Below are 49,330 nucleotides of genomic sequence, written 5' to 3'. Positions count from 1 at the left end.
GGCATGGAGCACCGCGATCTCTTCACGCTGTTCGAAACTCAGACGCGGCCTGAGTCTCGCCGGCGGATCGCACGGGGGCATCACCCCACCACGCTCGCGGTACCAATCCATCCCCGCGAACCGCGACGCGCCAACCCTCTGCGCCGCCTCCGCGACCGTCAGCCCCCCGCGTACAAGACCCCAGAACTCACGACGAACCTGCTGCGGAAACACCCGCCGAGCCGCCATCACAAACACCCCTTCATCACGAGGTGTTGCATCCAGACCTTGAACCCAAGAGGCCGGGAATGTGGCTCACGCACCGCTCGGTGGCTGGTGGTCAGATGTCGGCGCCGAGGCCGTCGTCCTCGCCGGAGTCCTCGTCGCCCTCGTCGCCCTCGTCGTAGTGGAGGTAGTGGATGCCCTCCTCCACGTCGCCGTCGAAGCCGAGCCGACCGTTCTCCATCACCAGGACCCGGTCGCACAGGTTGCGGACCGAGCCGGGCGCGTGCGAGACGTAGAACATCGTCACGCCGGACTTCACGATCTCGTCCATGCGCCGCTTGCACTTGCGCTTGAACGGCCGGTCCCCCACCGCCAGCGCCTCGTCGGCGATGAAGATGTCGGCGTCGACGTTGACCGCGACCGAGAAGCCGAGGCGGGCCTTCATGCCGGAGCTGTAGTAGGCCACGTCGGTGTCGAGGAACTTGCCCAGGTCGGCGAAGTCGACGATCTCGTCGAACTTGCGGTCGGTCTCGGCCCGCGACATCCCGAGGATGGCCGCGTTGAGGTAGAGGTTCTCCCGGCCGCTCAGGTTGTTGTCGAAGCCCGTGCCGGTCGCGATGAGCCCCGCGATGCGGCCGCGGGTGAGCACCGCGCCGGAGTCGGGGCGCATCACGCCGCTGATGAGCTTGAGCAGCGTCGACTTGCCCGAGCCGTTGAGGCCCATCAGGCCGACGGCCTCCCCCTCGTGCACCTTGAAGCTGACGTCGTCGACGGCGTTGAAGCTGTCACTCGTCTTGCGGCCGCGGGCCTTGGCCAGGACGGTCTGCTTGAGCGAGCGCTGGTAGGACAGCGTGAAGGACTTGGTGGCGTTCTCCACCGAGATCATGGTGGTCATCAAAGACGCTCCGGGACCTTGGACTCGAGGCGGGCGAAGATCCGCTGCGACATCACCAGCAGCACGAGCGCGATGGCCGTCATCACGAGGCCGCGCGTGAACAGGTGGTCGGGCAGGTTCACCGCCGCCGTCGCCTCGGGGTCGCTGGTCGTGCCGGTCCAGAAGCCGCGCTGGATGAGCAGGACCGCCTCCGCCATCGGGTTGAGCAGGTAGTAGCTCGCGATCGGCTCCCCGAAGCGCTCCTGCACGAGCGTGTACGGGTACATCATCGGCACGCTGAAGGTGACGAACTGCGTGAGGGTCTGCGCGACCTTGCCGATGTCGCGCATGAAGACGTTGCCGACGCTGAAGAGCAGACCCAGCGCCAGCCCGAGCGCAGCCGTGAGCGTGAAGCCCAGCAGCGCCGCCGCCATCCCCACCGGGTCGGGTGTCCAGCCGAGGAAGAGGCACGGGATCACGAGGATCACCAGCATCGGGATCGTGTGCCAGCCGGCCACGAGCATCCGCGCTACCGGGAACATCTCGCGCGGCACGGGCAGCTTGGTGATCAGCGACCGGTTCTGGACCAACGACTGGGTGCCGCCGTTGAACGTCTCGGTGAAGAAGTGCACGACCACCATGCCGGCGAACAGGTGGATGGCGAAGTTCTCCATCCCGGCGCCGCGGCCGATCATCACCTGGAACAGGAAGTAGAACATGCAGAACCGGATGGCCGGCTGCAGGTAGCTCCACAACCAGCCCAGCACCGTGCCCTGGTAGCGCGACTTGATGGTGTTGCGCACCAGCATGCTGAGCAGGTAGCGGCGGCGCACGACCTCGCCGAGGCCCGTGGCCGCTGGCGGGGCCAGTGGCAGGGCCTCCAGCTCGGACGTGCTGGGCCGAGTCGGGCCCGATGCTGTCGTGCTCACGGGCGGCTCACTCGGTCTTGCTCGCCGGACCGTCGGCGGGGGTCTCCGCAGGGCGGTCCGCCGGGTCGGTCCAGGGGGCGAAGGTCTTCTCCCACGCCTCGGGAGAGGTGATCTCGCCGAGGGCGTCGCGGTACTGCTGGGCCAGGGCCGGCCACTCGCGACGGAAGCGCCTGTGGATCTCGATCGTGCGCTTGAGCAGGTCGCGGTAGTGGGCCGGGTCGCGCTTGTAGAGGGCGACAGACGAGCCGTCGTTCATCGAGACCACCACGGAGTCGTACTTCGCGAGGTTGAACCAGCCGGCGTCCATCGCGGTCAGCTCGGTCTCCGGGTAGTCCTCGGCCATCTCGCGCACCGGGCGCAGCTGGCGCAGCGGCGCGAGGCCGGCAGCCAGCAGCGTGGCCTTGCGACCGGGGATCTCGATGTCGGACTTGCCCTTCTTGGGCGGCTTCTTGCGGCGCACCGGCGGCAGCTCGTCGCGGTCGGTGTGCAGCTGGGCGTCGGAGAACTGCTTGCGGAACGCGTTGATCTCCGCCAGCTTCGTGGCGAGCTCGCCGTGCAGGGCGTGCGGGCCCCGCAGCACGTCCTCCATCGCGAGGTGGCGCAGCTCCGCGGTGGAGTACTGCAGCGACGCGAGGTGCTTGACCTGGTGGTTGAGGCTCTCGCGCACCATCCGGCCGCCGCGCTCGTAGGGCGAGTGCAGCAGGGCGGCGATGATCCGGTTGCGGTGGTGGAAGTAGGACTGCCAGTCGACGCCGTCGTTCTTGTCGGTCCACGGCACGTGCCAGACCGCAGCGCCCGGGAAGGACACCGTCGGGTAGCCGGCCTGCTTGGCGCGCAGGCCGAACTCGGAGTCGTCCCACTTGATGAAGACCGGCAGCGACAGGCCGACCTCCTCCAGCACGACCCGCGGGATCAGGCACATGAACCAGCCGTTGAAGTCGACGTCGGCGCGCTTGTGGAGCCAGCGCGAGGAGCGCAGGTTGCGGGCAGCGAAGTCCCACTGGCTGTAGCCGTCGAGGCGGGTCTGCCACCAGAAGCGCCACGGCTGCACGATCTCGCCGAACGAGTGGAGCTCGGAGCGGCTGAAGAGGTTGAACATGTGGCCACCGACGATCGTCGGCCGCTTGGCCAGGTCGCCGAAGGTGACCGCGCGGATGATGCCCTCGGGCTCGCAGACGACGTCGTCGTCCATCATCATCGCGTAGGTCGCGGTGCCCTTCCGGACGCTCTCGAGCTGACCGCGGGCGTAGCCACCGGACCCACCCAGGTTGCCCTGCACGATCACGCGCAGCTTGTCGCCCAGGCCTGCCTCGGCGGCCGGGAAGTACTCGCTGTCGGTGACCTTGTCCTTGCCCTGGTCCATCACCATCACGGTGTCGAGGTAGGGCTGGAGCTCCTCCGCGTCGCCGAGCTGGCCCAGCAGCTGGGCGCTCATGTCGGGCAGCATCGTGGTGATGCAGACGTCGACCGTGCCGTGCTCGGCGCGGTCGGCCGGGACCTGAGCGGTCCACTCGGCCCCCTCGACGGTGGCGCCGTGGTCGCCGGCGACGACGTCGTACCAGTACCAGCCGCCGTCGACGAACGGCTTGAGCGGCAGCGAGAAGGAGAACAGTCCGCGAGCGTCCTGCCCCTCCCCCTCGACGGTCGCGGACTCCACGCGCTGGGCGTGGCCGCGGGCCATCGACTTGTAGACGGTCACGACGGAGCCCGCGCCGACGACCTCGACTGTCAGGTCGACGTCGGTGACGACGGTGTGGCGACGCCAGTAGGAGGCCGGGAAGGCGTTGAAGTAGGTGCCGAACGACAGCGGCTGCGACGGCCGGAGCTCCAGCGCGGTGCGCGAGCGGATCTGGTCGGGGTGCAGCTTCTTGCCGGTGGAGGTCGACTGGCGGATCGCCGCGTTGTTGAGGTCCTTGGCCGCCTTGTCGCCGCCGACCGCGTGGCGGTCGGTGTCGAGCTTGGCCTCCTCGAGGTCGACGTAGAGGGGGAAGACGTCGGTGTCGCGGTCGATCGGCATGATCTGCCGCTGCAGCAGCCGGGTGACGGTGGACGTGGTGCTCATGCGTCGATGCCTCCGCTCGTCAGCTCGGCGCCCTCGGTGAAGTGCGGCTTGAGCTTGTTGTCGTACATCGACAGGGCGGCCCCGATGGCCATGTGCATGTCGAGGTACTTGTAGGTGCCCAGGCGGCCGCCGAACAGGACCATCGGCTCGGCCTTGGCCAGCTCGCGGTACTTGAGCAGCTTGGCGCGGTCGTCGGCGGTGTTCACCGGGTAGTAGGGCTCGTCGCCCTCCTCGGCGAAGCGGCTGTACTCGTGGACGATCACGCTCTTGCCGGGCAGGTGGGTCTTCTCCCGCTCGGGGTGGAAGTGCTTGAACTCGATGATGCGCGTGTAGGGGACGTCCTGGTCGTTGTAGTTGACGACGCCGGTGCCCTGGAAGTCGTCGGTCTCGACGACGCTCTCCTCGAGGTCGACGGTGCGCCACGACAGCCGGCCCTCGGAGTTGCCGAAGTACTCGTCGACCGGGCCGGTGTAGATGATCGGCACCTTGCCCTTGTAGTGGTCGGCGACCTCGAAGAAGTCGGTCTCGAGGCGGACCTCGATGTTGGGGTGGTCGGCCATCCGGGTCAGCCACGCGGTGTAGCCGTCGACGGGCAGGCCCTCGTAGGTGTCGCTGAACCAGCCGTTCTGGAAGGTGTAGCGCACCGGGAGCCGGGTGATGATGTCCGCGCTCAGCTCGGTGGGGTCGGTCTGCCACTGCTTGCCTGTGTAGCCCTTGATGAACGCCTCGTAGAGCGGGCGGCCGATCAGGCTGATCGCCTTCTCCTCGAGGTTCGTCGCCGAGGCGGTGTCGAACTCGGCGGACTGCTCCGCGATCAGCGCGCGCGCCTCGTCGGGGGTGTGGCTCTTGCCGAAGAACTGGTTGATCAGCGCCAGGTTGAGCGGCAGGGAGTAGACCTGCCCCTGGTACTTGCCGAACACCTTGTGCCGGTAGTCGGTGAAGGACGTGAACCGGTTGGCGTACTCCCACACCCGCTCGTTGGAGGTGTGGAAGAGGTGCGCGCCGTACTTGTGCACCTCCACGTTGGTCTCCGGGTCACGCTCGGAGTAGGCGTTGCCGCCGAGGTGGTGGCGACGCTCGAGGATGAGCACGCGGAGACCGAGCTCCTCGGCGCACCGCTCGGCGATCGTGAGACCGAACAGCCCGGCGCCGACGATGACGAGGTCGGGAAGCTGCTCTGTGTCGTTCGTGGGGCCCTGGGACAAGGGATGAACTCCTTGGGTGAGAAACGCGGGGTGAGTCTATCGAGGGGGGCGTGCGGAAGCCGTCAGGCGGCGCATCCCCCGCGCCGAGGCCATGGCGCGGATCACGTTGCGGGCCTCGGCCCGCCCGCCCCGCACCGGGCTGAGCAGCACCACGACGAGGGTGATCAGCCACGGCTTCAGGCGCACCAGCACGTTCTCCCCGTGGCGCAGGTGCACCACGAAGAGGTTGCGGTACATGTAGAAGCCCTTCCAGCCCGACAGGTCGTGCTGCTGGTTGAAGTCGAGCTGGCGGACCAGGACGGCGTCGCGCACCGCCCAGATCCGGTGGCCGGCCCGGCGTGCGCGGACGGCGTACTCCGCGTCGTCGTAGAAGATGAAGAAGGAGGGGTCGGGGAAGCCGACCTCCTCGACCACGCTCCGGCGGGCCATGAAGCCCTCGAAGGCGACGTTGTGCACCTCGACGAGCTCCGGCATCGCCGCACGGTCGGCGTAGGTGCTGTCGACGGTGGACCGCTTCGGCTTGATCGCCAGCGGGTTGCGGAGGTCGAACTCGACGGCGGCCTTCTCGACCAGCGCGCCGGACAGGTCCTCGCGGGTCGCGATGAGGCAGTCCTCGTCGACGGCCATCAGCGCCTCGAGGCAGCCGGCAGCGGGCACCACGTCGTCGTCGATGAGCCAGACGCGGTCCCACCCGGCGTCGTACGCCGCTCGCACGCCGAGGTGGAAGCCGCCGGCACCGCCGAGGTTCTCCTCGCTCCAGGTGACGTGCAGTGGGAGGTCGTTGCGGGACTCGAGCACCTGCCGGGTGTGGTCGCTGCTCGCGTTGTCGACCACGATCACGGCGTCGGGACGGTGCGTCTGGGCGGCGAGGCCGTCGAGGAGCCGGGCGAGCAGGTCGGCGCGGTTGAAGGTGACCACGACGACCGCCACCGTCTCCGTCGGCCGGGCGGTCGGGGTCGTCACGACAGGAACCTCCGGTGGCCGTCGAAGTCACCGGCGATGCCGGCCCGCATGGCGCCGACGCTGAGCCGCAGCCGCGACAGGCTCGGTCGGGTGAAGGTGTAGAACCAGGCGGTCTTCACGACGAAGGCCAGCGCGTGAAGCGGGCCGCGGTAGTCGCGGAGGTTGACCAGGTTGTTGCGGGCCATGCAGTAGTGCTTGAGGTCGCTCGGCGAGTCGTTGTAGGTCGTGCTGCCGAACATCATCGGCGTGCCGAGGTTGCCGACGCTGGGGTGGCGCACCGTCGCGGTGACCACCGTGGCGACGCGGGCCCCGGCCTCCTCCGCGCGCAGGCGGTACTCGTGGTCGTCGCCCCAGATGAAGAACTCCTCGCGGGGCAGGCCGATCAGGTCGACGAGCTCCTTGGTGACCAGGACCCCGTTGAAGGGGATCACGATCCCGTCGATCCGGTCCTTCGTCGCGGCGCGGCGCACGTCGTCCACCGCGTGCACGACGCGGGTGCTGCCGGGCAGGCGGATGGGGAACACGAGGCGGTCCGGGTCGGCCTCGTCGACCACCAGGGGGCCCCAGAAGTCGAGGTTGTCGGACTCCACGAGCAGCTGGTCGAGGCAGTCGACGTCGGGCAGGCCGTCGTCGTCCATCAGCCACACCAGGTCGGCGTCGCGGTCGATCGCCCACGCGAGCCCGTCGTGGAAGCCGCCCGCGCCGCCGCGGTTGGTCGTCAGGGTGCGTCCGCTGAGCGGCACCTCGCCGGTGGTCGGGCGGGCCGCGAGCCACTCCCCCGTGCCGTCGGACGACGCGTTGTCGACGACCAGCACCTCGGCCAGGCCGTCGACCTGCCCGAGGCGCTCCACGAGCTTCTGGAGCAGCCCGAGGCGGTTGAAGGTGACCACGACCGCGACGATGCGAGGCAGGGGTCCGGTGGTCACGGCGTACACACTAGGGGCGGCACGGGCGCGCTCAGCAAACCGCGCCGACGTCCTCCGACTGGTTGGCGGCGTAGCCCGTGGACAGCGAGCCGAGCGACCCGCCGGTGACGGCCGGGGGCGTGCTGGGCGACGTCGGGGCGGGCGGCGGCGCGGCAGCGCCCTGGTCCGCTGCCCCGTCGGCGGCGTCCGTGGTCGCCTCGTCCCCCGTGGTGTCGGTGGACTCGCTGGACTCGGTGTCGGCCGGCGCGGCCTCGGCGGTCTCGACGGGCTTCTCGGGCGCACGACCCTCCGCCTTCGCGACGGCCGCGGCGACCTTGGCGTGGACCAGGTCGATGTCGGGGTTCGCCGTGTTGATCATGGGCGGCACCAGCGACAGCGAGGCGATCTTCTGGCTCTTGGCCTTAAGAGCGAGGTCGACGAAGCGGTCGACCTCGCCGCGCGGGACGTTGGTGGAGACCATCGCCGAGCCGGCGCCGGCGATCTTCTCGAAGTTGCGCAGCGCCACCTGCGGGCTGACCTGCTGGAGCATCGCGCTCATCACGCACTTCTGGCGGGCCATGCGCGAGTAGTCGTCGGAGTCGTGACGCGCGCGGGCGAACCACAGCGTGTCCATGCCGTTCAGCGTGCGCGTGCCGGGCTCGATGTAGCGGAAGAACGAGTCGCTCGGCAGGCCGACGGGGATCCGCTGGCGCACGTTGAGCTCCACCCCGCCGACCGCGTCGACAAGGTCCTTGAAACCCTCGAGGTTGACCATGGCCCAGTAGTTCATCTTCAGGCCGGTGATGCCCTCGACGCCCTCGATGGTCGCGTCGACGCCGGGGTTCTTCGACCCCTCGAACAGCGACGCGTGGTCGAGCGCCCAGGTGGCGAGCCCGTTGAGGTACATCCCCTCCTCGTCGAAGCCGTCGGGGAACTGCTTCTCCATCACCGAGCCGTCGGGGAACGGGAAGTTCTGCATGTTGCGCGGCAGCGAGATCAGCACCGTCTTGCCGGTCTCGGCGTCGATGCTCGCCACGGTCATCGAGTCGGGCCGCAGGCCCCACCGGCCGGCTCCCGCGTCGCCGCCCATGAGCAGCACGTTGTAGCGGCCGTGGTGGGCGCCGACCGCCTCGCCGTTGCCGAACATCGAGATCATGAAGTCGCGCTGGACGCTGACGACGTGGGCGCCGAACAGGAGCGCGCCGGCGACGCTGAAGCAGAGGAAGCCGTTGACGCCCACGATCGCGAGCCGGTGCTGGCGCTGCAGGGTCAGGGGCTGGCCGAGGCGCCAGGCGTCGACGAAGAGGTAGGCCCAGCCGACGGCGAGCGCCATCAGGCCGAGCCGAAGGACCTGCAGCAGCACCGTGCTGGTGCCGGCCCAGAACGCGAGCCCGTGCCAGAAGTACGACGTCACGATCGCGAGCACGCCGACGGCGGCCAGCGTGAGCCAGGTCCACAGCGCGATGCGGCCCACCCTGCGGTTGCCGGACACCAACTGTGCCGATCCCGGGAGGAACAGGGTCATCAGCATCAGCGTCACCGCGCGGCGGAACCGGACGCGCTGGGCGCGGTCGACGGTGGTGAACCGCTGCTGGTGCGACCCGGGGGGCGGGACGGACGGCATCGGGGGGCCTCTCTCTGCTGGGGGAAGTCAGCCCGCCCAGTATCACCAGTCACACCCGTCCCACCCGGTCGCGACTCGCCGCAGTCCTCAGACTGTCGATCCCCGCGCCTCAGCCACAGCCGCTCGGTGCGGACGTGGCTCCAGTCGCCCTGGCCTCCGCTCACGCCTCGCGGCCCTGGTCGATCTCCGTCTTGCGCGCCAGCCGGTGCGCGCGGCGGATCTCGGCCTCGCGCTGGCGTCGTACGTCACCGGCGGTCTCGGTCTCCAGGGGCGGCACGGGGCGCGGGTGCCCCTCCTCGTCGATGGCGACGAAGACGAAGTAGGCGCTGGCGACGTGCACCGGCTCGTCGCTCGCATTGCCCCACGGCTGCGCCTCCACGCGCACCCCGATCTCCATCGAGGAGCGCCCGGCCCAGTTGACCTGGGAGTAGGTCTTGATGATGTCGCCGACGTGGACCGGTGCGAGGAAGGTCATCTCGTCCATCGCGGCGGTGACCGCCGGCCCGCCGCTGTGCCGGTGCGCCACGGCGCCTGCCGTGGAGTCGGCCAGCTTCATGATCTCGCCGCCGTGGACGTTGCCCAGCAGGTTGGCCTCGCTCGAGTGGGCCATGATCCCGAGGCTCACCCGGCTGTACGACGTGGGGCGTCCTCGCTGGCTGGGATCGCTCATGCCCCGCACGGTAGCGTCATCGCCCATGGCTGATCGTCCGCAGGGCTCCGGGGTGCCCGAGAAGGGAACACCCGAGTACGACTGGCTCTACGGGAGCCAGTCCAAGAATCCGCCGAGCGACGCCACGCAGCGTGTCGAGGCGCAGCAGCCCCAGGGCAGCCGCCCCGACGAGACCCGGGTGATGCCGGTCGCCCGCCGCGAGGCACGCGGCTCGGGAGGCCAGCCGCCCACCCCCGCTCGTACACCGGCTCCGGCCCCGCCGCCGCGACCGAAGAAGACGAAGAAGCGCGGCCGCCGGCTGGGCCTCGGCCTCATCCCCCTCGTGCTGATCCTGCTGCTCGTCTACCTCCTGGGCGTCCCGCTCTACCACTGGACGAAGATCGACAAGGTCGACGCCGCTCCCAGCGGGGACCGCCCCGGCGACCAGCCCGGCACCAACTACCTCATCGTCGGCTCCGACAAGGCCGACGACCTCACCGACGAGCAGCGCAAGGCGCTGCAGACCGGCGAGCGCGGCGGCACCAACACCGACACGATCATCGTGCTCCACACCGGCTCCGGCGGCCGCACGATGATGTCGATCCCCCGCGACACCCTCGTCGACGTCCCGGGCGGTGGCACGCAGATGATCAACGCCGCCTTCGCGAGCGGGGGCGCACCCCTGCTGGTCCAGCGGGTGGAGGCCCTGACCGGCATCCACATCGACCACTACGTCGAGCTCGGGTTCGGCAGCGTCATCAACACCGTCGACGCCTTCGGCGGGGTGGAGATCTGCCCGAAGCAGGACATGAAGGACCCGATGGCGCGGCTCGACATCAAGAAGGGGTGCCAGGAGGTCGACGGCCAGACCGCGCTGGCGTACTCGCGCTCGCGGCACGTGACGGCGCTCAGCGACCTCGACCGCGTCGCCCGCCAGCGCGAGGTGATCAGCGCGATCGGCGACGAGGCGCTCTCGCCGTGGACCTTCGTGAACCCGGTGCGCTACTGGCAGATCAACGACGCCGCGACCGGCGCGATCCGCATCGACGAGGACATGAACCCGTTCGACCTCGGCAGGTTCGCCCTCGCCATGACGGGTGAGAGCCAGACCTGCACGATGCCCAACCTGCCGGCGCCGAGCGACCCCAACCGGATCGTCGCCGACCCCGACCGGGCACCCGCGCTGTTCAACGCGATCATCGACGACTCCACGGTGCCGAAGAAGGCCTGCACGCCGACGGGCCGCGCCCGCCAGTAGGCGTCGCCCCTGCTCGACCCCCAGCGGTGGTCCAGCCACGTCCCGTGCTCCGGGAGGGTGGCTGGGCCACCGCTCGTGCGTCACCACTATTTCCCTTGTCCGGGCGTCGACCCCGGCGTAGGATCACGATATATCGCGATACGTCACCGATAGTCCACGACGTACCGCCCCACCAGACATCTCCACCCCACCATCTCCACCACACAAGGGAGCACCCCATGGGACACCAATGGCCCGGAGCCGACTACCCCGAGAGTCACGACGACAGCACGAACAACGGCGGCGGCGACCGGAGCGAGCGCGACTACCGCCGCCCGCCCGGCAACGACTGGACCAGCTGGGGCCAGGCCCTCTCCGGAGGCGGCCGCGGCCGCCGCGCCGGCGGTCCCCCGCCGTGGCTCGGCGAGATCTTCGGCTTTGCGAACGCCCCGCAGCGTCCGACGCAGCGCGGCCCGCGGGTGCGCCGCGGTGACGTCCGCACCGCGATCATCGACGTGCTGCACCGCGCCCGGAAGGCCGACGAGTCGATCAACGGCTACCAGGTGATCCAGGAGATCGCCGAGCTCAGCAACGGCGAGTGGCGCCCCTCCCCCGGCTCGGTCTACCCGACCATCCAGCAGCTGCAGGACGAGGGCCTCGTGGAGTCCGACGACGAGCGCGGGCGACGCACGATCCGGCTCACCGACTCGGGCGCCGCCTGGGCCGAGGAGAACGGCACCGACCTCGCCGCCGTGTGGGCGCCCTTCGCCCGCACCGAGGAGGTCCCCTCGGAGCAGCCCTCCGGCCACGCCGACATCAAGAGCGAGATCGGGCAGGTCGTCAGCGCCGTCTGGCAGCTCGCCACCCAGGGCTCGGAGCAGCAGAAGAAGGCCGCCCTCGACGTGCTCGTCGACACCCGCCGTCGGCTCTACGGCATCCTCGCGGACGGACGGGACGGCGAGCGATGAACGCGCCCGATCCGCGCATGCGGATCGCCGACAGCGACCGCGAGCGCGCGATGGCCGACCTCGCGATGCACTACGCCGACGGGCGCCTCGAGCACGAGGAGTACGACGAGCGGCTGGACGCCATCTGGACGGCACGGACCCGCGCCGACCTGGCGGTGCTCTTCAACGACCTGCCCCGCCCGCAGGCCGCGCCGCCGCCGCGAACGATCGCGCGTTCACCCGGCAGGCCTGGTTCGCGGCGCAAGTTCCCGCTGCTGCCGGTGCTGGCCTTCCTGATCGTGCTGAGCGTGATCGCTGACGCGCCGTTGTTCCTGCTGATCTTCCCGCTGATGTGGTTCGCGCACCGCCGTCGCGGTCCGTGGGCGCCGCCCCCGCCGGGCCGCGCCGACTACCGGCGCCACGGGCGGCCGCACGGCTGGTAGACCAGCCACCCGCTGGGCGGTCCCGTCTGGGACGATGGGCCGGTGACCTGGGAGGCGAGGGTGGTGCGCGCGCATGCGCCGTACGCCCTCGCCCGCGCCGTGGCGGCGACGACCGTCGCCGTCACCGGCGCGACCACGGCCCACACCTGGGCCGGCGGTGCCGTGCCCACCGGACCCGGCCTGGCGCTGGTCGCCGCCGTGGTCCTTGGCGCGAGCGTGCTGGTCTTCCGGCGCGGCGTGCCTGGGTGGGCCCTGCTGCCCGCAGTGGCCGCGGCCCAGCTCGGCGTCCACGAGTCGTTCGGCCTCGTGGCGTCCCACGACCACGCCGCCGCGGCCGCACCCGACCCGGGTTGGTCGTGGCAGATGGTCGGTGCCCACGCCTTCGTCACCCTGCTGACGGCCGTGCTGTGGTGGGCCGGCCGGCTCGCGGCGTCGTACGCCGTCTCGGTCCACGCGCACCCGCCCGTCCCGGTCCGCACCCGCGTGCCACGGCGGCCGTCCGGCGCCACCACGCGCTCCTCGCTCGTCCTTCTGCTCGTCTCCCCGCGGCGCGGTCCGCCGCTGGCGGTCCTGTCCGCCTGAGCCCGTCCGGGTCCAGGCGGTCACGCGACCCCCAGACCCGCACCACACCCAGGAGAGACATGTCCATCCGCACGCTCGCACGCCTCGGCGCCTTCCCGGCCGCCACCGCCGCCATCGCCCTCTCGCTCGCCGCCCCGGCGGGCGCCCACGTCACTGCCACGCCGTCGACCGCCGCGGCGGGCGCCTACACCGTCGTCACGTTCAGCGTCGGCCACGGCTGCGAGGGCTCCCCCACCACGAAGATCGAGATCCAGGTCCCGGAGTCGGTGCTGTCGGTGACCCCGAGCCGCAACCCGTTCTACGACGTCGAGAAGACGATCGAGAAGCTCGACGAGCCGGTGGCCGACGCCCACGGCAACGAGGTGACCGAGCGCACCGCGTCGATCGTCTACACCGCCAGCACGCCGCTGCCCGACGGCGAGCGCGACGCCTTCGAGCTGTCCTTCCAGCTGCCGGACGCCGAGGGCGAGACCCTGAGCTTCCCGACGATCCAGACCTGCGAGAAGGGCGAGACCGGCTGGACCGAGGTCCCGGCCGACGGCCAGGACGCCGAGGAGCTCGAGAGCCCCGCACCGGCGTTCGAGATCGTGGCGGCCGAGGCCGGCGGCCACGATGACGACGCGGCCGCCGAGCCCGCCGCGGACGACGCCGCCGGGGCGGACGACACCGACGCCTCCGCCGATGCGTCGGCCGACGACGCGGGCGACTCCTCCTCGGCCCTCGGGTGGGCCGGTCTCGTGGCAGGCCTGCTCGGCCTGGCCGCCGGCGGTCTCGCCCTGGCCCGGACCCGCTCGTCGTCGTGACCTCCGCGGCGCGACCGGCGCGGCGGCCCCTGTCCCTCCCCCCGGGGTGGGCGCGGGTCGGCGTCGCGCTGGTCGCGCTCGCGCTCGTCGTGCTCGGGGCCGCACCGGCCTCGGCGCACGCCGAGCTGATCGCCACCGACCCGGCCGAGGGCTCCGTCCTGGAGACGGCCCCCGACACCGTCACGCTGACCTTCAACGAGCCGGTGCGGCTGACGTCGCAGGAGATCGCCGTCTACGACGCGGCGGGCGACGAGGTCGGCGCCACCGCCGGCTCCAGCGGCACGGAGGTGACCGTCGACCTCACCGGCGCGGCCGACCTCGCCGACGGCACCTACGTCGTGTCGTGGAACGTGCTTTCCGGCGACGGCCACCCCATCTCGGGCGCGCTGACCTTCTCGGTCGGCGCACCCTCCGCGTCGGTGACGGCTGCGCCCGAGCCACAGAGCTCCTCGACCGCGGTGACCGTCGTCCGCGACGTCGTCACGGTCGTCACCTACGTCGGGCTGCTGCTCGCGGCGGGTCTTGCCCTCTTCCTCGCCCTGGTCCTCCCCCGCACCTGGGCCGGCACCGAGACGCGTGCCCGGCTGCGCCGGCTGCTGAGGTACGCCGCCGGGGCCGGAGCCGCCGGCATCGTCCTGCAGGTCCCCGTCGCATCGGTCTACGGCCAGGGGCTCGAGCTCACCGACGTCGTGTCGGCGTTCGACCCCGGACTGGTCGGCAACGAGCTGCTGAGCGCCCTGCTGGTGCTGGTCGGGCTGGGCGTCGCGGCCTGGTCGTGCTCGACCGCCCCGCCGGACCGGACGCGCGGCTGGCTGCTGGTCGGCGGCGCCGTGGTGGCGCTCGTCGGACCGTCCCTGGTCGGGCACACCCGCGCCTTCTCCCCCTCGCTCCTGCTGGTCGCGGCCGACGTCCTCCACCTGCTGGCGGGTGCGACGTGGCTCGGCGGTCTCGTCGGGCTGGTGGTGTCGCTGCGGGCGCTCGCCGGACGCGAGGTCCTCGCGGCGACCACGCTCGCCCGCTTCTCGACCCTCGCCGGCGGGCTGCTGCTGGCGGTCGCCGCCACCGGCACCTTCCTCGCCTGGCGCATCGTCGGCTCGTGGTCCGGCCTGGTGGAGACCCGCTACGGCTGGCTGCTGCTCGCCAAGGTCGCGATCGCGCTGCTGGTCGCGACCCTCGGTGGCTGGAACCGCTGGCGCACCCTTCCGGCCGTCGAGCGCGCGGCCGGCTTCGGCGACCGCGAGGCCGCCGCCGCGGCCGTCACCCGCACCGTCCGGGTCGAGGCGGTGCTGCTCGTCGTCCTCCTCGGGGTCACCGGGTTCCTGGTCAACCAGTCACCCCGCCCGGCGCCGGTCACGGCCGAGTCCGGCACGACCGGGGTCGGCGTCGCCACGGCCGGCGACCTCCGCGTGCTGGCGGTGATGGACCCACGGCGTACCGGCTCCAACACGCTGCTCGTGCAGGTGCAGGACGCCGCGGGCGAGCCGTACGACCCACCTGCGAACCCGGTGGTCACGCTGCGCACCGACGGCCTCGACCTCGGCACGGTCGTGGTGCGGCCGATCGCCGCGGGCACCTACCGGGGCGAGGTCGTGGTGCCGCGTGCCGGCGAGTGGGAGGTGCAGGTCGGTCTCGAGCTCAGCCGCTTCGACAACCCGGTCACGACGGTCACGCTGACTGTCGAACCGTGAGCTCCACCGGCACCGTGTGCAGGAAGCCGTCCACGCGCACCTGCGCGAACAGGCGGTAGTCGCCGGGGTCGGGGATCTCGGCGTGGAAGGTCAGCTCGGAGCCGGCCTGGGTGACCTCGGGCGGACCGAGCGGGTGCAGGTGCACCATCGCGCCGGTCTCGCGGTGGAAGCCGGTGACGTGGGCGTAGGCCCCGAGGTAGGTGCCGAGCTCCACCGGCCGGCGGGCGGCGTCGCGCACGACGAGGCGCAGCTCGCCGTTGGGTCCCGTCGTGGGGGCCTCGGCCACCGACACCGAGACCGCCCGGTCCTCGGCAGCCGTGTCGCCCGGGTCGCCCGGCGGGAGGGCGAGCCGGCGCCCCAGCACGACGTGGTCGCCGTTGCCGCCCTCGTCGACGGCGATGAACTCCGTGACGACCCGGTAGCCGCCGGCGTCCGGCACGTCGAAGGGCGCCGTCCAGCTGCCGTCCTCGTCGCGGGTGGGGTGCAGGTGGCGGAACACGGTCAGGTCGTCGTTGACGACGTAGAGGTGCAGCTCTTTGGTGAGCTCCTCGACGTAGTCGGTGACCGGCTCGCCCTCGTGGTCGTCGATGCGGAAGCGCAGCTCCCCGATGCCGTCGGGCTGCTCGCGGACCTGCAGGTCGGCGAGCGAGTAGCCGACCTCGCTGACGCTGGTGCCGTCGCCGACGGCCAGCGACGTGTGGCCCTGGCCCGGCGCGTGGGTGTGGCCCGCCTCGACCTGGCCGTCGTCGTCGCTCTCCCCCGAGCTGCACCCCGCCAGCAGGGCGCCGGCCAGCGCGAGCGGGAGGGCGTAGGAGACGACGGGCTTCACGCGCACGATCCTGCCTCACGGCGCCCTGCTGGTTTCGCCCGGTCGCGTCTGGGTAGCAGTGGCGTACCAGCCGGGGACTGACGAAGGGGACCACATGACCGTGATCGAGATGAAGATGGGCGCCATCTACCAGGCGGCCCACGACGTCCTGCCCGCGAAGGCTGCGGACTTCTCCGCACGCGCGGACGCCGCGTCGGGGGCGATCGACCCGATCGTTGCCCAGCTCGCGCTCGCCGGCAACCACCCGGTCGCGGGTGACCTCGCCGACCTGTCGGTCGAGCTCTTCGTCCACCTGCGGTCGATGGTCCGGACCTTCAACGACAGCGCTACGGCGCTCGACGCGATCGCCGACGACTTCGTGGCCGTCGACGCGGACGCCGAGGCGTGGTTCGCCCAGCACCAGCAGTACGTCGGCGACCCCGAGCTCGCCCCCGAGCCCACCGCTCCGGAGGTGTGAGGTGAGCGGACTCATCGAGCAGCTGGACCCCCTCTTCACGGAGATCGTCGACGGCATCGGCGAGCTGGAGGGCAACGAGTCCTGCGCCGACCTGTTCGACAGCGAGCAGAACCGCCACGTCGAGGACGGCTGGTGCCACGAGCCGGGCTACTTCAAGATCCCGGGGTCGCACCCGTGGGAGACGCAGGCGCTCTACGTCGCGATGCACCCCACGCACGCCGACTGGTACGAGCAGACGGTGACCAACGCCGACCGCGAGCGGCTCATGCAGGAGGCCCTCACGACGACGTGGAACCAGAGCCACGACAGCTGGGTGAACAGCGCCGTGCCCACGGTCTACCGCAGCGCGAGCCAGGACGTCTGGGAGCCGGACCCCTCGGCGATGGAAGCACCCGTGCAGGCGCTGAGCGACCTGACGCGGTGGCTCGCCGGGCAGCTCGAGCCGGGCGCCGGGTGGACCAGCCCCGACGACCCCGAGGCGCCGCAGTGGCTCGCCGACCTGCGCCAGCACTGGCCGGCGACCTCCCAGAGCTCGGAGTCGTTCTACGACTTCTGGAACGACGTCAACGACAAGTGCAGCCTCTACCTCCACGCGGCTGCCCGTCTCGCGTCCTCCAGCGCCCAGGTCGGAGCCTGCCTCTCCGACTACCAGACCAACATGCTCGAGGCGACCGAGAAGTGCCGTGACCGGGTCACGGAGGCGCTCCAGCAGTGGCAGGCGTGGAAGGACCGGAGCGGCGCCTGGCCGACGGGGGCGATGACGGACAACAGCGGCGCCAAGGACATCCTGGGCCACGTCAGCACCGTCACCGGGCTGGTCGCCCTGTTCCCGCCCGCGGCGGCGGTGAGCGGCGGAGTCAGCCTGGTCACGGGCCTCGTCACCTACATCATCCCGGACAAGAGCATCGAGATGGAGGTGCTCAGCGCCGCCACCGCCTCCGAGATCCACAACGGCTTCCTCAACGACCTCAAGCGGATCGCCGAGGAGATGGGCAAGGCGCTCGACGGCCTGCGCACCGAGCCGCCGGCCGACGCCGGCACCTTCGCGCACCAGGGCCTGGAGTCCTACGCCAACGACGTGGTCGCCAACCGGCGCGACTGGACGCCGCCCACGGTGCACATCTAGGGGTGGTCCGGGCGCGCACCCCGGGTCAGCGGGCCGCGAGGGTGGAGCCCAGGAGCGTGCGCAGGCTCTCGAAGTGCCGCTCGGTCGACTCCTCGTCGTACATCGACGTGTCGGCCATGGAGTAGCCGTGGGGGCCCGGGAAGACGTCGTTGAGCGCGGTCAGGCCCGCGTCTGCCATCGCGGCACCGAGGGCGGCGACGGCCTCGGGCGGCATCGACCGGTCGTCGGAGGCGTGCCCGAAGGCGAACGCGGCCCGCGCCGTGTCCAGGGCGAGGTGCGGGCTGTCGCGTCCGTCGGTCACCAGGCCGCCGCCGTGCCAGCCGCCCACCGCGACGACGTGCGGGTCCATCCCGGCCGCGCGGACCGCGATGCGGGCACCCATGCAGTAGCCCGTGACCCCGACGTCCTCCCCCGCGGTCTCGGGACGTGAGCGCAGCGCCGACAGGTACGCCGGCAGGTCGCGGGCGAGCAGGTCGGTGGTGAGCCCCTTGACGCGCTCCATGGCGCCGGGCATGAACGCCTCGCGGGCACCGGGCTCCCGCAGGTCCGTGTGGGGAGCCAGGTCGGCCGCGGTGCCGTTGCGGTGGAAGACGTTGGGGGCCAGCACGGTGTAGCCCCACGACGCGATCCGGTCGGCCATCTCCTCGATCCGCGGCCGGAGGCCGATCGCGTCGATGACGAACAGGACGCCCGGCGCGGGCGCTCCGCCCGGTGCGGTGGCGAGGTAGGCCTCGGCCTCGCCGTCGGGCATGGTCAGGGTGAGGGTGGGCACGCTGCGAGGCTAGCCCTCAGCGCACCACCACCACCGGGCACTCCGCGCGTTGCAGCACCGCCTGGCTCACCGAGCCCAGCAGCAGGCCACCGAAGAAGCCGAGGCCGTGCGAGCCGACGACCACCAGCGTGGCACCGCGCGAGGCGTCCACCAGGCACCGCACTGGCGCGACCGGGACCGCCTCCTGCTCGATCACCACGTCCGGGTGGTCGACCCGCATCCCGGCGACGCTCTCGGCCAGCAGGACCTGCCGGTGCGCGAGTCCCTCCAGCGCCCTCGGCTCGCTGTTCCACACGTCGGTGGACGGGGCATGCGTGCGCCAGGCGTGGAGCGCCACCACGGTCTCGCCGCTCCACTCGGCCCGACGGCACGCGTGCTCCAGGGCGGCCGAGCTCGTCGCCGAGCCGTCGACCCCGACCACGATGCGGCGGGCGTCGGTGTCGTGGGTGGGGCGCACGACGACCACGGGGCAGGGTGCGTGGCGGGCGAGGTGCTGGCTGACCGAGCCGATGAGCAGGTCCTCGGCCCGACCGTGCCCCCGGCTGCCGACCACCAGGAGGTCGTCGGAGACCGAGGCACGGAGCAGCTCGCCGGTCACGTGGCCGACGCGGGACTCCAGCTCGACGTCGAGGTCGGCGAACCGCTCCTCCACGCCGGCCAGCACGTCCTCGCCGCGGTGCACCGCGGCTGCACCCCACGGCGACGTGATCGCGTCGTCGACGGTGACGACGTGGAGCCCGCGACCGGTGGCGCGAGCCTCCTCGGCCGCCCATCGGAGGGCGAGCTCGGCGTCCGCCGAACCGTCGTAGGCGACCAGGATCCTTCGGGTGGGGGTGCGGGAGCTGTCCATGCCTCCAGCGTGCGCCGCCGGACCGCTGCTCAACAGGTGAGGACGGCCCGTGCGGGAGGGGTCCAAGGACCCTGCCGACGCCGGCTCCCCCGCCGTACGGTCCGGGTATGGACGTGGACGAGCCGATCACCCGCTTGGGCACCGAGGAGTGCTGGGAGTTCCTGCGCCGCCACGAGTTCGGCAGGCTGGCCCACCACCTCGCCGACGAGGTGCACATCGCACCCGTCAACTACGCCGTCGACCACGACCCGGCCACGGGCCGCCGGTCGCTGCTGTTCCGGACCGCCGAGGGCTCGAAGCTGCTCGGGGTCGTGATGAACCCGGACGTCGCCTTCGAGGTCGACGAGATCGTCGGCGAGAGCGCCACGAGCATCGTGCTGCGCGGGCGAGCCCGCCGTCTCGAGGAGGACGAGGAGCACCGCGCCGAGAACCTCCCGCTCCGCCCGTGGGTGGCCTCGGAGAAGTGGAACGTCGTCGAGGTCGACGTCACCGAGGTCAGCGGACGACGCTTCGAGCTCTCGCGCCCCTGGCAGCACATGACCCCGGACTGACCGGGGCCACGTGCCGGGTCAGGTGTCGCTCACACCGCGGCGGCCTGCGCGGCGCGCCACTCGTCGTACGTCGTGGTGAAGAGGCGCGCGTCGGCGACCACCAGAAGTCCAGCACGTCCGCGTCGGCGAACGACGGCGAGTTGGAGACGTCGACGACGACGTCCACGCCGACCAGCACCTCCGCGAGGCCCTCGCCGGTGAGCGTGTTGACCCCCGTGTTGGGTGCGGCGGCGACGCCTTCGTGGCCGTGCTCGGTGAGGCGGGCGATGAGCTTGGAACCGATCAGGCCGGTTCCGCCGATGACGACGATCTTCATGGTGTGTCCTTCACGTGGGTGGATGGGTCCGCAGTGGTGACCGGACAGCACCCGTGGTTGTGACACCAGCACCCCTGGTCCCCGACGCGACTCAGCACTCCACGACGTTGAGGGCGAGGCCCCCGCGGGCGGTCTCCTTGTACTTGTCCTTCATGTCGCGCCCCGTCTCCCGCATGGTCTTGATCGCCTTGTCGAGGGAGACCACGTGTGAGCCGTCACCGCGGACGGCCATCCGGGCAGCCGTGATCGCCTTGATCGAGGCCACGGCGTTGCGCTCGATGCAGGGGATCTGCACGAGCCCGCCCACCGGGTCGCAGGTGAGCCCGAGGTTGTGCTCGATGCCGATCTCGGCGGCGTTCTCCACCTGCTCCGGGGAACCGCCGAGGACCTCGGCCAGTCCACCGGCCGCCATCGAGCAGGCCGAGCCGACCTCTCCCTGGCAGCCGACCTCGGCGCCGGAGATGGAGGCATTCTCCTTGAAGAGCAGGCCGATGGCCGCCGCCGTGAGGAGGAAGCGGACGACGCCGTCCTCGTCGGCCCCCGGGACGAAGTGGTGGTAGTAGTGCAGCACCGCCGGCACGATCCCGGCGGCGCCGTTGGTCGGCGCCGTCACCACCCGTCCGCCGGCGGCGTTCTCCTCGTTGACCGCGAGCGCGTAGAGGGTCACCCACTCCATCGCGCCCAGCGGGTCGGGGACCCCGGACGCCCACTCGACCTCGAGCGTGGCCCGCAGGTCTGCCGCACGTCGGCGTACCTTCAAGCCCCCGGGCAGCACGCCGGTCGTCCGGCTGCCACGCTCGACGCACTCCTGCATCACCCGCCAGATCGCCAGCAGGTCGCGGCGCACCTCGTCCTCAGGCCTCCGGACGACCTCGTTGGCGAGCATCACGTCACTCACCCGCAGGCCCGTCGCCCGGGTGATGGCGAGCAGCTCGTCGGCCGTGGTGAAGGGGTGGGGAACGGGCGTCTCGTCGGCCACCAGCAGCCGGTTGCCGAAGTCGTCCTCGCCGAGCACGAAGCCACCGCCGACCGAGTAGTACTCGCGCCTCCTCAGCTCGGCGCCCCCGGCGTCGAAGGCCTGGAAGACCATGCCGTTGACGTGGAGCTCCAGCCGCTTGCGCCGGTGCATCACGACGTCGTCGACCGAGAAGGGCACCGGGTGCTCGCCGGCGAGCTCGATGCTCCCCGACGACAGCACCGCCTGGACCATCGGGTCGGCCGCCACCGGGTCGACGAGGTGCGGCTGCTCACCGGCGAGACCGAGGACGACCGCCTTGACGCTGCCGTGGCCGTGGCCGGTGGCACCCAGCGAGCCGAACAACTCGACGTGGACACGGGCGACGCCCGGGAGCAGGTCGTCGGCGCGCAGCCCGTCGGCGAACAGGTGGGCCGCCTTCATCGGCCCGACCGTGTGCGAGCTGGAGGGACCGATGCCCACCTTGAACAGGTCGAACACGCTGATGGTCATGGCGTTCCCTCCGCCGCCGGCGCCCATGTCGGCAGCACTCCCGATCATGAGGCCCTGCCCTCCGGGTGGCAAGGCTTTGGTTGCGCCATTCGCACCGCGTTGCTCAGGGCGCAACCCGTGACGGCAGCGCCGCGAGCTGCCAGGTCAGGCGAGCGTGCCTAGGACCCGGCCGCCGAACCGCAGTAGGCCTGGTCGAGCAGCTGCATGAAGATCGGGCCGATCTTCTTCTTCGGCAGCGACATCGGGTCCTCGTTGAGCGTCAGCACGACCTGCCGGCCGCCGTGGGGCGATGAGTAGACGTAGGTGAGGTAGCCGGGGAAGTTCCCACCGTGACCCCACGCCGTACCGCAGCGGGTACGGAAGCCCTGCAGCCCGAGGCCGTACGCCGTGCCCGGGCCGTCCTCGGCGGACGAGTCGTTCGTCGTCATCATGGCGGCCATCAGGTTCCGCGGAAGCATCTGGCGGGACATGAGGTGGCGGTAGAACCGCGCGACGTCGGGCGCGGTGGACACGCCTGCGCCGGAGGCCCAGGGGTAGGGGTAGAGGCTGGTCAGGTCGGTGAAGTCGCCGGCCGCGTCACCCTCCGCCACGTAGTACCCGTGCGCCGCCGGTGCGGGCAGCGTGCGTGAGGGGGTGAAGGTCGTGGAGTCCAGGCCCGCCTCGGCGAAGACACCGGTCCGCAGCACGTCGCCCAGCGGGCGGTGCGTCACCGCCTGGATCATCAGGCCCAGCACGACGTAGTTCGCGTTGGAGTAGTGGTACTCGGCACCCGGGGCGGAGACGGACTCGTGGCTCAGCGCGATCCTCACCAGCTGACGAGGCTTCCAGACGTGCCCCAGGTGGCCCGCGAAGTACGGGGCCAGCACCCGGGGGTCCTCGTTGAACTCGTAGAGGCCGCTCGTGTGGTTGAGCAGCTCGCGCACCGTGACGTGCGGGGCGCGGGCGAGGAGGCCCGGCAGGTAGCGGCGCGCGGGTGCGTCGAGGCGGATCCGGTGTCGGGCGACGAGCTGCAGGACCGTGGTGGACACGTAGGTCTTCGTCTGGCTGCCGATCCGGTAGGTGGTCGACGGCCCCATGGGCGTCCCGGTCGTGAGGTCGGCCAACCCGCTCTGCAGCTCGGTCACCGTGCCCTTGTCGTAGGTGTAGAGCAGGGCGCCGGGCACACCGGCGGCCACGATCTGGTCGAGCTCCTGTTGCATCTGCGCCGTGTCGGTGGGCACCGACGCGGGTGTCGCGGGTCGCTCCGCGGTGACGGCCGTGGCAGACGGCGCCGTGAGGGCCAGCCCCGCGGTCAGGGCGGCGGCAGCCAGCGCCGCCGTGCACCGCGGACCACGAAGCCAGCTGCTGGTGGGGGTCGAGGAGAGGTGGGACATGAGGGGCCTTCCAGTGCATGGTCGGCCCGGAGTGGCCGTGGCTCCACTGTGGTCGGCCGGCCCGCCGGGGGCCTCTGTCCCGGGTCTCGACCTCACGACCCCGGTCTCCCTCCCTGGACGGGGCCCAGCGCGGTCGTCGAGGCCGCTGCCCGGACCTTCCCGGGGCCGCGGTGGCCGGGGTGGTGGTCGGGAGCCGGTCAGAGCTCCGACTGCACCCCGGCGAGGAGCTGGCGCGCCATCACGATGCGCTGGACCTGGTTGGTGCCCTCGTAGATCTGGGTGATCTTGGCGTCGCGCATCATCCGCTCAACCGGGTAGTCGCGGGTGAAGCCGTAGCCGCCGAGGACCTGCACCGCGTTGACCGTGACCTCCATCGCGACGTCGGAGGCGAAGCACTTGGCCGCGGCGCCGAAGAAGGTGAGGTCGTCGTCGCCGCGCTCCGAGCGGCCGGCGGCGGCGTAGGTCATCTGGCGGGCCGCCTCGACCTTCATGCCCATGTCGGCGAGCATGAACTGCATGCCCTGGAAGTCGGCGATCGCCTTCCCGAACTGGCTCCTTGACTTCGCATATTCAAGGGCGTAGTCGAGCGCCCCCTGCGCGACGCCCACGGCCTGCGCGGCGATGGTGACGCGGGTGTGGTCGAGGGTCTGCATGGCGGTCGCGAAGCCGGTGCCCTCCTCGCCGATCATCCGCGAGGCGGGGATGCGGACCTTGTCGAGGTAGACCTCGCGAGTGGGGCTGCCCTTGATGCCGAGCTTCTTCTCCGGCGCACCGAAGGAGACGCCCTCGTCGGACTTCTCGACCACGAACGCCGAGATGCCGCCGCGGGTCTTCTTCTCGGGGTCGGTGACGGCCATGACGGTGTAGAACTCGGACTCCCCCGCGTTGGTGATCCAGCGCTTGACGCCGTCGAGCACCCACTCGTCGCCGTCGCGCACCGCGCGGGTCTTCATGCCGCCGGCGTCGGAGCCGGYGTCTGGCTCGGAGAGGCAGTACGAGAAGCCGCCCTCGCCGCGGGCGAGCGCGCCGAGGTACTTCTGCTTGAGCTCCTCGGAGCCGGAGATCTGCACCGGCAAGGAGCCGAGCTTGTTGACCGCCGGGATGAGCGAGGACGAGACGCACGCGCGGGCGACCTCCTCGATCACCAGCACGGTGGCGAGCGCGTCGGCGCCGGCACCGCCGTACTGCTCGGGCACGTGGGGGGCGTGGAAGTCCGAGGCGAGCAGGGCCGCAGCCGCCTCGTGGGGATAGCGCGCCTCCTCGTCGACAGCCGCCGCGAACGGTGCGATCTTCGCGTCGGCGACGGCACGGACTGCCTCGCGGATCGCCTGGTGCTCCTCGGAGAGGGCGTAGAGGGGAAACTCGCTCATGGCTCCGAATTGTAGGACGTCCATGCTTTCTGGGGCAGCGGTCTACCGTGTGGTCATGACCACTTCGCAGACCTCGGTGAGCAGCGACTGGCAGGATCCCGCGACCATCGACCGGATGCTCGACGAGGCGCAGACGTGGGCCGTCGTGGGCCTCTCGGGCGACCCCGGCAGGACGGCGTACAGCATCGCGGCGCTGCTCCAGGAGCGCGGCAAGCGCGTCGTCCCGGTCCACCCGGTCTTCGCCGACCCCGGCGCTCCCGCGGTGCTCGGGGAGCAGGGCTACGCCACGCTCGCCGACGTGCCGGTGCCGATCGACGTCGTCGACGTCTTCCGCCGCTCGGAGGCGGCCGGCGAGTTCGCCGACCAGGCTGTCGCCGTCGGCGCCAAGGGCGTGTGGTTCCAGCTCGGGGTCATCGACGCCGACGCGTTCGAGCGGACGACCGGCGCCGGTGTGCCGATGGTGATGGACACCTGCCCCGCGATCGAGTGGAGCAGGCGCCGCCGCTGATCTGGCGCGCAGCGAGCGCTCAGACGACGCCCATCGCGAGCATGGCGTCCGCGACCCGGACGAATCCGGCGATGTTGGCCCCCAGCACGTAGTCGCCCGGGCGGCCGTAGTCGTCGGCCGCGGCGGCGCACCGCTCGTGGATCCCGGCCATGATCTCGGCCAGCCGCGCCTCCGCGTGGTCGTGGGTCCACGAGTCGCGGGACGCGTTCTGCTGCATCTCGAGGGCACTGGTCGCGACGCCGCCCGCGTTGGCCGCCTTGCCGGGTGCGAAGAGCACCCCCGCGTCCACGAAGGTCGCCACACCGGCGGGTGTCGTCGGCATGTTGGCGCCCTCGGCCACGACGAGGCAGCCGTGCTGCACCAGCGACCGGGCCGCGGCGTCGTCGAGCTCGTTCTCGGTCGCGCACGGAAGCGCCACGTCGCAGGGCACGTCCCAGATGGATCCGCCCGCGACGTACGACGCCCCGGGGCGCCGGTCGGCGTACTCGCTGATCCGCGCGCGCTCGACCTCCTTCAGCTCCTTGAGCAGGTCGAGGTCGATGCCGGCCTGGTCCACGACGTAGCCGCCGGAGTCCGAGCACGCCACCACGGTCCCACCCATCTCGTGGACCTTCTCGACGGCGTAGATGGCCACGTTGCCCGAGCCGGAGACCACCACCCGCTTGCCGTCGAGGGTGTCGCCGCGCTGGCGCAGCATCTCCTGCACGAAGAAGGCGGTGCCGTAGCCGGTGGCCTCCTTGCGGACCGCCGATCCGCCCCACCCGATGCCCTTGCCGGTCAGCACCCCGGACTCGTAGCGGTTGGTGATCCGCTTGTACTGGCCGAACAGGTAGCCGATCTCGCGGCCGCCCACACCGGTGTCGCCCGCGGGCACGTCGGTGTACTCCCCGATGTGCCGGTAGAGCTCGGTCATGAAGGACTGGCAGAAGCGCATCACCTCGGCGTCGGAGCGGCCCTTGGGGTCGAAGTCCGCACCGCCCTTGCCGCCGCCGATCGGCATGCCGGTGAGGGCGTTCTTGAAGACCTGCTCGAAGCCGAGGAACTTCACGATGCCGAGGTAGACGCTGGGGTGGAACCGCAGGCCGCCCTTGTAGGGGCCGAGGGCGGAGTTGAACTCGACCCGGAAGCCGCGGTTGATCTCCACCCGCCCCGAGTCGTCGACCCACGGCACCCGGAAGATGATCTGCCGCTCCGGCTCGCAGATCCGCTCGATCACCCGGGCGTCGGCGTACTCCGGGTGCCGGGTGATGACCGCACCGAGGCTGTCGAGCACCTCGCGCACGGCCTGGTGGAACTCCCCCTCCCCCGGGTTGCGCCGGACGACGAGGTCGTAGATCGAGTGCAGTCGGGAGTCCTGGTCGGTCACGCCCGCACCCTAGGCAGCCGCTCCGCCCCGTACCGCGCCGCGTCCGCCTCGTGAGCCGCGCTCACAGCTCGACGGTCGCCTCGGCCATCGTGATGCCGAGCTGCCCGAGGGCCTCCTCGAGCACCCACATCACGTCGATTGTGTCCTGCAGCGGCATGAGCGGGCTCTCGGTGAGACCGGCGGCGAGGCAGCGCTGCACCTCCTCGGCCTGGTGGACGTAGCCACGGCCGGTGGGCAGCCGCTCCACCTCGACGGGCTCCGCCCCGTTGCGTCGTACGACGAGGGTGCTGGGGTGGTAGAACGGCGGGACCACCTCGATCGAGCCCTCGGTGCCCACGACGATCGCCCGGCCGGGCGTCTGGCTGGCCAGTGTGCAGGTCAGCGACGCGGCCCGCCCGTCGTCGTACGACAGCTGGATGGCGGCCGAGCGGTCGGCGCCGTTGGCGTAGGTCGTGCCGGTCGTCGTGACGCGGTCGGGGCGACCGAGGAGGTGCTGGGCCAGGGAGATCGGGTAGACGCCGAGGTCGAGGATCGAGCCGCCACCGAGCGCGAGGTCGAAGAGCCGGCTCGTGGGGTCGAAGTCACGCTGCGCGCCGAAGTCGGCCTGCACCAGCAGCACCTCCCCGATGTCTCCGGCGGCGACGAGGTCACGGAGGTGGGCGACGGCCGGCTGGAAGCGGGTCCACATGGCCTCCATGCAGAACACCTCCGCGGCGCGCGCGGCGGCGACCACCTCCTCGGTCCCGGCCAGCGTGGCCGTGAAGGCCTTCTCGACCAGCAGCGGCGTCCCGGCCTCGATGGCGGCGAGGGCGAGGTCGTGGTGCTGGGGGTGCGGGGTCGCGAGGTAGACGACGTCGACGTCCCCACGCCGGCCGGCCTCGACGAGGTCGCGGTACGCGCCCGACCCGGGCGCCCCGAACCGCTCCGCGAACGCCGCGGCCGAGGACGGCGTGCGGCTGCCGACGAACGCGATCTCCGCGTCGTCGGTGAGGACGAGGTCGGAGGCGAAGGCGGCGGCCATCCCGCCGGTCGCGGCGATTCCCCAGCGTGTGGTCATGGCAGGACCCTAGACAGTCCGGATCACGCGCGGGGCTGCCAGACCTCGTCCATCACGTGGGCCGCGATCGCCAGGCTGGAGGTCGCGCCGGGCGAGGGTGCGTTGCGCACGCAGGTGACGCCGTCCGCGCGGGTGATCCGGAAGTCGTCGACGAGGCTGCCGTCCCGGTCGACCGCCTGGGCGCGTACGCCGCTGCCGGCCCGCGTCACGTCCGCGACGCCGATGTCCGGGACGTAGCGCGAGGCCGACCGCATGAACGCCCGCTTGGACGCCGAGCCGACGACCTCGTCGACGCCGGTGCGCCAGTGCTCGCGGGCCAAGCGCCAGAAGCCCGGCCACGCCAGCACGTCGCGCAGGTCGGCGGCCGAGACGTCGCGGCGCCGGTAGCCCTCGCGTCGCGTGGCCAGCACCGCGTTGGGACCGACCTCGAGCGAGCCGTCGACCCGCCGGGTGAAGTGGACGCCGAGGAAGGGGTAGCGCGGGTCGGGCACCGGGTAGACCATGCCGCGCACGAGGTCCTGCTTGGCGGCGGTGACGCCGAGGTACTCCCCGCGGAACGGCAGGATCGCCGGGCTGCGCTCGCCGTCGACGAGCGCCGACACCCGGTCGGCCTGCAGCCCCGCCGCGACCACCACGTGGTCGAAGCGCAGCGGGGTCGCGTCGCCCTCGACCTGCACGAGGACCGCGTCCCCCTGCCGCCGGATGCCCACGACGCGCGCGCCGAGGCGTACGCCGCCCCCGGCCGCGAAGACCTCGTCGGCGAGCGCCTCGGTGATCGCCGGGTAGTCGGTGATCGCGGTCTCCGGCGAGTGGAGCGCTGCCAGACCGCGGGCGTGCGGCTCGACGTCGGCGATCTCCCCGGCCGCGATCCGGYGCAGGCCCGGCACGCCGTTGGCGCGGGCCGTCTGCTCGAGGGCGTCGAAGCGACCCATCTCGTCGGCGTCCACCGCGACGACCAGCTTGCCGCAGGCGTCGTACGCGATGGCGTGCTCGGCGCAGAACTCACGGAGCAGCTCGCGGCCGCGGGCGCACAGCTGGGCCTTGAGGCTGCCCGGCTTGTAGTAGATGCCGGCGTGCACGACACCGGAGTTGTGGCCGGTCTGGTGTGCGGCGAGCCGGTCCTCCTTCTCGAGCACCACGACCTCGGTGCCCGGGCGCCGGCGGACGACCTCGCGGGCGATCGCGACGCCGAGGATGCCTCCGCCCACGACGCCGACGCGCTGCTCCCCCATGGTCGAGACGCTGGTGCCTCACGCGGTCGCCGTCAAGCAACACGGGCGTTCATCCCACAATGGGGGGATGCGCGACCTCCTCGTCCCCGCCGGCCCGGGCCTGCCCGAGGGCCTCGTCGTGCCCGCCGTCGAGCTGGTGGAGCGCTTCTCGAAGTCGCCGGGTCCGGGCGGGCAGTCGGTCAACACCACCGACTCGCGGGTGGAGCTCGAGCTCGACGTCGCCRCCTCCACGGCGCTCACCGACGCCCAGCGGGCCCGGGCGCTGCGGCGCTGGCCGACGGGACGGATCACGGTCGCGGCGTCCGAGCACCGCTCCCAGCACCGCAACCGCGTCGCCGCGCGCGAGCGCCTCGCCGACCTGCTGCGCGAGGCGCTGGCACCGCCCCCGCCGCCGCGCCGGCCCACGCGACCCTCACGCGGGGCCAAGGAGCGGCGGCTCAAGGCGAAGAAGGAGCGCGGCTCGACCAAGGCCCTCCGCGGCCGGGTGCGGGACCGGGACTAGGCGATCCTCAGAAGCCGACGCGGCGGGTGTCGCCGGCCGCGGCACGGCGTACGGCGTCGCCCTTCGCGTGGGCGGTCTCGGCGAGCTCCGCCTGGTAGTCGACGAGCCGCTGCTGCAGGGTGGGGTCGCTGGTCGCGAGGATGCGCGCGGCGAGGATGCCGGCGTTCTTGGCGTTGCCGATCGCGACCGTGGCGACCGGGATGCCGCCGGGCATCTGGACGATCGACAGCAGCGAGTCCATGCCGTCGAGGTACTTCAGCGGCACCGGCACGCCGATGACCGGCAGCGGCGTGACCGAGGCGAGCATGCCCGGCAGGTGGGCCGCTCCCCCGGCGCCGGCGATGATCACCGACAGCCCGCGGGTGTGGGCCTGCCGGCCCCACTCGATCATCTCGGTGGGCATCCGGTGCGCGGAGACGACGTCGGCCTCCCACGCCACCCCGAGCTCGGTGAGGATCTCGCCGGCGGCCTGCATGACCGGCCAGTCGGAGTCCGAGCCCATCACGATGCCGACCAACGCCTGCGTCTCGCTCATCTGCTCACTCACTTTCGTTGCCGAGGTCGCCGCGGAACCAGGCGGCGGCGTGCCGCGCCCGCTCGAGGCAGTCGTCGAGGTCGTCGCCGTAGGCGTTGACGTGGCCGACCTTGCGCCCGGGGCGCAGGTCCTTGCCGTAGAGGTGCACCCGCAGGTGCGGGTCACGTGCCATCGCGTGCGGCAGGCCGTCGTACAGGTGGCCGCTGTCGGTGGGCCCGCCGAGGATGTTGACCATCACGGTCCAGCGCTCACGTGGGGCCGGCGAGCCCAGCGGGAGGTCCATGACGGCGCGGAGGTGATTCTCGAACTGGGACGTCACGGCGCCGTCCTGGGACCAGTGGCCGGTGTTGTGGGGGCGCATCGCCAGCTCGTTGACCAGGATCCGGCCGTCGGTCGTCTCGAAGAGCTCGACGGCGAGGATGCCCGTGACGTCGAGCGCACCGGCGACCCGCAGGGCGATCTCCTGCGCCTGACCGGCGAGAGCGGGCGCGAGGTCCGGCGCGGGGGCCACCACCTCGTGGCAGATGCCGTCGAGCTGGGTGGAGGCAACGACGGGGTACGCCGCCGCCTGGCCGCTGGGCGAGCGGGCGACGAGGGCCGACAGCTCCCGCCGGAAGTCGACGAGCTCCTCGGCCAGCACCTCCACGCCGGCGGCAGCGGCGGCGTCGAAGGCGACCCGGGACTCGTCGGCCGTGCGGACGACCCACACGCCCTTGCCGTCGTAGCCGCCGCGGGTGGTCTTGAGCACGCACGGGAAGCCGAAGGCCTCCACGTCGGCGGTCGAGGTGACCACCGCGTTGCGCGGGCACGGCACGTCGAGCTCGGCGAGCCGGCGCCGCATCACCGCCTTGTCCTGGGCATGGACGAGCGCCTCCGGGCCGGGACGCACCGCGACGCCGGCGTCGGCGAGCGCGTGCAGGTGCGCGGTCGGGACGTGCTCGTGGTCGAAGGTGACCACGGCGGCCCCGTCGGTGACCTTCCGGAGCGTCGGCAGGTCGGTGTAGTCACCCACCAGCTGGTCGGGGATCACCTGGGCGGCCGAGACGCCCTCGGCCTCGGCGAGCAGGCGCAGCGGGAGTCCGAGCGCGATGGCGGGCTGGGCCATCATCCGGGCCAGCTGGCCGCCCCCGATGACGGCGAGCGTGGGAGCGCGGTGCGAGCCGGTCGAGGACACGACCGGAGCCTATGCGACCCCGGCTGCCGTCGCGGCCGCGGTCCCGGCTGCGGTCAGCTGCTCAGCTGACGAGCCGGGGCGGCGGCCGGCTCGAAGCGCAGGCCGCGACCGCGGTGGGTGGTGATCAGCGTCGGGTTGCGCGGATCGTCGCCGAGCTTGCGGCGCAGCCAGCCGAGGTGCACGTCTATGGTCTTGGAGTTGGTGTAGAACGACGTCTGCCACACGTCGGCCATCAGCTCGCCGCGGGTGACGATGTCGCCCGGGCGCGCCATCAGGGCGTGCAGGAGCTGGAACTCCTTGCGGGAGAGCCTGATCTCGCGGTCGCCACGCCACACCTGTCGCGAGGTGGGGTCGAGTCGTACGTCCTGCACAGCCAACACGCGGTGAAACGTAGGGACCGCCCGGTCCCCAGGTGGTCCTTATGGGTGAATTGTGGCGAACTGGTCTGGTCCACCTCGAGCGAGGCGTGCGGTGCGTCAGCGGCGGCGTACGGCCACGGGCTCCACGAGGCCGAAGCCGCGGACCGGGCGGGCGGGCAGCCGCCGGTCCTCCCACTCCTCGTCGGGGAGCAGGTCGGCGGTGTTCTGGTCCACGATCAGGCGGTTGCGCCGGGCGACCTGCGTCAGCCGGGCGGCCATGTTGACCGGCGGGCCGAAGATGTCGCCGAGGCGCTGGACGACCGGACCGCTGGCGAGGCCGAGGCGGACGTCGGGCATCTTCGGGTCGCGCCCGATGACGTTGATGATCCCCTCGGCGACGCCCACCGCCTCCTCGGCGGTGTTGGTGACGAAGAGCACCGAGTCGCCGAGGCTCTTGATGATCCGGCCGCCGTAGCGGGCCACGACGTCCTGGCAGCGGCTCTCGAAGACCTCGACGAGGTCGCCGATCTCGTCGCGGTCGAGGGTGTTGGACAGCGCGGTGAAGGAGACCAGGTCGGCGAAACCGACGCTGACGTCGATCGTGTGGAGGTCCTCGTCCTTGGCTCCCATCGCCTCGATCCGGCCCACCGCGGCCGCGAGGTGGCGGCGCCAGGCGTAGACGAGGAGCCGCTCGAAGGGCGGGTTGACCTCGTCGATGAGGCGAAGCGCCGACCCGATGCGCGAGCCGGTGGCCTCCTCGCCCGCCTCCATCTCCTCGACCCGGCTGACCAGCGTGGAGACCTCCCAGTCGGCGAGACGGGCCATGGTCTGGCCGACCCCGCGCGTGAGGTTGACGGCCGTGTCGAAGTCGACGGCGCCCGAGTCGACGAAGCCCATGAGGGTGGAGACGGCCTTGATGTCGGCGGCCGTGTAGGCCTTCTCGCCGCTGAACTCCGGGAAGCCCAGCGCGCGCCACAGTCGGCGGGTCTGCTCGATCGTCACGCCGGTCTCGGCGGCGACCTCGAGGGCGTTGAAGGCCGGCTCGCTGCGCAGGATCGCGTGGTCGAGCCGCTCCCCCGGCGCCTCGTGCGGGCCGGTGTCGGGGAGGCCGCCGCGGCGCTTGCGATCAGGCGCCATCGTCGCGGCGGTCGCCACTCGCGAGGCGGTGGAGCTCGTCGGAGACCTGCAGCTGCACCTGCTCGACGTCGGGGATGTCATGGAGCAGGACGCTGCCGTCGGTGCTGGCGTCGGACACGACGAGCGTGCCGCAGCCGAAGATCCGGTCGATCACGCCGATCTCGAAGTCGACGCCGCTGATCCGGTTGAGCGGGATCGTGCGGCCCTCCTTGGCGATGAAGCCGGAGCGCTTGATGAAGCGGCGGTTGGTGAACGTGTAGGTCGTGGTCAGCCACTTCACGACGGGGCGCACCACGAACCAGAGGGCCACCAGGGCCGCCACGATGCCAGCGGCACCGCCCGCCACGGTGGAGTCGGTGAGCGTGCTGAGCACCACCACGGCCGCGACGAGCAGGACGCCCACGAGGACGGGGACGATCAGCGCCTTGACGTGGGACCGGGTGGAGACGACGACGTGCTCACCGGAGTTGAGGAGCTTGCTCGGGAACGCCACGCGCCGATCATGTCACCCGGTGCCCCGGCCTGCTAGGCGGGACGGACGTGCACGACGTCGCCCGCGGCCACCGTGAACGTGCCGTCGTCGGTGCCGACGACCAGGGCCCCGGTCGCGTCGATGTCGAGCGCCTCGCCACGGCGTACGTCGCCCGCGGGAAGGTGGACGTCGACGGTCCGTCCGAGCGTCACGCACACGTGGGCGTACGCCCGGCGCAGCGAGTCGACGTCGTCGAGCAGGCCCTGGAGGCCGTGGAGGGAGCCGAGCACCTGGCCGAGGAGGCCGGTGCGCTCCACCGGCTCGCCGGTCTCGAGCGAGACCGACGTGGCGAGCGCGACCGGGAGCTCGTCGAGGGTCTGGTCGACGTTGATGCCGATGCCGACGACCGCCACCGGGCCGTCGGGGGCCTCGACCCTCTCGACGAGGATCCCGCAGACCTTGCGGCCCAGGCCGGAGCCGGCGTCGACGAGGACGTCGTTGGGCCACTTCAGCGCGATGTCGGGGAGCCGGTCCGCGAGGGCGGCCTGGACGGCGTACCCGGTGAGGAGCGGCAGCCACGGCCACGACGCCGCCGGCACGTCGGGGCGCAGCAGCACCGAGAACGTCAGCGACGAGCGGGGCGGCGTCTCCCAGGCCCGGTCGAGGCGACCGCGCCCGGCCGTCTGGTGCTCGGTGACCAGCACCAGCCCCGGCTCCTCGCCCGCGCGGGCCCGCTCGGCGACCGCGGCGTTGGTGGACGGAGCCGACTCGACGACCTCCACGCGCCAGCCTGCGGGCGTCGCCAGCCGGTCGAGGTCGAGGGGTGGGCGCGGTGCCGGGCTGGGCGTCATGGGTCTAGATTGCCCCAGAGACCGGGCCCGGGGCACCACGCCCCGGCAGACCGGACCCCGCGACCAGCCAACAGGAGGCCACGGCGTGAGCGCACAGCCGGGTGAAGGCACCGACGTCCCGTCCGAGTCGGAGATCGACGTCCACACGACCGCGGGCAAGCTCGCGGACCTGGAGCGGCGCCTCGACGAGGCGGTGCACGCCGGCTCGGAGAAGGCGATCGAGAAGCAGCACGCCAAGGGCCGCCGGACCGCGCGCGAGCGCATCGAGATGCTCTTCGACGAGGGCACCTTCGTCGAGCTCGACGAGCTCGCGCGGCACCGCTCGACCGCGTTCGGGCTGGAGAAGAACCGGCCCTACGGCGACGGCGTCGTCACCGGCTACGGCGAGGTCAACGGGCGCATGGCGTGCGTCTTCAGCCAGGACTTCACGGTCTTCGGTGGCTCGCTGGGCGAGGTCTACGGCGAGAAGATCACCAAGGTGATGGACCTCGCCATCAAGACCGGCTGCCCGATCATCGGGATCAACGAGGGCGCCGGCGCGCGGATCCAGGAGGGCGTGGTCTCCCTCGGCCTCTACGGCGAGATCTTCCGGCGCAACGTGCACGCCTCCGGCGTCATCCCGCAGATCAGCATGATCATGGGCAACTGCGCCGGCGGCCACGTCTACTCCCCCGCCGTCACCGACTTCACGGTCATGGTCGACCAGACCTCCGCGATGTTCATCACCGGACCCGACGTCATCAAGACCGTCACCGGCGAGGACGTGACGATGGAGGACCTCGGCGGCGCCCGGACCCACAACACCAAGTCGGGCAACGCCCACTACATGGCCTCCGACGAGGAGGACGCCATCGAGTACGTCAAGGCGATGCTGTCCTACCTGCCGCAGAACAACCTCGACCCGGCACCGGAGCTCGACGAGCAGCCCGACATGGACTTCACCGACCTGGACCGGGCGCTCGACACGATCATCCCGGACTCCCCGAACCAGCCCTACGACATGCACGACGTGATCACCGCCGTGCTCGACGACGAGGAGTTCCTCGAGGTCCAGGAGCTGTTCGCCCCCAACATCCTCGTCGGCTTCGGCCGGGTGGAGGGCCAGTCGGTGGGCATCGTGGCCAACCAGCCGATGCAGTTCGCCGGCACCCTCGACATCGACGCCTCCGAGAAGGCCGCGCGGTTCGTGCGGTTCTGCGACGCGTTCAACATCCCGGTCCTGACGTTCGTCGACGTGCCGGGCTTCCTGCCCGGCACCGACCAGGAGTGGCAGGGCATCATCCGCCGCGGCGCGAAGCTGATCTACGCCTACGCGGAGGCGACCGTCCCGCTGATCACGGTCATCACCCGCAAGGCCTACGGCGGGGCGTACGACGTGATGGGCTCCAAGCACCTCGGCGCCGACATCAACGTCGCGTGGCCGACCGCGCAGATCGCCGTGATGGGCGCGCAGGGCGCGGCCAACATCGTGCACCGCAAGACTCTGAAGAAGGTCGCCGACGACGGCGGCGACGTCGAGGCCCGGCGCGCCGAGCTCATCGACGAGTACGAGACCACGCTGGCCAACCCCTACATCGCGGCCGAGCGGGGCTACATCGACGCCGTCATCGCCCCGCACGAGACCCGCATCGAGGTCGTCCGCGCCCTCCGCCTGCTGCGCACCAAGCGGGAGACCCTCCCGCCCAAGAAGCACGGGAACATCCCGCTGTGATGGCCGACCAGCCACAGCAAGCACCGCTCCTGCGGATCGTCAACGCCGACGCGACGCCGGAGGAGGTCGCCGCGCTGGTGGCGGTGTTCTCCGCGCTCGGGTCCGGCGGCGGCGAGGCCCCGAAGCGACCACGGTCGTCGTGGAGCAGCCCCGCCCGGGGCGTACGACGCACGCATCGCCAGGGCCCCGGCGCCTGGCGGGCCAGCGGCCTGCTGCGGTGACAGGCCCGCAGGCCGCCTGACTGGACCAGTTGGTCAAGGTTCGCCCGACGTTCGACCGACGACCTCCGCCGCCGGGCCGACCGGACGTACGTTGCCGTCAGCTCAGGCTCCGGTTGGGGGTGGACGATGGCTGGTCGTCGATGGTGGTTGCTGCTGCTCGCGTGCGCCCTCGCCGCGAGCGGTCTCGTCACGGCCTCCGCGTCGGCGGGACCTCCGGACCAGGAACCGCGCGCGCAGGCGGCCCGAGCGACGAAGCTGACTCTCAGGACCAGCCTGGACGAGGTCGATTACGGCACCACGGTCACGCTGTCCGGCACGCTCACCTCTCGAGGCAAGGGCCTCAAGGGCCAGAAGGTGGTCATCAAGCACCGCGTCAGCGGAGCGAAGACCTGGACCAGGATCGGCACCGTAACGACGCGTCGCAAGGGCGTCTGGCGCAAGGACGTGCAGGTGCGCGTCCGGGGCTCCTACCTGGCGACCTACCGAGGCACGCGGACCTACGCCCCGTCCAGGGCGGCCAAGCAACAGGTCGACTCCTTCGCCTTCGTCACCGACTACGCCGTAGGCCCCGGCGGACGCGACGCCTACAAGAACGAGCCGTGGACGTTCACCGGCCGCACCGCACCCGAGCTCGCGGGCCAACCCGTGCACGTGGTCCGCGGCCCGTTCCGGATCTCGACGCCTGTCGCGACCGGCGCCGTCGGTCCCGGCGGAGCGATCTCGCTCACTCACCGCATGACGGACGTGGGGCGGTACGACTACTGGCTCTCCGTGGACGGGGGGCTGCTGATGTACGGCGCCGACTCGCCGCACACGTCGATCACGACCCGCGCCGTGGGAGCGCCCACGACGCCGTCGATCACCACCACCTCGCTCCCGTCGGTCGAGGTGCACGTGCCCTACCAGGCGACGTTCCTGGCCACCGGCGGTGAGGTCACGTGGTCGGCCGTCGGCGCGCTGCCACCCGGTCTGACCCTGTCCTCCGACGGCCTGCTGACCGGCGCCCCGTCCCAGGCCGGGACCTGGGAGGTCGACGTACGCGCGTCGAACGTCGCGGGCACGACCACGCGCACCGTTTCGCTCGCCGTCGCGCCGGGGTCGCTCACCGTGACGACGGGCCGGCTGTACGACGCCGCCGTCGGCGTGCTGTATCCCCACACCCCCTACACCTCGGGTGGCTGGCAGGAGATGTTCTGCACGCCGTGCCCGGGGGGATCGACGTGGGCGGTCACGTCCGGCTCGCTGCCGCCGGGGATGGACTTCGTCGACGGCGACGACATCGTCGACCCGCCGGCCTCCTACGTCTACGGGACGGCGACGCAACCGGGCGTCTACCAGTTCACCGTCACTGGGGTCGTGGACGGGAGGTCGGGCAGCAAGCAGTTCACGCTACGGGTGGTGCCCTCCACGTCCGACCTCATCCGCATCGACTATGACGATCGCACCTTCCGCCTCCCCGCGGGCACGGTCGGCCAGCCCTACAGCCACCAGCTCACGGCTCGCGGTGGCACCGGCCTCGCGTGGTCGGCGTTGGGCCAACCGCCACCGGGGCTGACCCTGAGCAGCGGCGGCCTGCTGTCGGGTACGCCCACGCAGGCTGGCGACGGGTGGTTCGACGTCGCCGCGACCGACGGCACGCGGTACGACTGGCAGGGTTTCCTCATCGCCGTCGCGCCGCCGCCGTGACGCCAGCCGTGACCTCGCGTCCGTGACCCGCAGGTGGTCGGGAGGGGCATAGGGTCGCCCGCGTGACCGAACGCACCATCGATGCCCTCTGCGACGCCTACGTCGAGGACTTCTGCGCCCTCGACCCGCTGACCGCCACCTCGATCGGGGTGGCCGGGCACGAGCACGAGCTGACCGACTTCTCCCCCGCCGGCTTCGACGCCCGGGAGGCGCTGGCCCGGCGCGCGGTCGCCGCGGTCGAGGCCGCGACCCCGGTCGACGACCGCGAGGCGGCGGCGCGGGACGCGTTCCTCGAGCGGACCCGGCTGGAGATCGAGCTGGAGGAAGCGGGCGTCAACCGCTCGCGCATGTCGGTGCTGTGGAGCCCCCTGCACGAGATCCGCGGGGTCTTCGACCTGATGCCGACCGAGGGCGCGGAGGCCGTCGCGGCCATCGCGTCCCGCCTGGCCGGCGTACCCGCCGCCCTCGAGGGCCTGCGCGTGACGCTCTCCGACGAGGCGCGCAAGGGCAATGTCGTCGCGGCACGGCAGTACGCCGAGGTGGCCGAGCAGGTGCGCCGCTGGACCGGGCAGTCCGGCGAGGCGGGCGACTTCTACCTCGGCCTCGTCGACCGCCTGCAGGGCGGCGACCGCGCCGAGCTGCGAGCCCTGGCGGGTGCCGCGAGCGCCGCCACCGCGGCGTTCGGGCTGTACCTCACCGACGAGCTCGAGCCGCAGGGCGCGGAGCGCGAGGGGGTCGGGCGGGAGGTCTACGCGCTCGCGAGCCGCTACTTCCTCGGCGCGGAGGTCGACCTCGACGAGACCTACGCCTGGGGCTGGGCCGAGCTGCAGCGGCTGTCCGACCTGATGGACGCCACCGCCGAGCGGATCCTCCCCGGCGCCGGCGTCGACGCGGCGGTCGCCCACCTCGACGCCGATCCGACCCGCGTGGTCCAGGGCCGCGAGGCGTTCCGCGAGTGGATGCAGGGCCTCGCCGACCGCACGATCACCGCGATGGCCGACGTCCACTTCGACATCCCGGCGCCGATCCGGCGCATCGAGTGCATGCTCGCCCCGACCAACGACGGCGGCATCTACTACACCGGGCCGTCCGAGGACTTCGAGCGACCGGGACGCATGTGGTGGTCGGTGCCCGACGGCATCGAGGACTTCCACCCCTGGCGCGAGGTCACCACCGTGTTCCACGAGGGCGTGCCCGGACACCACCTCCAGGTCGCCCAGACGGCCTACCGCAGCGACACGCTCAACCGCTGGCAGCGGCTGATGTGCTGGTGCAGCGGGCACGGCGAGGGGTGGGCGCTCTACGCCGAGCGGCTGATGGAGGAGCTCGGCTTCCTCGACGACCCCGCCGACCTCCTCGGGATGCTCGACGGCCAGTCCCTGCGCGCCGCGCGGGTGATCGTCGACATCGGCATGCACCTCGAGCTCACCATCCCCGACGACAACCGGCTCGGCCCCGGCGGCACCGCGTTCCACCCCGGCGAGACGTGGACGCCGGAGCTGGGGCTGGAGTTCATGCGGCTGCACTGCCGCATGGACGACGAGGTCATCCAGTTCGAGGTCAAGCGCTACCTCGGGCTCCCCGGCCAGGCGCCGTCCTACAAGGTCGGCGAGCGCATCTGGCTCGAGGCGCGGGCCGAGGTCCTGCAGCGCCACGGCGCCGACTTCGACCTCAAGGCCTTCCACCGCGCCGCGCTCGACCTCGGCTCGCTCGGGCTCGACCCGCTGCGCACGGCGCTGGGGCGCCTGTGACGACCGCGCGCGTGCCGCTGGTCCTGGCCTCGGCCTCCCCCGCGCGCCTGGCCACGCTGCGCGCGGCCGGCATCGAGCCGGTGGTCATCGTGAGCGGGGTCGACGAGACGCAGGTCGACGGGTTGCCGCCGGCCGAGCTCGCGCTGCAGCTCGCCGAGCTCAAGTGCGCCGCCGTCGCCGCGCGCGACGACGTACCTCACGACGCTCTCGTCCTGGGCTGCGACTCGGTGCTCGAGCTCCCGCCGGCCCCTGGTTCGGGCGGGCACGGCGAAGCGCTCGGCAAGCCCCGCGACGCTGCCGAGGCCCGTGAGCGGTGGCGTGCCATGCGCGGGCGCAGCGCCGTCCTGCACAGCGGCCACAGCCTGCGTGAGGTGGCGTCGGGGCGGGTGGCCGCGGCGACCGGTTCGACCCTCGTGCACTTCGCCGACGTGAGCGACGACGAGGTCGAGGCCTACGTCGCGACCGGCGAGCCGCTGCACGTCGCCGGCGCCTTCACGATCGACGGCTTCGGCGGCGCGTTCGTGCGCGGCATCGAGGGCGATCACCACAACGTGGTGGGCGTGAGCCTGCCGCTGCTGCGCGAGCTGGTCCTCGAGCTCGGCCACGCGTGGCCTGATCTGTGGACCTGACCCGCTAACATCCCGGGCGTGGGGAGCGGGGTGCAGGGCACGGCGGGAGGGCCAGAGGCTGATCCTGTCGACCGCTACGGCGTGCGCGAGGAACGGCTGCTGACCGGTGCGACGGTCATCACCTTCGTACGGACGATCGCCTCGGTCGTGCTGGCGGCCATGGCCGCCCACCAGCAGAGCCTGACGCTGCTGGTCGTCGCCCTCGGCGTCTACTGGGTCGGTGACATGCTCGACGGCTTCTACGCCCGCGTGCGCGACTGCGAGACCCGCATCGGGGCCGTCCTCGACATCATGTGCGACCGGTTCAACGCCGCCGCTTTCTACATCGGCCTCGCGTGGCTGCAGCCCGACCTGTCTCCGGCGATCTTCGTCTACCTCGCCGAGTTCATGGTGATCGACTGCTTCCTGTCGATCGCGTTCCTCGCCTGGCCGATCCGCAGCCCCAACTACTTCTTCGTCGTCGACCGCACCATCTGGCTGTGGAACTGGTCCAAGCCCGCCAAGGCGGTCAACAGCGCGCTCTTCGCGGTGCTGCTGCTCGTCACCGGCTGGATGTGGGTGGGGCTCGTGATCGCCACCGCGCTGCTGGTCCTCAAGTGCGTGTCGCTGCGCCGCCTCGCGCAGATCGGCCTGCCGGTACCGGGCGCCGCAGGCTGATGCTGTTCTGGAGCGTCCTGGGCGCCTCGATCGCCTCCGCGCTGCTGCCGCTCATCAACATCGAGGCCATCCTCGTCGTCTCGGTCACCCAGGCCCCCGGCCAGATGTGGGGGCTCCTCGTCGCGGCCACGATCGGGCAGATGCTCGGCAAGATCCTCTGGTACTGGGGCGGCATGCACGTCGAGCGCGCCCCGTGGGTCCACCGCCAGCTCGAGAAGCCCAAGGCGCGAGCCTCGCTGGACAAGTGGCACGAGCGCGCCGAGGGCCGGCCGTGGTTCACGGCCGGCCTGCTCTTCGTCTCCGCCAGCACCGGCATCCCGCCGTACGCCGTCACGGCCGTGCTCGCCGGGACGCTGCGGGTGCCGTTCTGGATCTTCATGCTGACCGGTCTGGCCGGGCGCGGCCTGCGGTTCTGGGCGGTGGTGACGGGGACCTCGTCGCTGGTGCAGCTGTTCTGAGGTCCCCGTCGACCCACCTACCTCCGGATCACTCGGCCGCGGACCACGCCTGGCGGAGGCTGACCCGACCGCCGGTCTGCAGCAGCGCCCGGCGGTAGAGGCGCTCCCCGATCCACACAGTGACCGCGGCGAACGCGGCCAGCAGGCCCAGGGCCAGCAGCGGCTCCCACCACTCCACGCCGCCGGCCAGGATGCGCTTGGGCATCACGACCGCCGAGACGGGCGGGACGAACGACGCGATCACCTGTGCGCGGCCGTCGAGGGACAGCCCGCCGAAGAACATCACGAGCATCAGCATCGTCAGCGGCGTCGACGTCGCCTGCAGGTCCTCGGTCCGCGAGGCGAGCGACCCGGCGACCGCCCACAGGCAGGCCAGGGCGATGAAGCCCGCGAGGAAGAAGCCGATGAACCACGCCGTCGGACCCGACAGCGCCGGGACGTAGGACTTGTAGGACGTGAACGACAGCCCCACGAGTCCGACCACGAGGTAGACCATCAGCTGGATCACCGCGAGGGCCGTGTTGCCGAGCACCTTGCCGGCCAGGAGGTGCCGCACCGGGATCGCGGCGGCGATGATCTCGACGATGCGGCTCTGCTTCTCCTCGATCACCGACGACGCCAGCTGCATGCCGAAGACGAGGGCCGCGAAGTAGAAGAGGAAGACGAACACGAAGCCGACGGCCTCGGCCACGCCCGCCTTCTCGGCGTCGCCGCGCAGGAAGACCGTGGTCACCGTGCTGCCGGCCTGGAGCGACTCGACCGTCGTGCCGACCTTCGCGGCGTTGTCGGCCAGCACCTGCTGCTGCACGACCACCTCCACGACGTCCGTGAGCGAGCCCTGCTCGCTCGACTCCGAGGTCAGCTGCCAACCGTCGTCGGTCGGGTGCAGCCAGGCGTCGACCTCGTCCTCGCGCAGCGCGGACTCGGCGGCGGCCCGGTCGTCGACCTCGACGACCGTGACCTCGACGTTCTCGTCCACCCCCGGCGCGGCGTCGGCGACCGCGGTGGCCATGGCGGCCGCGTCGGGCGTGGCGGCCAGGGTCACCGTCTCGGTCCGCTCCTCCTGCCAGGCGCTGAAGCCGATGAACCCGGCGATCAGAACCACCATGAACGCCGTGCCGAGGAGGAAGGACTTGTCGGTGATCCGCGAGACGACCTCGCGGCGGGTCACGAGCAGCCACGGGGGCTCGTCGCGCCGGTCGGTGTCCCGGTTGTCGGGGCTCTGGTTGTCGGGGCTCGACGTGTCGGTGCTCATGCGGTGGCCTCCCGGTAGATCTCGCTGAGGGCCGGGCGGACCCGGACGAACTCGTGGACGTCGCCGCGTCTGGTGGCCTCCGCGACGAGGTGCTGCTCGGCGCCGTCCTGGCGCACTTCGACGAGGGCGCTGGCCCCCTCGAGGTCGAGGACCTCCAGCCCGTGCAGGTCACGGACCCAACCGGCGTCGCCGCCGAGGACGAGGCGGAAGCGCGGCACCCCCGCGTCGCGCAGCTCCGCAACCGTCCCGGCGGCGACCCGGCGTCCTTGGGACAGCACGACCAGGCGGTCGCACAGTCGCTCGACGAGGTCGAGCTGGTGGCTGGAGAAGAGGACCGGCACGCCGTCGCGGGTGTACTCGCGCAGCAGGTCGACCATCGAGTCGACGGCCCTCGGGTCGAGGCCCGAGAAGGGCTCGTCGAGCACGAGCGCCGCCGGGCGGGGCAGCACCGAGGCGATGATCTGCACCCGCTGCTGGTTGCCCAGCGACAGCTTCTCCAGGTTGTCCTTGGTGCGCTCCCCCAGCCCGAACCGCTCCAGCAGCTCGGTCACCTGGGTACGGGCCGCGACGCGGTCCATGCCCTTGAGCTGGGCGATGTAGACGAGCTGGTCGAGGATCGGCTGCTTGGGGTAGAGCCCACGCTCCTCGGGCATGTAGCCGATCCGGCGGCGGTCCAGCCGGGTGATCGGCCGGCCCTGCCACAGCACCTCCCCCTCGTCGATGCCGAGCACCCCCATGACCATCCGCATGGTCGTGGTCTTGCCCGCACCGTTGCCGCCGACGAAGCCGGTCATCAACCCGGCCGGCACCTCGAACGACACGTGGTCCACGGCGGTGTTCTCACCGAACCGTCTGGTCAGCTCCCTGATCTCCAGCATGACGACGACGCTAGTGACGCCCGGCCTGGCGGGGATCCCCCGCGGGACGGATCTGTGGGGTGGAGGTGCGATCCTCCTGGGTCACTCCTCCGTCGGGAGGATGAGGCCGGCCTCGTAGGCGTAGATGACCGCCTGCACGCGGTCGCGCACGTGCAGCTTGGCGAGCACGTTGGACACGTGCGTCTTGACCGTCGCCTCGCCGAGCACGAGCGTGCCGGCGATCTCGCCGTTCGACAGTCCCCGGCCGAGCAGCACGAGCACCTCCCGCTCGCGAGCGGTGAGCAGCGCCAGCTCCTTCGGCTCGGCCCGCTCGGTCGCCACCGGCCCCGATCCGGCGTCCGCTCCCCCGGCCATCTTGCCGATGACGCGGCGGGTCACCTCCGGCGCGAGCAGCGCGTGTCCGCGACCTGCGGCGCGTACGGCGTCGAGGAGCTGCTCCGGACCGGCGTTCTTCAGCAGGAAGCCGCTCGCGCCTGCCTGGAGGGCGTCGAAGAGGTAGTCGTCGCGGTCGAAGGTCGTCACGATGACCACGCGCCCGAGGTCGTCGGCGACGAGGTGGCGCGTCGCCTCGATGCCGTCCATCCGCGGCATCTGGACGTCCATCAGCACGACGTCGGGGCGGGTCGCGCGGGCCCGTTCGATCGCTTCGAGGCCGTCGGCGGCCTCGCCCACGACCTCGATGTCGTCCTCGACCGAGAGGACCATCGCGAAGCCCGAGCGCACCATGGCGTGGTCGTCGACGAGCAGGACCGTGAGCGGGCGTTCCATCACGATGCTCCGAGGGGGTACCGCACGCGGACCCGGTAGCCGCCCGTCACCCGCGGCCCGATGTCGACCTGCCCGTCGTGGGTGGCGGCCCGCTCGCGGATGCCGAGCTGGCCGAGCCCGCTGCCGGACGTGCCGTGCCGCGGCCGGCCGTTGTCCACGACCTCGACCTCGGCGTACGACGTGGACTCGTCGACCCGCACCACGACGGAGACGGTGTCGGCGGTGCTGTGGCGACGTACGTTGGTCAGCGCCTCCTGCACCGTGCGGTAGATCGCGAGCCCGATGCCCCGGGGCAGCCGACTCGCGGCGCAGGTCGGGTCCTCGACGACGTCGAGGTGGACGGTGAGACCCTCCTGGCTCGACTGGGCGACCAGCTCGGGCAGGTCACCGACGCCCGCCTCGGACGTACGCGTCGCGCCGGCCGGGTCGGTCCCGTCCTCGCTGCCGTCGGCGGGTCCTTCCCGGAGCGTGCCGAGGAGTCGCCGCATCTGCGCGAGCGCGTCGCGGGAGGCGTCCTCGACGTTCGCGAGGGCCGTACGCGCCGCGTCGGGGTCGCGGTCGAGGACCCGGCGGGCGGCACCTGCCTGGATGCCCATCGCGGAGACACCGTGCGCGACCACGTCGTGCAGCTCGCGGGCGATGCGCAGCCGCTCGTCGAGGACGGCCTGCTCCCGCAGCCGGCCGGCCTGGGCGGTGATGGTCGCCGCCTGCTCCTGCAGCCGCAGGCGTTGCCGGGCCGCGCGCCACGACACCCCGCCACCGACGATCGCCCCGCCGAAGTAGATGACGTTGACCAGCAGCGTCATCGCCACGGCCGACGGGATCGGCGGGAAGAGCCCGACACGGTCGGCGTGGTCCATCTCGTCGATCATGTCCTGCGCCGCCGAGCCCACGGCGAACTGCCAGGTGATCCACGCGAACATGAAGAGCACGATCGTGCCGATCACGACCACCATCGCGCGCCGGTCGCGGGCGTACGCGACCCCGGACAGCAGGGCGACGAAGTAGACGATCTGGAGCGACACCTGCCCCATGACCTCCGGCATCGACACCCCGACGACGAACATGTGCAGCGCGGCGAGGCTCGCGACCACCAGCGGCCAGCGGCGTCGGCCCAGGAGGAGCGCCGCGCCCGTCGACACGGCGAGCCACTGCGTCCAGACCGGGACGTCGGTGTGCTCGAGCCCGCCCGCGCTGCGCACCAGCTCGAGCGCGAGCAGGCTGACGGCCTCGACGCTGGCGGCCAGGACGACGTCCTGCCGACCGACCCGCGGCCGGGGCCGCTCCCACTCGTCGTCCACGCCGAACCACGTCAGGGCGCGCTGGCTCGTGCTGGGCATGGAGCGAGCGTAGGGGGCGAGCGGTGCGCCCGGATCCGTCGGGAGGCGGAGATGTGGGGCCACGAACCGTCCACAGGTCGCCGTTCCGCGTCGTCGTCCACAGGCGTACGCCGCGCGCGGCCGTGGCTGTCGGGGCGCGGTGCTTGCGTGGTGCCATGACCCCGAGCCCGCTGCCGAGCACCCCCGCCGTCGCCGTCGCGGCGACGCGCTCGGAGCTGCGGGGCATCGTCGCGGCAGCGTTGGACCTCGAGGCCGCCGTCCTGGTCGACCTCGTCGCCGAGCTCGAGACGCTCGGCCGCACGGTGTCCGCCGCGCAGGCCGAGCTGACGGCTCGCCTGGACGCGCTGCTCACGCAGGAGCAGGCCGACGCCGGGGTGAGGCCCGAGGAGCTCGGCAAGGGCGTGGGCAACGTGGTCGCCGCGGCCCGCCGGGAGTCCCCGCACCGCGGCCGGCGGCACGTCAGCCTCGCCCGGGTCGTCCAGACCGAGCTCCCGCACACGTGGGCGGCCTGGCAGGACGGGCGCATCGACGAGTGGACCTCGACCGTGATCGCGCGGGAGACCGCCTGCCTGCCCCTCGCCCACCGCCTGGCTGTGGACGAGGTCGTCGCCGGTGACCCCGACGCGCTCGAACGGCTCAGCCCCCGCAGGCTGCTGGCGCGGCTGCGCGCGGAGGCCGAGCGGCTCGACCCTGCGGCCTGCGTGGCCCGCCGTCGCCACGCCGAGTCCGAGCGCCGTGTGACCCTGCGCCCGGCGCCCGACTCGATGACCTGGCTGACCGCACTGCTGCCCGTCAAGGAAGGTGTCGCGGTCTACTCCGCGCTCACCCGGGTGGCCGACCGGGCCCGCGCCGCGGGCGAGGAGCGCGGACGTGGCCAGGTGATGGCCGACGCGCTGGTCGCCACGATGCTCGGGGTGCCCGCGTCCGACACCGCCCCGGACGTTCCCGCCACCCCTGTCGCCCTCGGCGTCGTGATGACCGACGCCGCCCTGTTCGGCGGCTCGTCAGCATGGACGCGCGCACGCGCACCTTCCGCGGGAACCTCGCCCGGTTCGTCCGCCTCCGCGACCGCACCTGCCGGACCTCCTGGTGCGATGCCCCCGTGCGGCACGTCGACCACGTCGAGTCCCGCGAGGACGGCGGCCCCACGTCGGCCCGCAACGGGCAGGGGCTGTGCGAGGCCTGCAACTATGCCAAGACCGCGCACCGCTGGCGGTCGAGAACCGAGCCGGACGGCAGCGTGACCACCACCCTGCCGACCGGCCACCGCCTCACCACCCGGCCGCCGCCGGTCGCCACGATCCGGCGCAGGGTCCTGCCGGCGCTGCACATCGAGTACGTCCTGACCGGCTGAGGCCGGACGGCTGCGAGACTCCCGCCCATGACCGTCGTCGCGTCGCTCGCCCTCTTCGTCCTCGCCGCGCTCGCCGAGATCGGCGGTGCCTGGCTGGTCTGGCAGGGCGTCCGCGAGGGCCGCGGCTGGCTCTGGGTCGGCGCCGGCTTCATCGCCCTCGGGCTCTACGGACTGGTCGCCACGCTCCAGCCCGACGCCCACTTCGGACGGATCCTGGCGGCGTACGGCGGCGTGTTCGTCGCCGGCTCGCTGGCCTGGGGGATGGTCGTGGACGGCTTCCGGCCGGACCGGTACGACGTGACGGGTGCGCTGGTCTGCCTGGTCGGGGTCGCGATGATCATGTACGCACCGCGACCCGCCTGACGGACCGCTACTCGACCGGGAGCCCGAGACCCCGCGCGATGAGCATCCGCTGGACCTCGGACGTGCCCTCGCCGATCTCGAGGACCTTCGCGTCGCGGTAGAACCGGACGACGGGGTACTCCTCCATGAAGCCGTAGCCGCCGAAGACCTGCGTCGCGATGCGGGTCGCGGTGACCGCCGACTCGGTGGCGTAGAGCTTCGCCACGGCGGCCGCCTGCTTGAACGACGCGGTGGTGACCGAGGACGAGCCGGCGTCCATCGCGTCCTTCATCGCGGCCGCCTTGTAGGTCAGCAGCCGCGAGGCGTCGAGCATCACCTGCAGGTCCGAGACCTGGAAGGCGAGACCCTGCTTGCGTCCGATCGGGCCGCCGAAGGTCTGCCGCTCACCGGCGTACTGCAGCGACATGTCGAGGCACGCCTGGATGCAGCCGACCGCGAGCGCGGCGATCGCGACGCGACCGTCGTCCAGCGTCGCGAGGAACTGTGCGTAGCCGCGACCCCGCTCGCCGAGCAGGTGCGACTCCGGCACCCGCGCGTCGCTGAAGGACAGCGGGTGGGTGTCGGAGGCGTGCCAGCCGAGCTTGTCGTACGCCTTCTCCGCGGTGAAGCCAGGAGTGTCGGACGGGACGATGATCGTCGAGATCTCCGGACGCCCGTCGGCACGCTCACCGGTGCGGGCGGTGACCGTGACGAGCGAGGTGATGTCCGAGCCGGAGTTGGTGATGAACTGCTTCGAGCCGTTGACGACCCACTCGCCGCCGTCGAGCACAGCCTTGGTCTTGGTCGCACCGGCGTCGGAGCCCGCGCCGGGCTCGGTCAGTCCGAAGCCGGCGATCTTGTCGCCGGCGACGAGCTCGGGGAGCCACGTCTTCTTCTGCTCGTCGGTGCCGTAGGTGAGGATCGGGTTGATCCCGAGCCCGACCGCGGCCTCGAGCGTGATGCCCATCGACTGGTCGACGCGGCCGATCTCCTCGATCGCCAGGCACAGCGAGGTGAAGCCGCCGTCCTCGCCCGCCATGCCGGCGCCGCCGAACTCCTCCGGAGCCGTCAGCCCCATCAGGCCGAGCGCGCCCATCTTCTGGACCACGTCGGTCGGGAAGTGGTGGTCACGGTCCCACTGCGCGGCGTGCGGCGCGATCTCCGCCTCGGCGAAGTCGCGGACGCTGCGGCGGAACTGCTCGTGCTCGGGGGACAGCTCGAAGGTCATGCCTCGCACCCTAGCGCCGGAGGTTAGCGATCGCTAACCCCCAGGACCGCTTCCTGTGGGACGCTCGCGGGATGGAGGTGGCCGCACACCTGCCGCAGGTCGCGACGAGCGGCGACCGTCCCGACGTGGGCCGCGTGCGGGACGTGGTCGACGCCGCCCGCGACCTCGGGCTGGCGGCGGTCTGCGCCAACGACCATCTCACCTTCCACCGGCCGTGGCTCGACGGGCCGACCCTCCTCGCCGCGGTCGCGGACCGCGCCGGCGGGATGGACCTCGCCACGACGGTCGCGCTGCCCTCGCTGCGCGGACCCGCCCAGCTCGCCGCGGCGCTCACGACCCTGGCGACCCTCGCGCCGGGCCGGGTCGTCGCCGGCGTCGGGGCCGGCTCGTCGGCGGCGGACCACGCCGCGGCCGGGGTGCGGTTCGACGACCGCTGGCCGCAGTTCGAGGAGTCGCTGCACGTCCTGCGCGGGCTGCTGGGCGGCGGATCGCTGCCGGCCAGGTGGGTCGAGATCCTCGACGGTTCCAGGCAGGTCGAACCACCCGCGCCGGTTCCGATCTGGGTCGCCAGCTGGGGGTCGCCGGCCGGACTGCGGCGCGTCGCCCGGTGGGGCGACGGCTGGCTCGCGTCGGCGTACAACACCTCGCCGGAGGCGTTCGCCGAAGGACGCCGACGACTCGCGCAGGCGCGCGCCCGGCTCGACCGCCCAGACCTCCCCGCCGCGGTGGCGACGATGTGGACGTGGGTCACCGACGACCCGGCCGACGCGGAGCGGGTGCTCGTCGACGTGCTGGCGCCGCTCGTCAGGCGCGACCCGGGCGAGCTGCGTGTCCGAGTGTGCGTCGGGACCCCGGAGCACTGCGCCGACCTGCTGGGGCGGTACGCCGCGGCGGGTTGCTCGCGGATCCACGTCTGGCCGCTCGGCGACGAGATCGCCCAGCTCGAGCGCCTCGTCGACGACGTGCTCCCCCGGTTGCTCGTCTGAGCCGAGAGCCGCGCCAGGGCAGGCCGCAAGGACCGAGCGGCGGGCGCACCCAGGCCGACCGACCCGTCAGCGCCGCGCCCGCGTGGCGCGCCGGAGCAGCTCGGTCATCCGGGTCGTCGCGTGGGTGCGGTAGTCGCTCGCGGGCAGGGCGACCGCCAGCTGTCGCACCGGCCCCGGCCCCCGCAGGTCGCGCGTCGTGACGCCGCGGACCCGCACCGACACGGCGAGGCCGGGTACGACGGCCACGCCCAGGCCGGCGGCCACCAACGCCTGCACGGCGACGTGGTCGTCCGACACCACGCCCACGCGGGGCGAGAAGCCCTGCGCCCGACAGGCGTCGCGGACCACGCGGAACCACGTGCTGCCACCGGCGCCGCCGACCCAGGTCTCGCCACGAAGGTCGCGCAGGCTCGGGTCGCGGTCGGCCCTCGCGAACCGGTGTCCGCTGGGGAGCACCACCCGGTACGCGTCGTCGAAGAGCGGGACGACCTCGAGGTCGCTCGCCTGGTCCGGGGCGGACGTCGAGGTGAACACCACGGCCAGGTCGAGCTCGCGCTCGCGCAGCCGCGGCAGCAGGCCCTGCACGTGGTCGTCGACCACGGTCAGCACGACGTCCGGGAGCTCCGCGCGCAGCCGGGCGATGGCG

50 protein-coding genes and 2 pseudogenes (1 of these 52 running past the window's edge) are annotated in these 49,330 nt (G+C 72.1%); 22 read left to right on the top strand and 30 right to left on the bottom strand.

What is annotated here, in order from left to right:
- Positions 1–319 precede the first annotated feature (319 nt).
- From ACXJKB_RS05565 to ACXJKB_RS05530, 8 genes are all read right to left on the bottom strand, one after another.
- Entirely contained in the window at positions 320–1,099 is a 780-nt protein-coding gene (locus tag ACXJKB_RS05565; RefSeq protein WP_457186210.1) for an ABC transporter ATP-binding protein, read from the bottom strand.
- Positions 1,099–2,007 carry an ABC transporter permease gene (locus ACXJKB_RS05560; RefSeq protein ID WP_457186208.1) on the bottom strand — a complete coding sequence of 303 codons (909 nt, stop codon included), beginning with the start codon at positions 2,005–2,007 and terminating at the stop codon, positions 1,099–1,101. Before ACXJKB_RS05560 ends, ACXJKB_RS05565 begins: the two co-directional genes overlap by 1 nt.
- Before the next feature lie 7 nt (positions 2,008–2,014).
- Positions 2,015–4,069, bottom strand: a complete 2,055-nt coding sequence (locus tag ACXJKB_RS05555; RefSeq protein WP_457186206.1) for a glycosyltransferase — start codon at positions 4,067–4,069, stop codon at positions 2,015–2,017.
- Entirely contained in the window at positions 4,066–5,274 is a 1,209-nt protein-coding gene (gene glf / locus ACXJKB_RS05550) for a UDP-galactopyranose mutase (protein ID WP_457186204.1), read from the bottom strand. Before glf ends, ACXJKB_RS05555 begins: the two co-directional genes overlap by 4 nt.
- A 36-nt stretch (positions 5,275–5,310) precedes the next feature.
- Positions 5,311–6,237, bottom strand: a complete 927-nt coding sequence (locus ACXJKB_RS05545; RefSeq protein ID WP_457186202.1) for a glycosyltransferase family 2 protein — start codon at positions 6,235–6,237, stop codon at positions 5,311–5,313.
- The gene (locus tag ACXJKB_RS05540; protein ID WP_457186200.1) at positions 6,234–7,163 is read right to left on the bottom strand and encodes a glycosyltransferase family 2 protein; all 930 of its coding nucleotides are present in this window, start codon (positions 7,161–7,163) and stop codon (positions 6,234–6,236) included. Before ACXJKB_RS05540 ends, ACXJKB_RS05545 begins: the two co-directional genes overlap by 4 nt.
- Before the next feature lie 31 nt (positions 7,164–7,194).
- Entirely contained in the window at positions 7,195–8,766 is a 1,572-nt protein-coding gene (locus ACXJKB_RS05535; RefSeq protein ID WP_457186198.1) for an LCP family protein, read from the bottom strand.
- Positions 8,767–8,926: 160 nt separating this feature from the next.
- Positions 8,927–9,436, bottom strand: a complete 510-nt coding sequence (locus tag ACXJKB_RS05530; protein ID WP_457186196.1) for an acyl-CoA thioesterase — start codon at positions 9,434–9,436, stop codon at positions 8,927–8,929.
- A 25-nt stretch (positions 9,437–9,461) separates the two neighbouring features.
- On the opposite strand from ACXJKB_RS05530, the gene ACXJKB_RS05525 reads away from it, so the two are divergent.
- From ACXJKB_RS05525 to ACXJKB_RS05500, 6 genes are all read left to right on the top strand, one after another.
- Complete coding sequence (locus tag ACXJKB_RS05525) at positions 9,462–10,673, top strand: LCP family protein (protein WP_457186194.1); 1,212 nt, start codon at positions 9,462–9,464, stop codon at positions 10,671–10,673.
- Between the two features lie 218 nt (positions 10,674–10,891).
- Positions 10,892–11,620, top strand: coding sequence for a PadR family transcriptional regulator (locus ACXJKB_RS05520; protein ID WP_457186192.1), 729 nt, complete (start codon positions 10,892–10,894; stop codon positions 11,618–11,620).
- 17 nt (positions 11,621–11,637) lie between these two features.
- Entirely contained in the window at positions 11,638–12,042 is a 405-nt protein-coding gene (locus tag ACXJKB_RS05515; protein ID WP_457186190.1) for a DUF1707 SHOCT-like domain-containing protein, read from the top strand.
- A 42-nt stretch (positions 12,043–12,084) separates the two neighbouring features.
- A complete protein-coding gene (locus ACXJKB_RS05510; protein ID WP_457186188.1) occupies positions 12,085–12,624 on the top strand; it encodes a hypothetical protein in 540 nt (179 codons plus the stop codon).
- A gap of 59 nt (positions 12,625–12,683) precedes the next feature.
- On the top strand, positions 12,684–13,427 hold the full coding sequence (locus tag ACXJKB_RS05505) for a YcnI family copper-binding membrane protein (RefSeq protein WP_457186186.1): 744 nt from the start codon (positions 12,684–12,686) through the stop codon (positions 13,425–13,427).
- On the top strand, positions 13,424–15,115 hold the full coding sequence (locus ACXJKB_RS05500) for a copper resistance CopC/CopD family protein (protein ID WP_457186184.1): 1,692 nt from the start codon (positions 13,424–13,426) through the stop codon (positions 15,113–15,115). The genes ACXJKB_RS05505 and ACXJKB_RS05500 overlap by 4 nt, the downstream gene beginning before the upstream one ends.
- Here ACXJKB_RS05500 and ACXJKB_RS05495 read toward each other — a convergent pair.
- Complete coding sequence (locus ACXJKB_RS05495; RefSeq protein WP_457186182.1) at positions 15,093–15,944, bottom strand: hypothetical protein; 852 nt, start codon at positions 15,942–15,944, stop codon at positions 15,093–15,095. The genes ACXJKB_RS05500 and ACXJKB_RS05495 overlap by 23 nt on opposite strands.
- 94 nt (positions 15,945–16,038) lie before the next feature.
- Here ACXJKB_RS05495 and ACXJKB_RS05490 point away from each other — a divergent pair, with 94 nt between their 5' ends.
- The gene (locus tag ACXJKB_RS05490) at positions 16,039–16,401 is read left to right on the top strand and encodes a hypothetical protein (protein WP_457186180.1); all 363 of its coding nucleotides are present in this window, start codon (positions 16,039–16,041) and stop codon (positions 16,399–16,401) included.
- 1 nt (position 16,402) lies between these two features.
- Positions 16,403–17,527, top strand: a complete 1,125-nt coding sequence (locus ACXJKB_RS05485) for a hypothetical protein (protein ID WP_457186178.1) — start codon at positions 16,403–16,405, stop codon at positions 17,525–17,527.
- A 25-nt stretch (positions 17,528–17,552) separates the two neighbouring features.
- Here the strand turns inward: ACXJKB_RS05485 and ACXJKB_RS05480 are convergent, their stop codons facing one another.
- On the bottom strand, positions 17,553–18,299 hold the full coding sequence (locus tag ACXJKB_RS05480) for a dienelactone hydrolase family protein (RefSeq protein ID WP_457186176.1): 747 nt from the start codon (positions 18,297–18,299) through the stop codon (positions 17,553–17,555).
- A 16-nt stretch (positions 18,300–18,315) separates the two neighbouring features.
- Positions 18,316–19,149, bottom strand: a complete 834-nt coding sequence (locus ACXJKB_RS05475; protein WP_457186174.1) for a universal stress protein — start codon at positions 19,147–19,149, stop codon at positions 18,316–18,318.
- 107 nt (positions 19,150–19,256) lie between these two features.
- Between ACXJKB_RS05475 and ACXJKB_RS05470 the strand changes: the two genes are divergently transcribed.
- Positions 19,257–19,700: a pyridoxamine 5'-phosphate oxidase family protein gene (locus ACXJKB_RS05470; protein WP_457186172.1), complete on the top strand. Its 444-nt coding sequence runs from the start codon at positions 19,257–19,259 to the stop codon at positions 19,698–19,700.
- Here ACXJKB_RS05470 and ACXJKB_RS05465 read toward each other — a convergent pair.
- The 4 genes from ACXJKB_RS05465 to ACXJKB_RS05450 all read right to left on the bottom strand — a co-directional run bounded on the left by ACXJKB_RS05465 (position 19,645) and on the right by ACXJKB_RS05450 (position 24,227).
- Positions 19,645–20,016, bottom strand: coding sequence for an NAD-dependent epimerase/dehydratase family protein (locus ACXJKB_RS05465; RefSeq protein ID WP_457186170.1), 372 nt, complete (start codon positions 20,014–20,016; stop codon positions 19,645–19,647). The genes ACXJKB_RS05470 and ACXJKB_RS05465 overlap by 56 nt on opposite strands.
- A gap of 91 nt (positions 20,017–20,107) precedes the next feature.
- The gene (locus ACXJKB_RS05460; RefSeq protein ID WP_457186168.1) at positions 20,108–21,484 is read right to left on the bottom strand and encodes an L-serine ammonia-lyase; all 1,377 of its coding nucleotides are present in this window, start codon (positions 21,482–21,484) and stop codon (positions 20,108–20,110) included.
- Positions 21,485–21,642: 158 nt separating this feature from the next.
- A complete protein-coding gene (locus ACXJKB_RS05455; RefSeq protein WP_457186166.1) occupies positions 21,643–22,857 on the bottom strand; it encodes a serine hydrolase domain-containing protein in 1,215 nt (404 codons plus the stop codon).
- Positions 22,858–23,054: 197 nt separating this feature from the next.
- Positions 23,055–24,227: an acyl-CoA dehydrogenase family protein gene (locus ACXJKB_RS05450; protein WP_457186164.1), complete on the bottom strand. Its 1,173-nt coding sequence runs from the start codon at positions 24,225–24,227 to the stop codon at positions 23,055–23,057.
- 55 nt (positions 24,228–24,282) lie between these two features.
- Between ACXJKB_RS05450 and ACXJKB_RS05445 the strand changes: the two genes are divergently transcribed.
- Positions 24,283–24,735 carry a CoA-binding protein gene (locus ACXJKB_RS05445; RefSeq protein WP_457186162.1) on the top strand — a complete coding sequence of 151 codons (453 nt, stop codon included), beginning with the start codon at positions 24,283–24,285 and terminating at the stop codon, positions 24,733–24,735.
- 19 nt (positions 24,736–24,754) lie between these two features.
- Here ACXJKB_RS05445 and gdhA read toward each other — a convergent pair whose 3' ends face one another.
- The 3 genes from gdhA to lhgO all read right to left on the bottom strand — a co-directional run bounded on the left by gdhA (position 24,755) and on the right by lhgO (position 28,390).
- Positions 24,755–26,101: an NADP-specific glutamate dehydrogenase gene (gdhA, locus tag ACXJKB_RS05440; RefSeq protein ID WP_457186160.1), complete on the bottom strand. Its 1,347-nt coding sequence runs from the start codon at positions 26,099–26,101 to the stop codon at positions 24,755–24,757.
- Between the two features lie 61 nt (positions 26,102–26,162).
- Positions 26,163–27,158, bottom strand: a complete 996-nt coding sequence (locus tag ACXJKB_RS05435) for a Gfo/Idh/MocA family protein (RefSeq protein WP_457186158.1) — start codon at positions 27,156–27,158, stop codon at positions 26,163–26,165.
- Between the two features lie 23 nt (positions 27,159–27,181).
- A complete protein-coding gene (gene lhgO / locus ACXJKB_RS05430) occupies positions 27,182–28,390 on the bottom strand; it encodes an L-2-hydroxyglutarate oxidase (RefSeq protein WP_457186156.1) in 1,209 nt (402 codons plus the stop codon).
- Between the two features lie 67 nt (positions 28,391–28,457).
- Between lhgO and arfB the strand changes: the two genes are divergently transcribed.
- Positions 28,458–28,892: an alternative ribosome rescue aminoacyl-tRNA hydrolase ArfB gene (arfB, locus tag ACXJKB_RS05425; RefSeq protein ID WP_457186154.1), complete on the top strand. Its 435-nt coding sequence runs from the start codon at positions 28,458–28,460 to the stop codon at positions 28,890–28,892.
- Positions 28,893–28,899: 7 nt separating this feature from the next.
- On the opposite strand, the gene purE is transcribed toward arfB, so the two are convergent.
- From purE to ACXJKB_RS05395, 6 genes are all read right to left on the bottom strand, one after another.
- Positions 28,900–29,427 (bottom strand): 5-(carboxyamino)imidazole ribonucleotide mutase, encoded by a 528-nt coding sequence (purE, locus tag ACXJKB_RS05420; RefSeq protein ID WP_457186152.1) that lies wholly within the window; start codon positions 29,425–29,427, stop codon positions 28,900–28,902.
- Between the two features lie 4 nt (positions 29,428–29,431).
- Positions 29,432–30,601 carry a 5-(carboxyamino)imidazole ribonucleotide synthase gene (locus tag ACXJKB_RS05415; protein ID WP_457186150.1) on the bottom strand — a complete coding sequence of 390 codons (1,170 nt, stop codon included), beginning with the start codon at positions 30,599–30,601 and terminating at the stop codon, positions 29,432–29,434.
- A 53-nt stretch (positions 30,602–30,654) separates the two neighbouring features.
- The gene (locus tag ACXJKB_RS05410) at positions 30,655–30,981 is read right to left on the bottom strand and encodes a winged helix-turn-helix domain-containing protein (protein ID WP_457186148.1); all 327 of its coding nucleotides are present in this window, start codon (positions 30,979–30,981) and stop codon (positions 30,655–30,657) included.
- Positions 30,982–31,077: 96 nt separating this feature from the next.
- Positions 31,078–32,097 (bottom strand): adenylate/guanylate cyclase domain-containing protein, encoded by a 1,020-nt coding sequence (locus ACXJKB_RS05405; protein ID WP_457186146.1) that lies wholly within the window; start codon positions 32,095–32,097, stop codon positions 31,078–31,080.
- Complete coding sequence (locus tag ACXJKB_RS05400) at positions 32,087–32,590, bottom strand: PH domain-containing protein (protein WP_457186144.1); 504 nt, start codon at positions 32,588–32,590, stop codon at positions 32,087–32,089. Before ACXJKB_RS05400 ends, ACXJKB_RS05405 begins: the two co-directional genes overlap by 11 nt.
- A 32-nt stretch (positions 32,591–32,622) precedes the next feature.
- Positions 32,623–33,420, bottom strand: a complete 798-nt coding sequence (locus tag ACXJKB_RS05395; RefSeq protein WP_457186142.1) for a biotin--[acetyl-CoA-carboxylase] ligase — start codon at positions 33,418–33,420, stop codon at positions 32,623–32,625.
- An 85-nt stretch (positions 33,421–33,505) separates the two neighbouring features.
- On the opposite strand from ACXJKB_RS05395, the gene ACXJKB_RS05390 reads away from it, so the two are divergent.
- From ACXJKB_RS05390 to ACXJKB_RS05360, 7 genes are all read left to right on the top strand, one after another.
- Positions 33,506–35,131, top strand: coding sequence for an acyl-CoA carboxylase subunit beta (locus ACXJKB_RS05390; RefSeq protein WP_457186140.1), 1,626 nt, complete (start codon positions 33,506–33,508; stop codon positions 35,129–35,131).
- The gene (locus ACXJKB_RS05385) at positions 35,131–35,352 is read left to right on the top strand and encodes an acyl-CoA carboxylase subunit epsilon (RefSeq protein WP_457186138.1); all 222 of its coding nucleotides are present in this window, start codon (positions 35,131–35,133) and stop codon (positions 35,350–35,352) included. Before ACXJKB_RS05390 ends, ACXJKB_RS05385 begins: the two co-directional genes overlap by 1 nt.
- 126 nt (positions 35,353–35,478) lie before the next feature.
- On the top strand, positions 35,479–37,038 hold the full coding sequence (locus tag ACXJKB_RS05380; protein ID WP_457186136.1) for a putative Ig domain-containing protein: 1,560 nt from the start codon (positions 35,479–35,481) through the stop codon (positions 37,036–37,038).
- Between the two features lie 62 nt (positions 37,039–37,100).
- The gene (locus ACXJKB_RS05375; protein WP_457186135.1) at positions 37,101–38,789 is read left to right on the top strand and encodes a DUF885 domain-containing protein; all 1,689 of its coding nucleotides are present in this window, start codon (positions 37,101–37,103) and stop codon (positions 38,787–38,789) included.
- Positions 38,786–39,418 (top strand): Maf family protein, encoded by a 633-nt coding sequence (locus ACXJKB_RS05370; protein WP_457186134.1) that lies wholly within the window; start codon positions 38,786–38,788, stop codon positions 39,416–39,418. Before ACXJKB_RS05375 ends, ACXJKB_RS05370 begins: the two co-directional genes overlap by 4 nt.
- 18 nt (positions 39,419–39,436) lie before the next feature.
- Entirely contained in the window at positions 39,437–40,075 is a 639-nt protein-coding gene (locus tag ACXJKB_RS05365; RefSeq protein WP_300050451.1) for a CDP-alcohol phosphatidyltransferase family protein, read from the top strand.
- Complete coding sequence (locus ACXJKB_RS05360; protein ID WP_457186133.1) at positions 40,075–40,533, top strand: VTT domain-containing protein; 459 nt, start codon at positions 40,075–40,077, stop codon at positions 40,531–40,533. The genes ACXJKB_RS05365 and ACXJKB_RS05360 overlap by 1 nt, the downstream gene beginning before the upstream one ends.
- A 28-nt stretch (positions 40,534–40,561) precedes the next feature.
- Here the strand turns inward: ACXJKB_RS05360 and ACXJKB_RS05355 are convergent, their stop codons facing one another.
- The 4 genes from ACXJKB_RS05355 to ACXJKB_RS05340 all read right to left on the bottom strand — a co-directional run bounded on the left by ACXJKB_RS05355 (position 40,562) and on the right by ACXJKB_RS05340 (position 44,774).
- Positions 40,562–41,788: an ABC transporter permease gene (locus ACXJKB_RS05355; protein ID WP_457186131.1), complete on the bottom strand. Its 1,227-nt coding sequence runs from the start codon at positions 41,786–41,788 to the stop codon at positions 40,562–40,564.
- A complete protein-coding gene (locus tag ACXJKB_RS05350; protein ID WP_300050444.1) occupies positions 41,785–42,666 on the bottom strand; it encodes an ABC transporter ATP-binding protein in 882 nt (293 codons plus the stop codon). Before ACXJKB_RS05350 ends, ACXJKB_RS05355 begins: the two co-directional genes overlap by 4 nt.
- An 81-nt stretch (positions 42,667–42,747) precedes the next feature.
- Positions 42,748–43,434 carry a response regulator gene (locus tag ACXJKB_RS05345; protein ID WP_457186129.1) on the bottom strand — a complete coding sequence of 229 codons (687 nt, stop codon included), beginning with the start codon at positions 43,432–43,434 and terminating at the stop codon, positions 42,748–42,750.
- On the bottom strand, positions 43,434–44,774 hold the full coding sequence (locus ACXJKB_RS05340; RefSeq protein ID WP_457186127.1) for a sensor histidine kinase: 1,341 nt from the start codon (positions 44,772–44,774) through the stop codon (positions 43,434–43,436). Before ACXJKB_RS05340 ends, ACXJKB_RS05345 begins: the two co-directional genes overlap by 1 nt.
- 155 nt (positions 44,775–44,929) lie before the next feature.
- Here ACXJKB_RS05340 and ACXJKB_RS05335 point away from each other — a divergent pair.
- From ACXJKB_RS05335 to ACXJKB_RS05325, 3 genes and pseudogenes are all read left to right on the top strand, one after another.
- A pseudogene (locus ACXJKB_RS05335) lies at positions 44,930–45,715 on the top strand (DUF222 domain-containing protein); the annotation flags it as partial.
- Between the two features lie 68 nt (positions 45,716–45,783).
- Positions 45,784–45,933 (top strand): annotated as a pseudogene (locus tag ACXJKB_RS05330) (hypothetical protein); the annotation flags it as partial.
- A gap of 222 nt (positions 45,934–46,155) precedes the next feature.
- Positions 46,156–46,491, top strand: a complete 336-nt coding sequence (locus ACXJKB_RS05325) for a YnfA family protein (RefSeq protein WP_457186125.1) — start codon at positions 46,156–46,158, stop codon at positions 46,489–46,491.
- A 7-nt stretch (positions 46,492–46,498) separates the two neighbouring features.
- Here ACXJKB_RS05325 and ACXJKB_RS05320 read toward each other — a convergent pair whose 3' ends face one another.
- Complete coding sequence (locus tag ACXJKB_RS05320) at positions 46,499–47,698, bottom strand: acyl-CoA dehydrogenase family protein (RefSeq protein WP_300050432.1); 1,200 nt, start codon at positions 47,696–47,698, stop codon at positions 46,499–46,501.
- A gap of 71 nt (positions 47,699–47,769) precedes the next feature.
- Between ACXJKB_RS05320 and ACXJKB_RS05315 the strand changes: the two genes are divergently transcribed.
- A complete protein-coding gene (locus tag ACXJKB_RS05315) occupies positions 47,770–48,684 on the top strand; it encodes an LLM class flavin-dependent oxidoreductase (protein ID WP_457186122.1) in 915 nt (304 codons plus the stop codon).
- A 66-nt stretch (positions 48,685–48,750) separates the two neighbouring features.
- Here ACXJKB_RS05315 and ACXJKB_RS05310 read toward each other — a convergent pair whose 3' ends face one another.
- A protein-coding gene (locus ACXJKB_RS05310) for a LysR family transcriptional regulator (RefSeq protein ID WP_457186120.1) crosses the window boundary here: on the bottom strand, positions 48,751–49,330 show its 3' portion. The gene runs 335 nt beyond the window's last position; only the last 580 of its 915 coding nucleotides appear in the window; the start codon falls outside the window, past its right edge — the gene reads right to left on this strand; the stop codon is at positions 48,751–48,753.

This window comes from Nocardioides sp. P5_E3 (assembly GCF_054049275.1).
This window is presented reverse-complemented; position numbering and strand designations above follow the sequence as displayed.

Bases quoted from the DNA above. Each gene is read 5' to 3' on its own strand.
- ACXJKB_RS05465 (WP_457186170.1), bottom strand. From the start codon at position 20,016: ATGAAGATCGTCGTCATCGGCGGAACCGGCCTGATCGGTTCCAAGCTC.
- ACXJKB_RS05535 (WP_457186198.1), bottom strand. From the start codon at position 8,766: ATGCCGTCCGTCCCGCCCCCCGGGTCGCACCAGCAGCGGTTCACCACC.
- ACXJKB_RS05460 (WP_457186168.1), bottom strand. From the start codon at position 21,484: ATGACCATCAGCGTGTTCGACCTGTTCAAGGTGGGCATCGGTCCCTCC.
- ACXJKB_RS05345 (WP_457186129.1), bottom strand. From the start codon at position 43,434: ATGGAACGCCCGCTCACGGTCCTGCTCGTCGACGACCACGCCATGGTG.
- ACXJKB_RS05455 (WP_457186166.1), bottom strand. From the start codon at position 22,857: ATGTCCCACCTCTCCTCGACCCCCACCAGCAGCTGGCTTCGTGGTCCG.
- ACXJKB_RS05520 (WP_457186192.1), top strand. From the start codon at position 10,892: ATGGGACACCAATGGCCCGGAGCCGACTACCCCGAGAGTCACGACGAC.
- ACXJKB_RS05475 (WP_457186174.1), bottom strand. From the start codon at position 19,149: ATGGACAGCTCCCGCACCCCCACCCGAAGGATCCTGGTCGCCTACGAC.
- ACXJKB_RS05490 (WP_457186180.1), top strand. From the start codon at position 16,039: ATGACCGTGATCGAGATGAAGATGGGCGCCATCTACCAGGCGGCCCAC.
- ACXJKB_RS05445 (WP_457186162.1), top strand. From the start codon at position 24,283: ATGACCACTTCGCAGACCTCGGTGAGCAGCGACTGGCAGGATCCCGCG.
- ACXJKB_RS05435 (WP_457186158.1), bottom strand. From the start codon at position 27,158: ATGACCACACGCTGGGGAATCGCCGCGACCGGCGGGATGGCCGCCGCC.
- ACXJKB_RS05505 (WP_457186186.1), top strand. From the start codon at position 12,684: ATGTCCATCCGCACGCTCGCACGCCTCGGCGCCTTCCCGGCCGCCACC.
- ACXJKB_RS05325 (WP_457186125.1), top strand. From the start codon at position 46,156: ATGACCGTCGTCGCGTCGCTCGCCCTCTTCGTCCTCGCCGCGCTCGCC.
- ACXJKB_RS05380 (WP_457186136.1), top strand. From the start codon at position 35,479: ATGGCTGGTCGTCGATGGTGGTTGCTGCTGCTCGCGTGCGCCCTCGCC.
- ACXJKB_RS05350 (WP_300050444.1), bottom strand. From the start codon at position 42,666: ATGCTGGAGATCAGGGAGCTGACCAGACGGTTCGGTGAGAACACCGCC.
- ACXJKB_RS05315 (WP_457186122.1), top strand. From the start codon at position 47,770: ATGGAGGTGGCCGCACACCTGCCGCAGGTCGCGACGAGCGGCGACCGT.
- ACXJKB_RS05355 (WP_457186131.1), bottom strand. From the start codon at position 41,788: ATGAGCACCGACACGTCGAGCCCCGACAACCAGAGCCCCGACAACCGG.
- purE (WP_457186152.1), bottom strand. From the start codon at position 29,427: ATGAGCGAGACGCAGGCGTTGGTCGGCATCGTGATGGGCTCGGACTCC.
- ACXJKB_RS05320 (WP_300050432.1), bottom strand. From the start codon at position 47,698: ATGACCTTCGAGCTGTCCCCCGAGCACGAGCAGTTCCGCCGCAGCGTC.
- ACXJKB_RS05565 (WP_457186210.1), bottom strand. From the start codon at position 1,099: ATGACCACCATGATCTCGGTGGAGAACGCCACCAAGTCCTTCACGCTG.
- ACXJKB_RS05470 (WP_457186172.1), top strand. From the start codon at position 19,257: ATGGACGTGGACGAGCCGATCACCCGCTTGGGCACCGAGGAGTGCTGG.
- ACXJKB_RS05525 (WP_457186194.1), top strand. From the start codon at position 9,462: ATGGCTGATCGTCCGCAGGGCTCCGGGGTGCCCGAGAAGGGAACACCC.
- ACXJKB_RS05395 (WP_457186142.1), bottom strand. From the start codon at position 33,420: ATGACGCCCAGCCCGGCACCGCGCCCACCCCTCGACCTCGACCGGCTG.
- ACXJKB_RS05555 (WP_457186206.1), bottom strand. From the start codon at position 4,069: ATGAGCACCACGTCCACCGTCACCCGGCTGCTGCAGCGGCAGATCATG.
- ACXJKB_RS05530 (WP_457186196.1), bottom strand. From the start codon at position 9,436: ATGAGCGATCCCAGCCAGCGAGGACGCCCCACGTCGTACAGCCGGGTG.
- ACXJKB_RS05515 (WP_457186190.1), top strand. From the start codon at position 11,638: ATGCGGATCGCCGACAGCGACCGCGAGCGCGCGATGGCCGACCTCGCG.
- ACXJKB_RS05340 (WP_457186127.1), bottom strand. From the start codon at position 44,774: ATGCCCAGCACGAGCCAGCGCGCCCTGACGTGGTTCGGCGTGGACGAC.
- ACXJKB_RS05405 (WP_457186146.1), bottom strand. From the start codon at position 32,097: ATGGCGCCTGATCGCAAGCGCCGCGGCGGCCTCCCCGACACCGGCCCG.
- ACXJKB_RS05360 (WP_457186133.1), top strand. From the start codon at position 40,075: ATGCTGTTCTGGAGCGTCCTGGGCGCCTCGATCGCCTCCGCGCTGCTG.
- ACXJKB_RS05385 (WP_457186138.1), top strand. From the start codon at position 35,131: ATGGCCGACCAGCCACAGCAAGCACCGCTCCTGCGGATCGTCAACGCC.